We start from the raw sequence: 57,138 nt of genomic DNA on the forward strand, positions 1-57,138 counted from the left end.
TACTCCAAAAATGGACGCCATACTGCTTAACGGGATATTTAGCCGTATCATAAGGCGCATAAATTTTCTTTGAGGAAACAAGGGGGCTTGTACAAAATAGATTCCTATTTATTCCATAAAGGCTGACTAGGATCAAGACTAACGATAAAAACAAGTGCTAGGGTGCTAACACCCTTTTTTCTTGGCCCGACAAGCCAAGCACCGCCCGGACCCGCCCACATCACCAACACTTATAAGTGTGTTCAGCTACCCACACTGGGCCCGTCCGGTAACACGACAGCGCAAGGGATACGCGTAAAATCAACAAGGCTGGCCCAGGTTCACAGGCCCGCCCGATTGAAGTGATCCCCTGACAAAGCATGAACATCTGAAAATCGGAGATATTAGAAGCATGTGTGTCGAATACTCTGCCTATCACTTGGCGTGAACAGGCCACTATCCATTGCCATTATTAGTATTTCTGTACTTACTAATACCGTCTCTACACTCTGCACTGCTACATCGGGGCACACAGCCTTCTTTTCCCCGGTCTGGCCTGCTTTCATTTTGTTGACTCCATGAACGACGCCGTTTACTCCACTCGGCAGGCTGCTGATTTACTGGGCGTATCTGTACGCACCGTACAACTTTGGGTAGAAGCCGGGACACTGAAAGCCTGGAAAACCCAAGGTGGGCACCGACGCATTGACCGCGACTCCGTCCAAGCCATCTTGCAAGAGCGCCAGGGGCACGCCAGCCCCCAGGTCGCACCCGATACCCCGATCACACCCAGCCTGCCCGTTTGTAGCAGTGAACCCTGCCTGCGTGTATTGGTCGTTGAAGACGATCTGGATCTGCTGTCCATCTACCGCATGGCGATGGAGCATCTGCCCTTCCCGGTCGAATTGCGCTGCGAGCAAGATGGCCTGAAAGGTCTGATCGCCGCTGGCAATTTCTACCCCGACGTTCTGATCGTGGATCTGAACCTGCCCAAGCTGGATGGCTTTGCCATGCTCAAGGCCTTGGCCGATGCGCCCGAAACAGAACATACCTTGATCTACGTGATTTCTGCCTTGAGCGCCGCCGATATCCACGCGCGTGGCGGCCTGCCCGGCAAAGCAACCGCACTGGCCAAACCCATCCCTATTGCCCTGCTGCTGCAATTGCTCAGCGAAGCCTTTCACGCCCAGTACCTGCCCTCCTGAGCCCACCCGCTTCCCTTTATCAGCACGGATCAATTTTTTCAATTTCGATCGATTTGTGACAAATATTTTCATTTGATTATCATTTTTTTATTTTTAGACATAAAAAACGAATCAAATGATACTATTCACGAAAATTCACAACAAGAAATTGATCCGTTTATCTTGAGTCTTTTGCTGATACAAAAAAACAAAGGGAAAGGCTATGCGCAAGAACCTACCAATTACCGGCATTGAAACCGAACTGCTGGACGAGCAATATCTCATTTCCAAAACAGACTTGGCAGGCCGCATCATTTATGCGAACCCTGCATTTGTGGAGGTCAGCGGTTTTAGCCGGGAAGAGCTGATCGGCGCGCCACATAACATTGTGCGGCATCCCGATATGCCGTCCGAGGTCTTTGCCGATTTATGGCACACCCTGAAACAGGGGCGTTCATGGGTAGGGGTAGTAAAGAATCGCCGTAAAGACGGCGGTTTTTATTGGGTTCTGGCCCATGCCAGCCCGATTATTGAACAAGGTGAATTAACGGGCTTTGCGTCGGTACGGGTACGTGCCAAAGCCCAGGATATTCAAGCCGCCGAACAGTTTTATCAGGAATTGCGCGAAGGCAAAAATCGCTCACGAACCATACGGGCTGGCCAAATTACAGCCCGTAGTTGGCGACGCCCCTTTGCAGGCCTGCGCTTTTTGGCCGGTCCCAGTTTGCTGGCCGCGTTTTTACGTAAAGGCTTGTTAAATCTGGGGATTACCGGCGGGATTATCGCCATGATCCTGAATACGGAAATGCCACAGCAAAGCATGGTGATGCTGGCTAGCGCCCTGGGCGTAGGCACTCTCATGATTCTTGGCTATCAGGCTGTATTGATGCGACGCGTTTTAGGATCGTTTAAAACGGCCACGCACATCGCCCAACAAATTGCAGCGGGTAATCTGACCGTCAACACTCGGGGGCCCGAGGTCAAAAAACTGGAAACGCTGGGGCAGAACCTGGATCTGATGCGTAAAAGCCTGATGAGTATCAGCACCGACGTTGACCAGAGCTGTGGGAACAATCAAGTCGTGTCCCGCAAGCTGTCGGACAATAGCGCCTTGCTGGAAGCCCGGACGCAGGAACAAGCCGCGTCCATGCAAGAAACCACCGCCAGCATGAGCTCGTTTGGACAGGCCGTTTTGCAGACCGCCGAAAACGCCAAAGCCAGTCATGAACTGGCTAGCCGCAGTGCGGATATTGCAGGCCGTGGTAACGAAGCGGTTCAGAAGGTCAGCTCGTCCATGCAACAGATTCTGGAAAGCTCACAACATATTGGCAATATCGTGTCGATGATCAATAACATCGCCTTTCAAACCAATATCTTGTCGATTAATGCATCTATTGAATCGGCCCGCGCCGGAGAGGCAGGCAAAGGCTTTGCGGTGGTCGCCTCAGCAGTCCGTTCACTGGCTCAACAAGCCGCGCAGGCCGCCGATGAAATCAAGCAACTGGTCACCGAAACCCAAACCCTCAGTGCTGAAGGTGCAACCCATGCGGCCCACGCTGGCCAGACCATGCAGGAGATTCTGACATCCGTGTCTGAAGTCGCCGGTCTGATGGGTGAAATTTCTGCGGCCACCGGCGAACAAAGTATTGGTTTGGGCCAGCTCACCCAGGCCCTGAAACAAGTGGACCAGATCACCAGCGATAATGCCGCCCTGGTTCATGACTTGAGTGAAACGGCTCAGGAATTGAACCAGAACGGGGCCGAGTTGCAAGAGGCGATCAGTGTCCTGAATCATGGCGATCACGGCCAAGTCCACCATCAAATGCGACCTGCTGCGGCCTTGACGCTGGCCCCGGTCCTGACGATGGATGCCGCTCGTCGTCGCCCTGCCGCAACGGGCCGACTACGACAATTGGCATCCAGTACCTAGCCTCGCTAGAAGCCCAGGCTTTCTGCGCCGCCCAACAAAGCCAGCACACCCAGCACGGCAAAGATACAGGCGGCAATCCGGTGCACCAACTGAGTCGGCAAGCGGCGGGCAATACGCTCGCCAAACAGGACGGCCGGCGCATTGGCCAGCATCATGCCCAGGGTCGTACCCAGTACCACCCACCAGAACTCCTGATATTTAGCGGCTAAAGCGACCGTGGCGATTTGGGTTTTATCGCCCATCTCGGCCAGGAAGAAGGTAACCAGGGTGGTCCCGAACACACCAAATCGAGTGCGCGTAGTTTCGGCATCGTCGATCTTGTCGGGAATCAGAATCCAGATGGCCATGGCCAGAAAGGAAATACCCAGCACCCAGCGCAGCACTTCGGGGTCCAGCAATGCAGGAACCCAGGCACCAATGGCACCGGCCAGACCGTGATTAACTAAGGTTGCTATGAAAATAGCGAGAATGATGGGCCAAGGGCGCTTGTAGCGGGCTGCAAGAATAAAGGCCAACAATTGGGTTTTGTCCCCAATTTCTGCCAAGGCAACCACACCCGTGGAGATAAACAACGCTTCCATAACAACTCCTGGCCGGATAAGAGACAGATGACCACAAACCCTCCCGGCCAAACGCGAAGGTCTATGGTCAAAAGTCTTGCCAGGCTAGTTGCTACCAGCGCCATGACCCTGTGTAGGCCAAGTATGTTGACGCTGGTCTTCGGTAATCCGAAGCGGCTACTCCCTAATGACGAAGCGCATCGTAGCCCAGATTGGCGCACCTGTCCAATCGGCTCTTTTTCAACGCCCAGACGGTACACTTGCTTATTTACCTTCCCCACCGATTTGCATGAGCGCCCAACTCCCTGCCTTCACACCCCAAAAAAGCTACCAGCGCACGGTGCTGCTGTACCTGTTTCTGATGGTTGTCATGTGGACAGTCTTGATGGCAATCAGCCACAAAGCGCCGGATCTGGACGGCATGGAGGAACTGGTCTGGTCATCCAGCTTTGAACTGGGTTATTTAAAGCATCCCCCCTTCCCGTCCTGGGTCATGGCCGCACTGACCAGTGTGTTTGGTCGCCCTATCTGGCTGACGTTTGCGGCAGGGATGACGGCCTCGGTGCTGGGCTTATGGTTTATCTGGAAACTGGCCTGCGAGTTTCTGAATCCCGAGCGCGCCCTGATGGTCTTGCTGATCAGTTCGGTCAGCATTTACTTCTCTTTGCGCGGCACCATTTTTAATCACAACACGGCACAACTGTGGTCCGTCACGGCAGCCACCTGGTTTTTCTATCGTGCCAGCCGGGATCAAAAACCCGCGGACTGGTTATGGTTAGGAGCCGTCGCGGCCTTCGCTACCGTCACCAAATACAGCGCCGTGATTCTGTTCACTGCCTTCTTTTTGTACTTTCTGCGCAGCGGCATGTGGCGCCAGCGGCAAACCTGGACAGGGCTGGGTCTGGCCCTGATCGCGTATGTACTGGTCCTCTCCCCTCATCTGTACTGGCTGGCCGCGCACGACTTCGCCCCCTTCCGCTATATGGACGGCTCCCTGGAAACGCATACACGCTTGGAAGCCTATAAGGAACTGCTGGCCTTCAGCCTGGACCAGCTCGGTCGTCTCAGCCCTATGCTGGTGGCCCTGATTGCGCTAGCCGTCTGGAATCGCCGCGACTCCAAAAGACTCGCTCCGGCGGATGCTGCCTTGCAAAACAAGCAGCGCTATTCTGATGATATCTCCCGTGCCGACAAGCAATTCCTGCTCTGGGTGGGCCTGACTCCCATTATCAGCACCGTACTGATTTCGGCCATTATGGGCACGCGTTTGGTGGCATCCTGGGCCACCACCTTTTTTGTGCTGTATGGTTTTTTTGCCCTGTGGGTCATGCACGGCAAAGACAAGATCCAGCTACGCAGACTGGCAATTATCGTGATCGTGCTGCAGATTTTGCTGGCATCAGGCTATGCCTTGGCCCGAGGCCCCCTGGCCTGGCACAAAGGGCGGGACTCACGTTCGACATTTCCAGGCCCTGAAGTCTCTGCCCAGATGCAGGCCATCTGGAAAGAACACATGCCTGGCATTCCCTTGAAAGTCGTGGTCGCGGACACCTGGTTGGGTGGCAATATTGCCGTCCATGCCGGTCAGGATGTTCTGGTCTTTATTGATGCAGACCCGGCTGCTTCACCCTGGTTAACACTGCCACGCGATCTGGACTGCGGTGCCCTGATTGTCTATAGCCTGAAAACACGAGGACCCGCCCCCGCTGCCTTGCTTGAACTGTACGAACAGGCCCCGATCAAAGGTCGAGCAGAACAGCGCTGGTCCTCCGAGCGCAGCCCCATGATTGATCTGAACTGGGCCATTTTGCCCGCCCAGAGCGGCTGCGCATCTGCCGCACCTTGACCGTCTTAAACCCTGGGGTGATGCACGGGTAGTTGCTCACCCAGATAATCCAGAAAATGACGCACCGCCGGGGCCATGCCTCGGCGCGATGCAAACACGGCGTGAATAATTCCTGGCAAGGGTGCCCATTGCGGCAAAACCTGCACCAGACGCCCTGCCTGCAAGGCATCGCAACACATATAGTCGGGCAAAATACCCACGCCTATGCCTTGCTCTACCCCTTCACGCAAGGTCAGCAAATCCGAGGCCATATAACGGGGCCGATGAGTCACGGTCAGGCTGGCTCCATCAGGGCCATACAACTCCCACTCGCCTTGTCCCTGTCGGGCTGACATGGCGACGGTGGGCAGTTTGGCCAGATCAGCAGGCCCGCGCACCGGATCAAAACGAGCCAGCAATTCCGGCTGCGCAACCACAATAGCGCCGGTCTCGCCCAGGCGTTTCACGATATAGCTGGCGCTATCACTTAAGGTGCTGCGTACTCGCAAAGCCACATCAATTCCGTCGGCAACCGGGTCCACGACACGATTACTGACTTCCACCTCCAGCTCGACCTGAGGATAACGAATCAGAAACTGCGCAAATACTGTCGACAACACCGTGTGCGCCAAGGTGACCGGACAACTGATGCGGAGCAAACCACGCGGTTCTTGCTGCACTTGGGCGACAGCCGCATACGCGGCTTCGGCCTCGTCGCGCATGGCCTGGCAATGGCGTAAGAACACCTCGCCCGCAGGCGTCAGGGACAGGCTGCGGGTGGTGCGTTGCAGCAGGCGGACACCGACTTCAGCCTCAAGGCGGCTCAGGCGTCGCGACACACGCGATGGCGGCATACCCAGGTGGCGGGCGGCGGCACTAAATCCACCGCGTTGCACCACTTCGGTAAACAGCACCATGTCATTTAAGTCATACATACAGGGATGTTTTCCAGGATTACAGACAAAAGTAGAATAATCTTTCTCAGAAAAACCGGCTTATCAAAGGTATGGGCATCAAACATAATGACACCATTCCTTCATCGCTTTGGACACCAAACATCATGAAACTGCTACACGTAGACTCCAGTATCACCGGCGCCAACTCCGTTTCCCGCGAACTTTCGCAATTTGTAGTTGATCAACTGCGCCAGCAAAATGATCAGGTCCAAGTGGAGCATGTTGATCTGGCCCTGAACCCGCCACCTCACTTCTCGGCAGACTCCCTGGGCATGCGTCTGGGTCTGGATCCCGCCACCCTGAGCGAGCGTCAGCGCGCCGAAAACGCGATCACCGAACAATACCTGAGCCAGTTCCTGGCCTCGGACGTGGTCGTGATTGGTGCCCCCTTCTACAACTTCACCATTCCTAGCCAACTGAAAGCCTGGATGGACCGTCTGGCTCAAGCTGGCCGTACGTTCCGCTACACCAGCAATGGCCCAGAAGGCCTGGCTGGCGACAAAACGGTGTACCTGGTTCTGAGCCGTGGCGGCATCTACTCCGAGTCGGAGCAAGGACAGGCCATGGAACATCAGGAAAGCTACCTGCGCGTGATGTTCGGCTTCATGGGTGTGACCGACCTGCGTATTGTCTACGCTGAAGGCCTGGGCAAGACCCCTGAGCTGCGTGATCAGATTATAGAAAACGCCAAAGCCGGTGTCAGCGCCTTGCTGGAAAAGAGCGCAGCCTAAGACAGAGAGGGCCTGGTTCGACCCGGCCTTTCTTGTTTAGTTCTGCAAGGCTCAGGCATCTGTCGCTTCAACGACCAGGCCTGATCCTATAAAAATAAAGCCAGACCCGAATCCCTGTATGGATTTCCGGTCTGGCTTTATTTTTGAGCTCGGAAAGACAAAGGGCCAATTGATGGCCCTTTTTTTTGATACCGATAAAAAAGGAGCGGATGAAAAACAGAATCAAATTCTACCCGCACTCCCTTTTTTTATTCGTCTGTTTCCAGCCAATGGCCCAAACGCAAACGCTTGGTATTCAGGTAGCTCTCGTTAAAGGGATTACCTTCAATCTGGTGCGGCACACGCTCCACCACATCAATCCCGATTTCCTGCAAGGTTTTTACCTTGCGCGGATTATTGGTCATCAGGCGCAGTTTCTGAATACCGACATGATCCAGCATGTCCTTGCAGATATCGTAGCGGCGCATATCGGCAGGAAAGCCCAGCTTCTCGTTGGCTTCCACCGTATCCGCACCCTGATCCTGCAGGTTGTAGGCACGAATCTTGTTCACCAGACCAATGCCCCGCCCTTCCTGGCGCAGATACATCAAGGCACCGCGACCGGTGGTGGCAATACGCTCCAGCGCCAATTGCAACTGAGGGCCACAATCACACCGCAGGCTGAACAAGGCGTCGCCTGTCAGACACTCGGAGTGGACACGAGCCAGAACGGGTTCACCGTCGGCCACATCTCCCAAGGTCAACAAGACGTGTTCTTTTTGATTGCTGCGCTCTACAAATACATGGATCTGAAACACAGCCCAAGGCGTTGGCAAACGGCTGGAGCTGACATAGTCCAATAAAGCGCCGGGTTTAGCCTGCTGGCCAGCAAGCGTAGAGTCCGATTCTGACGCCAGTGCGGCATCCGGGATGGATTGCATAATGAGTCTCTGCTGCAACGAAGAAATGCGGCTTGGCCCCATCCGGGGCAACTCAGCAATGATAGCCTAATTCAGCCTGTTTCTTTAAGCCGGGGACAACATGCTTTTCAGGACCAAATTAGCCGGTTCCCCCATGACACATAGATGAAACATTCACCTTATGTCCCTATCCTTATAGCGAAAAATTCTGCTATCCGGTATTCTACGCAACAAGAAAATACATAAAATGTTATGAAACTTACAAATACAGATGATCTATGGCGCTTTGTGTTTTTTCACTAGCCCTGACCATCCCCAGACTTGATTGATCATGCCCGCCCCTAAGGTCTTTATTCGTTATGTTGTGATTGGGCTCTCGCTAGCCCTGCAACCGTTTGTCGCCCATAGTGCGGCAAGTCAGACCTGGCCCCAGCCTCCTTCACAGCTAAGTCTGGACAGCCCCTATGGCACCTTGCAAGTCAGCCAGAGCGATTATGTCTATGAGGCACAACTGCAACTGGATACGAAAATCATCGCGCCTGAGCTCAAAGGCCTGATCAACATCCCCTATGCCTTCAAGCAGCCCAATAATCAGACAGCCTTGATTTCGGTCGACAATGGCCTGGGTGGTTGCTCTATCAACTACCACTGGGTCACCGTGTCCTCCAAGGGCTATACCGTCTCGCCTGCCTTTGGTTCCTGCAGCGCGCAGATTCGGGTGCGCCATCATGGTCAGACTCTGATCATGGAAACACCCAGCCTGGACAATCCCACCCTGATCGACGAATACCGTTACGACGGGCGCAAAATCAGTTTGCGCAAACGACGTTACACGGTGCAATAGCGGGAACCTTGATACGGCCCCCCGGACTCAAACGGAACACTGACTATAATCAGGTGTCTACGTCTCTCCGGATTTTCCCTATGCAAGCCTCCTCGACTCGCCCTTTACTCATCTGGGATTTACCCACCCGTTTGTTCCACTGGCTGCTGGTCATCAGCATCGTAGGCTGTTTTGTGACGATCAAGGCAGGTGGTCTGTGGATGGACTGGCACGTCCGCTTTGGCCTGCTGGCTTTAGGGCTGCTGGCGTTTCGCCTGGTCTGGGGCCTGATCGGCGGCTATTACTCGCGCTTCAGCCACTTCCTGCCCAATCCGGTACGTAGCCTGCGCTACTTGCGCGACAAACCGGCGGTTTACCCCGGCCACAATCCTGTCGGTGCCTGGTCGGTCTGGATCATGTTGATTGTGTTCGGTTTTCAGGCTGTTTCCGGTCTGTTTGCCAATGACGACATCTTCACCACTGGCCCCCTGGCCTATCTCAGCAGCGACTGGTCCAAAACCCTGACCGGTCTGCACAAGGCAAACGAATGGGTGATGCTGGCCATTATCGGCTTGCATATCCTGGCTATTTTCCTGTATCGCGTGCTAGGTGGTCAGAAATTAACCAGCGTCATGGTCAAAGGCAGCATGCCTGTCCCCAGTGAACCGGCCCTGCCTGCCAGCAAAGATACCTGGAAAACCCGTTTTCTCGCTCTGATCATCGTGGCATTGATTGCCTGTGGCATCTATTGGATGACCGGTCTGGCTCCGGTTGGCGGTGGGATGGACGACTTTATGTAAGCCCGACTTATCCCCAGAAGCTGTGAATAAACCTGGGGATAATGCGGGGATTGTTTGGGCTGAGCCGCATTTTTACTGGTCGTCTTTTAAACTGGACGGAGACTAGCCGCTTGAGCACTCTCTGCACAAAACGCGAGAGCCCAAACCGGATTTCCTTAACGCCGTCGCCAAAATCCCCACAAGACCAGGACCAGACCCGCCAAAGCGGCCAACAAGCCTGCCCAGCTAAAAATGGTCAGGCCCAGCCAGGACGGGCCGCGTGTTACCAGCACCGGCCCCAAAATCAGCACAAAAGCCGCCGTCACAATCGCAATCGCTAAACGAGTGGCGGCTTTTTCCAGGGCTGTGGCCAGACGCGGCATCCCTTCTATCTGAATTCGCGCAGAAATTTTCCCCTGCCGCACCCGGTGCATCAGCAAACGCAGCAGTTGCGGTGCATCCATCGCCAATTGCCGCGACTCAAGCAGACTGCGCTGCAAATCCGCATAAACACGACGGGGGGAATACTGTTTACGCATCAAGGCCATGATCACAGGCTGCGCAACCTCGACCACATCAAACTGAGGGTCCAACCGTTTCAATACCCCATCCGCGGTGATGAAGGCTTTGAACAGCAAGGCCAAATCAGGCGGCAGAATCAAATGGTTTTCACGGGCCAAGGCCATGAAATCCAGCAAGGCGGCGGAGATGGACAAGAGCCCGCTACTTTGTCTGGCCACATAACGCTGGGCACTTTCCTCCAGACGACTCCAGTCAAAGTCCTCCGCTCCCGACCAATCCAGCAGGGTGGTGGCGACCCCATCAGCCTGACCATCCACAATGGCTCGCAATAAAACCAGCAATTGCTGACGGCGACGTTCCGTTAAATGGCCGACCAAACCGAAATCAATAAAAACGACTTTATTGCCGGGCAAGGCCATCATATTGCCAGGATGCGGATCGGCATGAAACAGCCCATCTTCCAGCACCATATGCAAAAAGGCCAAAGCACCACGACGTGCCAGCAAGGGGCGATCTGCCTCTATCGTCAGTAGCTCCTGCTCCTTGATGGGGGACACACCCGGCACAAACTCCTGCACCATGACGGTTGCACTGGTCCACTCCATATAGACACGCGGCACCACAATGTCCTTAAAGGGCTGCATATTCTCGCGCACAGCGATGGTATTCGCCGCCTCACGCGTAAAGTCCAACTCATCGGCAACCGCCTCGGCCAAGGCTCGCACGATATCGTAAGGACGATATTCAGGCAGCAAACCTTGTTGTTGAACCAGACGGGCAATTTGTTTGAGCAAGCGCAGATCTGCCTGAATCAAAGGCTCCAGACCGGGGCGCTGAACTTTCACCACCACTTCAGTGCCATCACGCAAACAGGCGCGATACACCTGGGCCATCGAAGCCGAAGCCAGGACATGGGTATCAAAGCGGGCAAAGGCTTGCTCTACCGTTTGGCCCAACGCTTGTTCCAGCTCGGGCCGGATGATGTCCCAGGGCACAGGCGCAGCCTGTCCTTGCAGTTTCTCCAGCTCCTGCGTCCATTCAAGCGGCAATAAATCATTGCGGGTCGCCAGAATCTGACCAAGCTTGATAAAGGTAGGCCCAAGCTCTTCCAAGGCACGGCGCAGCCGTTCAGGCGCAGAGCGTTCAGGCATTTCTGTTGCCACGGGAGTCTTGCTGCCAGGAAGCAGGTCCGACAAGCCCAGGCGATGCATCACATCCCCAATCCCATATCGAGCAATGACCGCTCCAATTGCTCGTACTCGTGCATGGTCGCGCAAGGCCAACAAGGTTCCTGCCAACATACTCGCTCTCCAATAGGGTACGCCCTGAGAAAAATAACATACCCCGTCTCAGCCAGCCGGGCTCACTTATCCACTTATCCACATTTTCAGTGGGCAAGCTCGGGGATAGCCGCTGGACAAGTCACATTAAGCCAAGCAATTCAATGACTTGTCATGGCAGGGTAATTTAAGCCCCCTCACTGTTGGAGGGTGACAAGAATGGAAAATGCCCCTGCTCTGGACCTGAAATCAGAGTACATTGACGTTTTCAAATTCAAGGAGAGCGTGATGCGTCTGGATAAATCTCGCTCCAGCCGTAATGTCGAGGACCGCCGTGCCAATGGGCCACGTCTGAGCGGTGGCAAGATCGGCTTGGGGACCATCGTTCTGGCACTGGTGGCCATGTACTTTGGGGTCGACCCCAGTGTGGTGCTGAATCTGGCTGAAGGCCCGACCAGCGCCCCGCAATCGCAATCTGTCCCCAGCTCCGATGCACAGGGCCAAACCATTGCCAAGATCCTGGGTGAAACCGAGGATGTCTGGCGTGATGTTTTCGCCAAGCAAACCAATGGCAGCTATCGCGATCCCGTGCTGGTCTTGTATCGCGGCTCGACGCCAACCGCCTGTGGCGCAGGCCAATCCGCGATGGGTCCGTTTTATTGCCCCGCTGATCAGAAACTCTATATAGATCTGGGCTTTTTTACAGAGATGGAACGCAAGATGGGGGTCAAAGGCAACTTCGCCCCGGCTTACGTTATTGCTCATGAAGTCGGCCACCATGTTCAGAACCAATTGGGCATGATGCGCCGCGTGGATGATGCCCGCCGTAATGGCTCGGCTTCCCAGGCCCGTCAGGCATCGGTCCGTCTTGAACTACAGGCCGACTGCTACGCCGGTATCTGGGCGAACCACGCCGATGCACAACGCCAGATTCTGGAACCCGGCGATATTCGCTCTGCTCTGGATGCCGCCCAAGCGGTGGGAGATGACACCTTGCAAAAGCAATCCCAAGGCTATGTGGTGCCCGACTCCTTTACCCATGGCAGCTCGCAACAACGCATGGCCTGGTTTATGGAAGGCTATAAAAGCGGTCAGTTGAAAATGTGCGATACCTTCGCTCGTCCGGATCCCGTTTCCCGATAAACGTAAAATTATGTAACCACTGCTTGTGCAGAATAATTTTCGCTCTATAATCTTTTTCTTCGCAGGAAACAGGGGTCGTTAGCTCAGTTGGTAGAGCACTGGACTCTTAATCCATTGGTCGACAGTTCGAGCCTGTCACGACCCACCAAATATCCTGCTGCTTACGGTACACCATGCCGTAACACCGTAAATTAGCCCGCTATTGCAGCGGGCTTTTTTGCGTCTGGAAAATGCTTAACTCTTCCAGCATGCACTGTTGAAGCCTTGCCAGGCTCCAAGCTGTCGCCAGAAATTAACCCGAATGTGCGCGCTTGCCGGGATTCTTCTTGCTGCGGGTATGCGCGCCACGCTCCTGGCTAACACGCTGGCCACGGGTTTTCGTGCTCAGGGTCACGCCCTTGGGTGGAACGGGAGGAGGAGTACGCTTACGGTCGGCTTCAGTGACAATTTTGGTGCTCATGAAAATCTCTCTAGTTTGGTTAATTAACGCTTATTTTGCGTTCATTCGGTTTAATCTTGGCAGCAGGAATCATCACGGATATGCTGCCACCTTATCTAGCATAGCAGGCATTAGTCAAACCGGCTCGAACGCCCCCTATGGGGCGATGACATACACCCAGGGCGTGACGCACTTATACCAGGCGAGCTTCTACCTCCAGCATTACCGCCTTCAGGTGTTGGCCTCTTAATCCATTGGTCGACAGTTCGAGCCAACCACGACTCACCAAATATCCTGCTGTTTACGGTACACCATGCCGTAACGCCGTAAATTAGCCCGCTATTGCAGCGGGCTTTTTTGTGTCTACACGCGGCAATCCATGACTGCGCAGCCCTGCTCTTGCACAGACCTGGCAGGCTGACGCCTCTTCATGCCACAGCGTCAGCCTACGTCACAACTACACAGAAGCTGGCCCCCCCAAAGCACTGCCCGCCTTGGCCTGAATTTGCGACAAGGTTCGGGCCGGATCGACCAGAATAAAACCCAACACCGCACCCGCCAGCAAGAGCAGCGCCGTCAAGGCAAAGCCTTGATGAAAGCCTGCAATGCCTGGCTCGGCCTGAATCAAACGCCCCATCACAATGGGTGCGACCAGACCTGCCGTTGTGGACAAGGAATTGGTAATAGCCAGAGTAGAACCGCGCTTTTCAACCGGGCAGATCTGAGCGGAAATGGCCGAGCACAATACAAAGCCCACTTGCGGGAAACTCAAGCCCAAAGCGATCAGCACAATCCCGGCTGTAGGCCCTGGATTCAGATAGGCCGCAGCCAACAGACACAGCGCTCCCGCCAACAAGAATCCGACCGTGACCTGACTGCGTGCTACTCGCGCAGAATAGCCCTGACGCAAGAAGCGATTGGACAGGTAGGAACCACCCGAGACAATCGGGATCGCCACAAAGATACACAGGGAGAACAACCAGCCCGCCGTATCAGACGAAAAGCCCAGGCCACGCTGCAAATAGGCAGGCAACCAGGTAAAGACCAGGGCAGCGCACCAGTAAGCCACCCAGTACATCAGCAGATTGCCGATAAAGCTGCGGTTCAGCAGCACATGACGGTAGGAACTACGAGAGGAACTCGTACTCTTGCCTGTATCCGCCGTAGTTGCCGCGGTGGCACTGATCGGACCATCTTTACCCAACAAAGCCCACACCACCAGCCACAACACGCCTGCTGCTGCCGTCACCCAAAACACCGAGCGCCAGCCGTGGCTGATTGCCAGGTAACCCACCAAAGGACCAGCCAGCAACATCCCCACCTGCCCGCCTTGCATGACGATGGCGGTGGGCCAGGTTCGCTCCTGATCGGGGAACCATTTATAGCAAGCATGCAATGCCAGAGGATAAGCAGGCCCCTCCCCTACACCCAGCAAAATACGGCAAGCCATCAGAGCAGCAATCGTGCTGACCCCCATGGCGATCGGCACCTGCGCGATAGACCAAACAATAACCAGCCCCACCAACAGCAGACGCGAGGACACCGTATTGGACATAAAACCCACCACAATGCCCGAGATCGCAAACAGAAAGAAAAAACTGCCTGCAATCGTGCCAAACTGCTGCGGGCTGATGGCCAACTCCTCCATCAACGGAACCGCTACCAGGCCAAAGATCGCCTTGTCCGCGAAGTTGATCACCATGAACAAAAACAATAACAACACCACGACGTACCGCTGTCCTGGGAAATATTTTTTCTGGTTTTCCATGTCTCCCCCCAACTTGTCAAAAGTGCAGCGATACGATCAATAAGGACGGTCACCCACAATGGTGGCTCGGGCCATTTGGCGGGGCAAAGGGAAGTAATCCTGAACAGCATAATGCTGAGTCGAGCGGTTATCCCAAAAGGCGATGGTATGAGGCTGCCATTTCAAGCGCACCTGATACTCGGGATGACGCGCCTGATCCACCAGGTACTGCAATAGAAAGTGGGCGCCGCTTTGCAGCTCGGGCATGCCACGGAAAAAACCGGTTTCGATGTAATTGGCCAGATGTGTGGTCCAGCTACTGACGTACAAAATTCGCTGGCCGGTTTCGGGGTGGGTGCGCACGACGGGGTGGGTCTGAGCCGGGAAACGATCCCGCAAGGCAGCCCTCTCCTCTTCAGGGATACGGTCGATAAAGCCGGGCAATAAATCATGCACCGCTTCCAGCTCGTGCAAAATATCCTTGATATGCGGTGGCAGGTTTTCGTAGGCCAGCGCCATATTGCACCAGATCGTATCGCCACCCGCAGGCGGGCATTCAATACAACGCAGGATGGAACCCATGGAAGGTTCAGCACGCCAGCTCACATCGCTGTGATAGATATTCTCCCGCCCAGGCTGTGTGTTATTGCCACCCAGCAACACCAGTTCGGGATGCTCCGGGTCATGCGGGAACACCGGGTGCAACTCCAGCTCACCAAAACATCGCGCAAACGCAACGTGCTGTGCGGCGTTCAAAGGCTGGTCGCGAAATACCAGCAATTGATGCTTCAACAATAAAGAACGCAGTTCCTGTACCTGCGTTTTCTCCAGAGGCTGAGTCAAATCGACTCCGGCTACCTCTACCCCGATAGCGGGCGACATGACCCTGGTTTCCAAGCGACTGGCTGCGATTGGGCTGTCTACGGCCTGCATCATTATCATCTCCTGAATATTGTTTCGTTTCAAACGAAACAATATTAGCGTGATAAGAATCCAGCACCACTCCGTGATTACCCTTGAGACTTCAAATATGTGCGTCGCCGCTGAAATCGCTGCCGAAACGCTGCACCATGCGGTTTTCCAGGCGCGTCATCATTTGCTTGAAAGAACGTAGCTCTTCTTCGCTCAGCGCGGCAGTCAGCTCTTGCTCCAGATCCAGAGCGATAGGCACGATGCGATCATGTACCTCTTGACCTTGTTCGGTCAGGCAGAGCAGATTGCTGCGCATATCGTTTTCATTATCGCGACGTGCAATCAGTTGGGCGGCAGTCAGGCGGGAGACAGCGCGGCTGACTTTGGCTTTATCCATGCTGGTACGCTCGGTCAGACTGCCCGAGGTCAGGGTTCCATAGCGACCCAGGGTGGCAATGATGCGCCACTCTGGTATGGACAAACCAAATTGCTGCGCATGCTGGCGCGCAAACGTCACCGCAATATGCGAGGCCAGTATCGTGACTTGATACGGGAGAAAATTCTCCAGGTCCAGGGTGGTTTTTTCCAACTCGCTTCCCAAGGCGCTAGTCCGCTGTTTTCAAGGCTTTTGATCATAGCATTGCCCGGCAAGCCCCCGCCCCGATTTTGCTAAGCAATCCGTCCGTCATAGTTGTTTACTTTGCTAGCCAGAAAAATCCGATAGGCTGAAAGATCATTCAAATCAGGAGACTGTCATGCTGATTGCTATTGATCCGACCAAAGCCCCCGACACGACACCACCGGGCAAAACACCGAATCCCGAGCCTGATCCCAAGAAGATTCCAGGCAATGAACCGCCCGGAAAACCTTAGGGCTGAAAGACGAACCTCACGCCCTCTGCACGCATGAACTACAGGCTGAGTAGCAAGGAAAGAGGGGCACGCAACCCTCCCCTGCTCCAGCCTTTCCCTCTCATTCGGTCTGCCGTTTTGCAGCAGGAAAATGTTGCAAAGTTAAGACTATTAAAAAAAAACTGCATAAAATTCGCACGTGTTGCGCTGCAGCATATATTATTTTTCCATAGTCGTTGTTCCTGCGGTGGTGAGATGAGCGGAAACAGGCGTCACAGAGCGCTGCTGTTATCTCGCTACCCACCGACTAGGCAAGACCGGGGTCACGTGCCTAGCTAGCTTACTCGCCTTGCCGGAATTGTGTTGCTCTTCAACCTACAACACAGGTCCGCTTGCCTACCACTTGCGTTCGCGCTGTCGCACACCCTGCTGACAGCCGGAGAGTCGCTCAAACCGGCGCTGCCCGGTTGCACTCAAGCCATCCACCAGGATTATCCATCCCGGTCGGCCCTCTCTCAACCGTCTCCTACCCCCCTCGGTGTTCCATTGCATCCGCAAGGCCAGCTTTGCCTGTGTTTACTTCAGGAACACCTATGAAACTGATTACCGCCATCGTCAAACCCTTCAAGGTTGACGAGATACGCGAGGCCCTTTCCGATCTGGGCATACAGGGGATGACACTCACTGAGGTCAAGGGATTTGGTCGCCAGAAAGGCCACACCGAGCTTTACCGCGGTGCGGAATATGCAGTCGACTTTCTGCCCAAGATCCGCATTGAACTGGCCATTCCCGACGAGCAATTGCAAAGCGTACTGGAAGCCATTCAAAACAGTGCCCGCACCGGTCGTATTGGTGACGGCAAGATCTTTGTCCAGCCGCTGGACCATGTCGTCCGCATTCGCACCGGCGAATGTGATGAGCAAGCCCTGTAATCGGAGAACCCATCATGAACAACGCTGATCTATCGTGGATGCTGGTCTCCACGCTTCTGGTACTGATGATGGCCGCGCCGGGCCTGGCCCTGTTTTACTCGGGGATGGTGCGTCAAAAAAATGCTTTATCCATGCTGTCCCAGACCATGCTGGTGTTTTGTCTGGGCGTCGTGCTGTGGTTCATTTACGGCTATTCGCTGGCCTTTACCGCTGGCAATCCCTTTATCGGCAGTCTGGACAAGGTGCTGTTCAATGGCATGTTCAATGCGGCGGACCAGCAATTTTCCATGTCGGGTACTTTGCCTGAGCTGCTGTTTGCGTCCTTTCAAGCTACTTTCGCTGGTCTGACTTGCGCACTGGTCGTTGGCAGTCTGGCTGAACGTGCCCGCCTGTCTGCCATCCTGGTCTTTACCGTGATCTGGTTCACCCTGGCTTATCTGCCTATTTGCCATATGGTCTGGTTTGCAGATGAACAGCACGGCGGCTTGCTCAACTCCCGTGGCGCGCTGGACTTTGCGGGTGGAACAGTCGTGCATATCAATGCCGGTATTGCAGGCCTGGTCGGTGCCTGGATGATTGGTCCACGACTCAACTACCGTCGTGAAGCCATGCCCCCTCACAACCTGCCTTTGACCTTTATTGGTGCTGCTCTGCTGTGGGTAGGCTGGTTCGGTTTCAACGCTGGCTCGGCTCTGTCTGCCAATGAAAACGCGACGCTTGCTTTCTTTAACACCATGTTGGCAGCCGCCATTGGCGTTGTGGCCTGGACCCTGGGTGAGTGGATCAGCAAAGGCCATCCTTCCTTGTTAGGTGCGTGTTCAGGTGCGATTGCAGGTTTGGTGGGCATTACCCCGGCGGCCGGTTTTGTGGCTCCTTCGGGTGCACTGGCAATTGGCCTGCTGACTTCTCTAGCTTGCTTGTGGGGCGTCAATGTCCTGAAGCGCTGGTTGCGTGCCGACGATACGCTGGATGTATTTGGCATTCATGGTTTGGGCGGGATTGTGGGCGCTTTGCTGACGGGTCTGTTCAATGCTCCCGTTTTAGGTGGCCCTGGCACAGCCGCTGGCAACAGCATCTGGATGCAGCTCTGGATTCAGACAGAAGGCGTTTTGATTACCTTGGTCTGGTCGGGTATTGCCGCCTGGATTGCCTTCAGAATTGCCAAAGCAGTCTGCGGTGGTTTACGTGTCGATGCCGACCACGAGCGCGAAGGTCTGGATATCCGTACCCACGGTGAAACGGGTTATCAACATTGAGATCCCATCATGATTCTTGCTAATCTTGCCTGCAGGCAAACTGCACCCTTTAAACACAGGCACAGGCCTAAAAGAAAAAGCCCTCTTTCGAGGGCTTTTTTTATAAGCAAACGAGCTGCTTATTTTTCTTTGCGGTAAGCGTCGTGACAAGTCTTACAGGACTTGCCCACATTACCAAATGCCACGCGGAACGCATCAAAGTCGCCGGAATCGGAAGCCACTTTCAGCTTATCGATAGCCACGGTGAAATCGTCTGTTGCTTGTTTGAAACCTTGGGCATCGCTCCAGGCTTCAGCTTTGGTCTCGCCGCCTTCAGTACCGGCACCAAAGGCGCCCCAAGGCAAAGCAGCCAAAACCGTCAACACTTCCACGTTTTTAGCGATAGCAGCCGCATCATACGGTGCTTCCTTTTTGGCGACGGGAGCCATACGGCCAAAGTGCGAACCAATCAGCGACATGCTGGCTTGACGGTAGTTCACGGCCTGTTCTGGCTTGGCAAACTGGGCGGTAGCGGGCGTAACAAACGCAGCGCACAGGGCGGCAGCGGCAGTCAGAAACGCGAATTTTTTCATGTGAACTCCTGTGTGATGAAACATAAAACACTTCATAAAGCACTGGCTCAAAAAACCCGATCCGGCTGTGCCTTATGCAAAGACACAGCCGTTTGGATTTAAATAGCCTGAGCCAACTTTACCGCCACACCCAGATAGCTGCGTGGAGTTAGCTCAAGCAAATAGCTTTTAGCGTCGGCTGGCAGTTCCAGACCACCAATAAACTCGCGCAAGGCATCCTGAGTAATACCACGGCCACGTGTCAGGGCTTTGAGTTGCTCGTAAGGCTGGGGCAAACCGTAACGACGCATGACCGTTTGAACGGGTTCAGCCAGAATTTCCCAGCAAGCATCGATGTCTGCATCGACCGCCGCCGCATTCAATTCCAGTTTGCCCAGACCGCGCAGGCAAGCATCGTAAGCCACTACGCTGTAACCCAGGGCCACGCCCAGGTTACGCAGCACGGTGGAGTCGGTCAGGTCACGCTGCCAGCGCGAAATAGGCAGCTTCTCGGACAGGTGACGCAGCATGGCGTTGGCCAGGCCCAGGTTGCCTTCCGAGTTTTCAAAGTCAATCGGGTTGACCTTGTGCGGCATGGTGGACGAACCGATCTCGCCTTCTTTCAGGCGCTGCTTGAAGTAACCCAGGGAGATGTAACCCCAGACGTCACGGTTGAAGTCCAGCAGGATGGTGTTGGCGCGAGCAATCGCATCAAACAGGGCCGCCATCCAGTCGTGGGGTTCGATCTGAATGGTGTAGACGTTTTGCGTCAGACCCAGGCCGCCCAGCACATTCTTGCTGAAGGCTGGCCAGTCAATCTCGGGGTAAGCCGAGAAATGTGCGTTGTAGTTACCCGTCGCACCGTTCAATTTAGCCAAAGGCTGAACGGCAGCAATCGCCGTAATGGCGTTTTGCAAACGAGCGGCCACGTTGGCGAACTCTTTACCCACGGTGCTGGGGCTGGCAGGCTGGCCATGGGTGCGCGAGAGCAAAGGCTGCTCGGCGTGCAAGCGGGCCTGTGCCTTGATGGCATCACACACTTCCTGCAACTGCGGCAAGATGACCTGTTCACGAGCACGTGTCAGCATCAAGGCGTGCGAGGTATTGTTGATGTCCTCGGACGTGCAGGCAAAGTGAATGAACTCCGCGGCGGCGGACAACTCGGCGTGATCAGCCACTTTTTCTTTCAACCAGTACTCCACGGCTTTGACGTCGTGGTTGGTGGTGCGTTCGATGGCTTTGATGCGGGCGGCATCGTCTTCCGAGAAGTTCTGCACCAGGCTCTTGAGCACCTCGCGGGCTTCGGCAGAGAAGGTAGGCAGTTCGGGCAGACCTGCATCGGACAGGCCGATCAGCCAGGCCACTTCGACCTCCACGCGATGCCACATAAATGCGGCTTCGGACAACAGGCCACGCAAGGGGGCGGTACGGCTGCCATAACGCCCGTCCAATGGCGACAAGGCATTCAGAGTGCTCAGGGTATCGGCTATGTGCATCGTTCTACAGAAAAGAAGAGGGGGAATAAAGTCAGCCCGCATTCTAACATTGCGTGCTGACACCCGTATGCCGCGTGTTCAGCACGGGGTCAGAATGCGACGGCTGTTCGAGGCTTTGACGAATAAACCACAGTTTTCCGACATTGTTTCCAGCGACGGGGTCAGGCCCGACCCACGGGGCGTTCGCCCATAGGTTCCTGCTATACTTTTTGAGCCTGCAACTTTTGATAGCTTTTTATGAAACTTCTAGCTTCCCTCACCAGCCCATACGCGCGCAAAGTGCGTGTTGTCATGGCGGAAAAAAAGCTCGACTACGAGCTGATTCTGGAGGATGTGTGGGCCGATGACAGCGATATTCTGAAACACAATCCACTGGGCAAAGTCCCCTGTCTGATTATGGATGATCAGGCAAACTTGTTTGACTCCCGCGTGATCGTCGAGTATCTGGATACCCTCTCGCCCGTCGGCCGCCTGATTCCCCAAGCCGGACGCGATCGCGCTGCGGTCAAATGCTGGGAAGCCATTGCCGATGGCTTGCTGGATGCCTGCGTCGCCATCGTGGTGGAAAAACGCCGCCCCGAAGAGCTCCGCCTGCCCGCCTGGATCGACCGCCAAAACAGCAAGATCACCGCTGCCCTGCAATCGATGAACAATACCCTGGGTGACCAGTCCTTTTGCATGGGCACCAGCTTTAGCCTGGCTGACATTGCTGTTGGCTGCGCACTGGGTTATCTGGACCTGCGCTTTCCTGAACTGGACTGGCGCTCGCAGTACGGCAATCTGCAACGCCTGGACGAGAAACTCCAAGCGCGCCCCTCGTTTGCAAGCACCTTACCGCCTATTCAGTAAGGGCTGCTCAAGCAAGCCAGGGCCCATTCTTTTGAATGGGTTTTTTTATGTCTGCTGACTCAGGATTCGCCCAGCAAACGGTACATCCAGAAGGCCTCATCAGTTTTCATGCGCTGGGCGAACTGGGCAGGTGAAAAGCCCGAAACACGTTTGACCTCTCTGCCGAAATGAGACTGGTCGCTATAACCCGCCTGCAGTGCCACCTCTGACCAGACCGGATTTTCCTGCTGCTGTACCAGGGCAAAGGCACGCTCTGCCCGCACATACCGTTGCAACTCACGCTGGCTTTGCCCTGCCCAACGCTTGAACTGTCTTTGCACCTGGCGCAGGCCAGTTCCCGTGCGCGTCGCGGCCATTTTCACCATCAGCCCCGTCAACCAATGATTGAGTGTCAGCGCCCCTCTGGTCGCTACGGCACCCTGGGCGCATTGATCAATGGCAGCCTCAAGCTGATCAAACAAGCCCTCCTCTCCCGGCGGTATCTGCCCCAGAATCTGGCAGGCAGACACCGGCAGTACCTGCTCCATGGGAAGGACAAGATCAATAAAATCGCTAGCCTGAAGACCAAACAAGCGCTTGAAGGCATCGGGATAGATCCCAATCGAAATCGCATGAACGGGCCCGGGTGACCAGCTCATGGAAGGCCTGCGTGAAGGCCCCGTAAACAGCATTCCGGCAAGCGCCTCGGACAGCACCGGAGTGCCACCTTCAGCAGGCATCTGAACGCTATGCAGTTGCCCATGAAAAATCCACGATAAAACGACCAGGGGCGAGGCCGGATAGACGTTCAGACGCTGCTCCGGCCGCAGGTCCAAACCACGAGTGTCGCGTTCCACGCCCAGGTGGATACCGGTCGCCGTCAGTCGGGTTGGGTGATGCAGACGAGCAGAAGGCAAAGTGGACATAGGAGGTCGTTTCCGTTCTATCCGGCCCACGCTGGGCAGGCCACACTGAAAGCCCTCTTATCCTACTTCAGCTAAACAAACTTATGCCCAAAACTGTACTTCAAGGATCCTGGTCCCATCGTTGCCGCAGTGCCCTGACACTCTGGGCCACCACCGTGGATGTATTGGCCAGACGAGCAATCGCCAGGCCGCTGGTGCCCGGCTGGTCTATCCCCTTTGAAATCGCCACGCTGTTCTATCGCAAGCAGTTCAACCACGCTTTTAGCCTGCCAAGCATGTCAGAAGGCAGAGCCTACTTTGATAGCCTCTATACCATTGCCGAGCCCAATCTGCCCGTCCAGATCCAGGCCAGTACAGCCCAGGAGCCACGCGGGCACTGGTTCATTCCCCGCAAATCCACCCGTTCCAAAACCATGCTGTACTTTCATGGCGGTGGCTATGCGTTTTACCCGACCGTCTCACGCCACTTCATTGCCCTGCTCGCTCATCACCTTCAGATTTCCATCTTCGCTCCCGACTATCGCCTGACTCCAGATCATGCGCATCCGGCTCAACAAGACGATGCACTAGAGGCCTATCGGTATCTGCTGGAGCGCGGCACCCTGCCTGAAGACATTATCCTGGCCGGTGATTCGGCGGGCGGACATCTGGTACTGATGACGCTAGTCAGCCTGCGGCAAGCCGGGCTCCCCCAACCCTCTCTGGCCCTGGCACTTAGCCCCTGGACGGACATAGGCCGACGAGGAGCCAGCCAGTTTGGATATGATCGCTACGACATGGTGCAGGGCTATCAGACACTGCAATATGGCCAATGGTTGAAAGGAAACGGAAACTGGAGTGATGCCCAGCTCTCCCCTATTGCCCAGGACCTGCGCCAACTGGCACCTCTCTATATTCAGGCCGGAGGCAAAGAAATTCTGGTCGACATGATTCGCGATTTTGCCCAAGAGGCTAAAACCCAGGGGGCCGCCGTACGCCTGGATGTGTGGCCAGACATGACGCATGAGTTTCACGCCTATGGCAGCACGCTAACTTCCAGCGAACAGGCAATCGCCGCGCTCTTGGCGGCGATTCAATGGACAGAAGGAGGAGTTTTCAACTCGCTAGAGGAAACCGAGCTGGATGGGCTGGGCTCTGTCTTTAACAAAGCCCAGCCTGAACACATCAAGCCTGAGTGATGGCCTGCGTAATCATGTAAATCGCCAGCACGGTCAGCATGCCGGCAAAGATGCGTTTGAGCGTCGCCTGGTCGATCTTGTGAGCCAGGCTCGCCCCCAAGGGAGCGGTACAAATACTGGTGGCCGACACAATCAACAAAGCAGGCCAGTAGATAAAGCCGATCATGCCCGGATGGCTGCCGAAGCTGGCCTGACCCGACCAGATATAGCCCAGACTATTAGCCAGGGCGATGAAAAACCCCAAGGCCGCGGAGGTGGCCACAGCCTGACGCACCGGTACGTTGCCGCGCAACATGAAGGGGACGGACAAGAAAGCCCCGCCCGCGCCCAGCAAACCGGAGACAAATCCAATCAAGGCGCCCATCGCGGCAATCCAGAAGGGAGCCGGTAGTGATCGGCCTTGCACAGGTGCCGACTTGCGCGCCATTTTGGAGGCCGAATACAGCACAAAAACACCGAACACAATGGCCAGCGCCGTGCTGTTGATCATGGCAAAAATGGCACCACCTGACACCAGCCCGCCCACGATCAGACCTGGCACCATGACTTTGACCACATCCCAGCGGATGGCCCCATGTTTATGGTGAGCCCGCACACTGGACAGAGAGGTGAACAAGATCGTCGCCATGGCAGTGGCAATCGAGGCATGGACGGCCAGTTCCTGCGGCACGCCAAACAAAGGCAGCAAAAAGGTCAGGAAAGGCACGAGAATCATCCCGCCACCAATCCCTAACAAACCCGCGGCCAAGCCGATGCCTGCGCCCAGCACCAACAAACTGATGACAAGAATGGGGTCCATCACCGCCTCTTATTGAATAATGCCGCCGCCCAGGCAGCGGTCACCGTCATACAGAACGACAGATTGGCCCGGTGTTACGGCCCACTGAGGCTGGTCAAAATGCACTGACAGGCTCTCGCCCTCTGCAGCCAAGATGGTGCAGGCCGCATCGGCCTGACGATACCGAGTCTTGGCATGAATGGGGCCCAATGCAGGCGGATGACCCGCTACCCAACTGGTTTGCTCCGCTTTCAGGTCAGACTGCAGCAACCAGGGGTGATCGTGCCCTTGCACCACATACAAGGTGTTCGTAGCCAGATCTTTACGGGCGGCATACCAGGCGTCAGCCGTGCCATCCTCGCGCTGCTTGCCTTTCACACCGCCAATGCCCAAGCCCTTGCGTTGACCATAGGTATGGAACGCCAGGCCTACGTGCTGACCCAGCACCTGCCCTTCCGGCGTTTTGATGGGGCCGGGTTGAGTGGGCAGGTAGCGATTCAAGAATTCGCGGAAAGGCCGCTCGCCAATAAAGCAAATGCCGGTCGAGTCTTTTTTAGCAGCATTGGGCAGCTTCAGTTCTTCGGCAATACGGCGCACTTCCTGCTTGTTGATCTCGCCCAAAGGAAACAAGGTGCGCGACAACTGCGCCTGATTCAGGCGGTGCAGAAAATAGCTTTGGTCTTTGGACGCATCCAAGCCTTTCAGCAACTGAAAGTCCGTTCCGCCACCCGCCATCGGTACGCCACGCACGCGAGCGTAATGGCCGGTCGCAATCCAGTCGGCGCCCAAGGTCATGGCGTGATCCAGAAAGGCCTTGAACTTGATTTCCGCATTGCACAGAACATCCGGATTCGGCGTACGGCCAGCCGAGTATTCCCGCAAGAACTCCGCAAACACGCGATCTTTATATTCTGCCGCGAAGTTGACTGCTTCAATCTCAACGCCTACCAGATCGGCCACACTGGCCGCATCCAGCCAATCCTGACGTGAGGAGCAGAATTCGGAATCGTCGTCGTCTTCCCAGTTCTTCATGAACAGGCCGACGACCTCATAGCCCTGCTCTTTAAGCAACCAGGCTGAAACGGAGGAGTCCACGCCGCCGGACATACCGATAACGACGCGACCTTTTTTGGTGGAAATAGTCATTGCAATGATGATGAGCGGTGCTGCTGATACCGGGCTGTATCGCCCAGCGCGCACCTGACTAACTAAAAAAGGCATTGTACGCCTGCCCTGACGCATGTACAGGCAGACACCGCCCACGGCTGGGGTTTATGGAAAACTGTGCTGCCCAGAACACACAAATAAAAAGCCCGGACACGCGGTCCGGGCTTTCAGGGCGACTCAAGAGTGACTCAGGTGATCAGTCCTGAGGACGTGGAGGCAACATTTTCCCTGGGTTCATGATGTTATGAGGATCCAGCGCCTGCTTGATGCTGCTCATCACATCCAGCGCATCCTGACCGTGCTCGGCCAGCATGAACTCCATCTTGTGCAAGCCCACACCGTGCTCGCCCGTGCAGGTGCCTTGCATGGCAATGGCACGCTCCACCAGACGATGGTTCAGACGCTCGGACTCGTCCCACTCTTCCTGGCTGTCAGCATCCAGCAGCATCAGAACGTGGAAGTTGCCATCGCCCACGTGCCCCACGATGGTGTACGGGAACGGTGCCTGGTCCATATCGGCCGCCGTTTCAGCCACACACTCCGCCAGAGCGGAGATAGGCACACACACATCGGTAGTGCTGGAGCGGCACCCAGGACGCAATTGCAGACCGGCAAAGTAGGCATTGTGTCGAGCGGTCCACAGGCGGGAACGGTCTTCGGCTTTATCAGCCCACTCAAAGTCCATGCCGCCATTGTCTCGCGTGATTTCCTGAACGACCTGAGCCTGCTCCTGCACACCGCTGGGGCTTCCGTGGAATTCAAACAGCAACAGAGGCGATTCTTTCAGGGTCAGTTTGCTGTAGGCATTGGTTGCACGCACCGCCGCCGTGTCCATGAACTCGACACGCGCAATGGGGATGCCCATCTGGATCACTTCGATCACGCTTTGCACGGCAGAGCGCAGATCGGAGAAATTACAGATTGCTGCCGAGATGGCTTCCGGTTGCGGGTACAGACGCACCGTCACTTCCGTGATGATGCCCAGTGTGCCTTCGCTACCGATGAACAAGCGAGTCAGGTCGTAACCGGCCGAGGATTTCTTGGCGCGGTTAGCCGTATTGATAACGCGGCCATCGGCGGTCACGACCGTCAAGGTCAGCACGTTTTCACGCATGGTGCCGTAACGCACGGCATTGGTGCCCGATGCACGGGTTGCCGCCATACCGCCCAGGCTGGCATCCGCACCGGGATCGATGGGGAAGAACAAGCCAGTGTCACGGATATGTTCATTCAAGGCGGTACGTGTCACGCCCGCTTGCACCGTTGCGGTGAAGTCTTCAGCATTGATCACCACGATCTCGTCCATACCGGACAGATCCAGGCTGACACCTCCTTGAATAGCCAGGAAATGCCCTTCCAGTGAGGAACCGGCCCCATAAGGAATCAAGGGCACATGATGTTCATGGCAATGACGCGCCACCCAGGCTACTTCTTCTGTGCTGCGAGCAAAAACAACCACATCGGGCAGCATGGGTGGATACGGCGATTCATCCCGTCCATGGTGTTCACGCACGGCGTGAGAAAGCGAGCAACGCTCTTGGAACTGAGCCTGCAAGGCTTCGATAAAACCTTCAGGTAAAGGGCGCCGCGCTAATTCGGCATGACCGGGTGCATTCATGAACATTCCAAAAAGGCAAAACCCTATTATGAGTGGCTAAGTGCCCCCTCTTCAAGAGCGACTCGTGTCTTGCGACGCTGACGCACGGCCTCAGCCAATTTTTCCAGCACAAGGATGGTGTCATCCCAATCGATGCAACCGTCGGTAATGCTTTGGCCGTAGGTCAAGGGCTTGCCTTCCACCACGTCCTGACGACCGCCCACCAGATGGCTTTCCACCATCACACCGCAAATGCGCATATCGCCACCCGCAATCTGGCCGGACACATCAGCCAGTACTTCGGGCTGACGACGGTAGTCTTTATTGCTGTTGGCATGGCTGGCATCGACCATCACGCGGGGAACCATACCGGCCTTGATCATGGCCTGGCTGGTGGCTTCCACGTTTTCAGCGTCGTAATTGGGCGTCTTGCCGCCACGCAGAATCACGTGACAGTCGTTATTACCCACGGTAGACACAATGGCAGAGTGACCGCCTTTGGTGACCGACAGGAAATGGTGCGGCTGGGAAGCGGCTTTGATCGCGTCCAGGGCAATACGAATATTGCCGTCTGTACCGTTCTTGAAGCCCACAGGGCAGGACAATCCTGAGGACAATTCACGGTGAACCTGACTTTCCGTCGTACGGGCACCAATCGCGCCCCAGGAAACCAGATCCGCAATGTACTGAGGCGTGATCATGTCCAGGAACTCGCAACCAGCGGGCAAATCCAGTTGGTTCACGGCCAGCAGCAATTCGCGGGCGGTGCGCAAACCCTGATTGATGTTGAAGCTGCCATCCATGAACGGATCGTTGATCAGGCCTTTCCAACCCACCGTCGTACGAGGCTTTTCGAAGTACACACGCATCACGATTTCCAGCTCGGGCGCAAAGCGCTTGCGCTCTACCGTCAGGCGGCGGGCGTAATCCAGAGCGGCTTCGGTATCGTGAATGGAACAAGGGCCCACCACGACCACCAGACGATCATCCTGTTCGTGAAGGATTTTGTGAATGCTGCGGCGTGCCTTGTGAACCGTGGTCGAGACAGCAGAAGTGCACGGGAACTCGCGCATCACGTGGGATGGGGGAGACAGCTCCTTAATTTCACGAATCCGTAAATCATCAGTATTGTGCGACACGATTGAACTCCAGTTGGTTTGCCAGGTTCGGGGGCAAACGAAAAAAAAGCCGCCCGGACGATGCTGGCGGCTTATTTCAGGATTTAGGTCTTACTTATGTTTGGTGCAACCCGTCCTTTCCTCCACCAGCGGCATTGGAAAAGCATAAAAATAAAAGTAGAAGACAGGGGTTGCGAAAGTCATGAGAAAAATCCTAACACAGTTCCTGACGCGCCGCCAACAAAACTCGCAAGATTCATCCAAAAAAACGCAGGAAGACAGAATATTTATACCAATAAGCCCTTAAAAATTACCACCAAACGAAACTATTATTTCGTTTAGCTATTTTTATTGGCCCTTTTGTTTCGTGTTATCCCGAAAAACCACGATAAATCGTTTCGATGGCTGGTTTGTCTTATTTTTACATCTACATACAAACCTGATGACAGGCTGCCCTGCTCAAACGCAAAAGGGCCAGAACACTGGGTTCTGGCCCTTAGCCGCCTAATTTAGCAGCACGCTATACGTCCTTTCCCACCATAGCGAGCTTGCTGTCGCTCACGGAAAAATTCGGCGTACTCCATCGGCTTCTGATCGGGGTGATTCACCCGCATATGCGTCAGATACGTTTCGTAGTCAGGTACGCCCACCATCAGACGCAAGGTTGTGGCCAGATAACGCCCGGTGCCCCGCCCTGCCTGGGCACTGCGCGAGATGGCGCCTGTCAATAATCCTTTCATATCAAACTCCTGCTGCTGCCTGAGCCGGTAAAGGCTCGTACGGAGTCTCGGCAGAATGCGGCACCGTGCTACGACGCGCTTTCAGCACGCAACGTATGCCAAAGAACACCATGCTCAAGACCACGAAGATGAACAAACCGCACAAGGTCGAGTTCACGTAATCGTTAAAAATAACCTGCTGCATCTGCTCCAGCGACTTGGCCGGTGCCATGACGGTTTGTTCCGCCAGCCCTTTCTGATACACCTTGGCGTGTGCCAAAAAACCAATCTTGGGGTCAGGGTGGAACATCTTCTGGAAGCCTGCAAACAGCGTGCAAATCAGCAGCCAGATAGTGGGGACCACCGTCACCCATGCGTAGCGGTCTTTCTTCATTTTGAAGAGCACCACCGTACCCAGCACCAGCGCTACCGCCGCCAGCATCTGGTTGGCAATACCAAACAAGGGCCACAAGGTATTGATGCCACCCAGCGGATCAACCACGCCCTGATACAGGAAGTAGCCCCACGCCGCCACACATAAAGAGGTAGCAATCAGGTTGGCAACCAGGGACTCCGTACGCCGCAAGCCCGGCACAAAGGTGCCCATCAAGTCTTGCAGCATGAAGCGGCCTGCACGTGTACCGGCGTCCACTGCCGTCAGAATGAACAGGGCTTCAAACAGAATGGCGAAGTGATACCAGAAGCTCATCATCGCAGGCCCGCCGATGACGTTGTGCAAGATGAACGCCATGCCCACTGCCAGGGTAGGAGCACCACCGGCACGGGAAATAATGCTGTTTTCACCTACGTCGCTGGCCATCTGGGTCAGATCCGCCGGGGTGATCAGAAAGCCCCAGCTAGAGACAACCTGAGCCGCTTGTTCCGGCGTGGTGCCAATCAGGGCCGCCGGGCTATTCATGGCGTAATAAATACCGGGCTCGATCACGCAAGCGGCGACCAAAGCCATGATGGCCACAAAGGATTCCATCAACATGCCGCCGTAGCCGATATAGCGGGCCTGGGTTTCGTTTTCGATCATCTTGGGCGTGGTGCCCGAGGAAATCAAAGCGTGAAAGCCAGACACGGCACCGCAAGCAATGGTGATGAAGAGGAAGGGGAACAGGCTACCCGACCACACTGGGCCCGTGCCATCAATGAACTTGGTGGTGGCGGGCATTTTCAGCTCCGGCGCCACAATCACAATCCCGATCGCCAGACCCACAATGGTGCCGATTTTCAGGAAGGTGGACAGGTAATCACGCGGTGCCAGCAGCAGCCACACGGGCAGCACAGCGGCAATAAAGCCGTAAATAATCAGTGCCCAGGTCAGCTCCTCGCCATCCAGCGTGAAGAAAGGCCCCCAGACGGGATGCGCAGCCACGTCCTGGCCGTACACAATGGCGGCCAGCAAAAAAACCAGGCCAATGACCGAGACCTCGCCAATGCGGCCCGGCCGCAAAAAGCGCAGATAAATCCCCATGAAAATCGCCAGCGGAATCGTGGCGGCCACCGTAAAGGTGCCCCAGGGCGAGTTGATCAGGGCTTTGACCACAATCAGCGCCAGCACGGCCAGAATAATGACCATGATCATGAAGGCACCAAACAAGGCGATCACACCGGGCACGGTGCCCAACTCAGATTTGATCAGATCCCCCAGCGAACGGCCGTCGCGGCGCATGGAGATGAACAGAACCGTAAAGTCCTGCACCGCCCCCGCAAACACCACCCCGGCCAGAATCCAGAGCATGCCGGGCAAGTAGCCCATTTGCGCAGCCAGGACTGGCCCCACCAAAGGCCCGGCCCCTGCAATCGCGGCAAAGTGGTGCCCGAAGAGCACATGCTTATTCGTAGGAACGTAATCCAGACCATCGTTATGACGCCAGGCAGGCGTCATGCGGGTCGCGTCCAGCTCAAAGACCTTACGAGCAATAAAACGGCTGTAGTACCGGTACGCAATCAGATAAACGCAGACTGCGGCAACCACGATCCACAGCGCATTGATACTCTCCCCCCTGCTCAGTGCCACCGTCCCCAGGGCAAACGCCCCCAGCACTGCAACCAACACCCAAATCAAATGCTGCTTTATAAAACCGCCCTCTTCTCTGCTCATAGAGCCTCCACGATTTTGCATTAAGTAAGCCTGTCACCAACTTTTTCTTCTGGCTGCACTTCTGATCTGAAGAAGCCGCCAACTGCCGGCACAAAGGGTCTGACACCGCGTGGGGTGGCAGTCTTTGCAGGAAAGACACAGCCTGTTGGTGCTGTGTCTTTCCCGAACCGGCAGGGGTCGAAAGCCCGCTTTCGCGTGCTTTCCAAAAGGGTGTCGGCGCACCAGAAGGCGCGCCAAACTCATTCATGAATCGATCCGGGGTAGGCATAAGCCAGGCGCTTTTTGGGGGGCAAGCGCTCTTTAATCCTTGGGAGCATAGTAAAAACGCGTACTCAGGACACCGCGCATTTTCCCTAAGACCTGCTGCTTTCCATATATAGAAAGGCTAATCAGTCCTTACGTCCGATAGTTTCTATACATTTAATTTGAGTACGAATGATTTTATACGCTATTATTTCCCTGCAAATCTTTCGTAAAACAAATCATTCATAACGAAATGGTATAGGCGAAAAAAGGACTAATGATGAAACTACAATCCAAGCCCCTCTGCGCGTTGGCCTTTGCCCTGCTGGGTACGATGGCCGCCGCATCCAGCGTACAAGCTGTCACGCTGGAGCAAGTCAAAGAGCGCGGCGTCATTCGCGTCGCCGTTGCTAATGAAATTCCGTACGGATACATGGACATGTCCGGCAAAGCCCAAGGCGCTGGCCCCGAAGTGGCCCAGGCCATCATGGAGCGTCTGGGCATCAAAGAGATCAAATGGGAAACGGCCAACTTCGGTTCGCTGATCCCCGGCCTGCAAGCCAAGCGCTTTGATATGGTGGCCGCCGAGATGGCGATCCTGCCCCAGCGCTGCAATACCGTGCTGTTCTCGGAACCGAACAGCTCTTACGGTGAAGGCCTGCTGGTCGCCAAGGGCAACCCCAAGAACATTCATTCCTATGAAGACTTCGCCAAGACCGATCACAAGATCGCCATCATGGCCGGTGCCGATCAACTGGAAATGATGCAAGCCCTGGGTGTGCCGGACAATCGCATGATCACCATCTCGAATAATGCGGATGCCATTTCCACGGTAGCCACTGGCCGGGCTGATGCCTACGCGGCCACCGGCCAAACAGCCAGCAACCTGGCCTCCAAGAGCGGTGGCAAGGTAGAACTGGCTGCCGAGTTCAAGGACCCCATCATCAACGGCCAAGCGGTCCGTAGCTGGGGCGGCTTTACCTTTGCCAAGGAATCCGAAGACCTGCGCGATGCCGTCAATAAAGAACTGGCCGAATTCAAGAAAACCGATGAGTGGAAAGCCATCCTGAACAAACACGGCTTTACCGAAGAAGACGCCACGCACTCGTTTGAGAAATCCACGGAACAGCTGTGTAAAGCCTGATCCTTCACCTGCGGGTAAGGCGGCCGCAGCGGCCTGCGCGGCCCCTGACAAGGGCCAAGCACGCAGCACCGATGTGCCCCGCCCTGCCCTTGTCTGGAACCTGATATGGATTGGTTAAGTTACAGCTCGGCCCTGATGGAAGGGGCCTGGGTCACGATACAGCTCACGTTTTACTCTACAGTCGTGGGTGCCATCGCCTCCTTTGCTCTGGGCATAGGCAGGCTGTCTCACTCTTTAGCCCTGCGTTCGCTGTCCATTACAGTCATCGAAGTTTTTCGTGGCACCTCTTTATTGGTGCAGCTCTTCTGGCTGTACTTCGCCCTGCCGATTCTGGGCGAGTCCATGGGCCTGGACTGGCGCCTGGACCCGGTCGTGGCGGGCACGCTGGCCTTGGGCCTGAATATCGGTGCCTACGGTGCCGAGGTGGTGCGCGGCGCCATTCAGGCTGTGCCGCATTCCCAACTGGAAGCCGCCAAGGCCCTGGACTTTACCGAGCGCCAAACCTTATGGCGCATCAGTCTGCCCCAGGCCATCCCGGAGATGATGCCCAGCTTCGGAAATCTGGCCGTACAGAACCTGAAAGATACGGCCCTGGTCTCTTTGATCAGCCTGGGAGATTTGAGCTTTAGAGCCGAACAAATACGCAACTTCACCCAGGACAGCACCACCATCTACACCTTGCTCTTGCTGATGTACTTTGGCATGGCACTGGTACTGACGGTCCTGATGAAATTGCTGGAACGCGCAACCGGCCGCTGGCGCGCGCAAAGGAGCTGAACATGCTGTTTGGTATTGAATGGGACACCAGCAGCAACGGAGCATTTGCGCTGTCTATCCTGCCTATTTTGCTTAAGGGTTTATGGGTCACCATCCAGGCCGCGGTGCTGGGCTTTGGTGTTGCTGCCGTTTTAGGGCTGATTCTGGCAGGCCTGAAAAGCGTGCGTCTGCGCCTGATTTCCTGGCCCGCCTATGTGCTGACCGAATTCCTGCGCGACACGCCCTTACTGGTGCAATTGTTTTTCCTGTACTACGTGCTGCCGGACTACGGCATTGTGCTGCCCGCCTTCCTGACCGGCGCACTGGCGCTGGGTGTGCAGTACAGCGCCTATCTGTCCGAGGTCTATCGGGCCGGTCTGGAATCGGTCACCCACGGCCAGACGGAAGCGGCCCGCGCACTGGATATTTCCCCGCTGCGCACCTTTATGGTCATCACCCTGCCCCAGGCTATCCCGCGCATCATTCCCGCGATGGGCAATTACCTGGTCTCCATCATGAAAGACGTGCCCGTGCTCTCTGTGGTGTCGGTGCTGGAAGTCCTGAACGTGGCCAAGATTATTGGTGACCGTACTTTTAACTACATCATTCCCCTGTCCATGGTGGGCGGCCTGTATCTGCTGCTGACCCTCCTGGCTTCGGCTGGGGTACGAACGCTGGACCGGCGTTTGCCCAAGCAAGGAATCCCCCTGCGATGACTGACACAACAAGCCCCATCATTCAATTTGACAATGTCACCAAGAAGTTTGGTGATGTCACCGTCCTGGACGCCTTGAACTTTCAGGTGGAACCGGGTGAGAAAGTCACCATCATCGGCCCTTCCGGTTCTGGTAAATCCACCGTGCTACGTATTTTGATGACGCTGGAGACAATCGACGAAGGCCTCATCACGGTAGCTGGCAAGCCTTTATGGCACGAACGGGTCGACGACAAACTGGTGCCCGCCAGTCAGAACCATTTGCGCGAAATGCGCAAAGAAATGGGTATGGTGTTCCAGCAGTTCAATCTGTTCCCGCACATGACGGTGATGCGTAACGTGACGGAAGCGCCGACCCATGTGCTGGGTCTGTCCAAAGAGCAGGCACGCGAGCGGGCCACAAAATATCTGGATCTGGTGGGCCTGATCGACCATGCGGACAAATTCCCCAGCCAGCTCTCCGGCGGACAACAACAGCGTGTAGGTATTGCACGGGCCCTGGCCATGGAACCGAACATTCTGCTATTTGACGAGCCCACCTCGGCACTGGACCCGGAACTGGTCGGCGAAGTACTGGGCGTGATTCAGAAGCTCAGCCAGGAGCAAGATCTGACGATTCTGCTGGTGACCCACGAAATGCAGTTTGCCAAGGAAGTGTCAGATCGCGTCTGCTTCTTTGATAAAGGCGTGATCGTGGAATCCGGCCCACCAGAACAAGTGTTCTGCAATCCACAGGAAGCACGGACACAGGCGTTTTTAAGCAACTTCATTCAGGCGGCCTAGTCATTCACCATGCCTCTTGGTTGAAGACTATTTCAACACCTCATTCCGGCGATAAAAAACGGGCTATTAATAGCCCGTTTTTTTATCGCCTGTCCCTTGGAAGCTCAGCCCTTCCACGCCCTCAAAACTTACTCGGCCAAAGAAAATACAGGGGATTGCGCCAGCTTGATCGCATGCTCCCGCACATCCTCCGGCCAGGCAGCCAGCAGGGCGTTGAAACGCTCAAGCTCATCAGCAAACAAGGCCCGCATGGCTTCTTCAAAACCGGGCAAATCACCACCAATTGCGGTCATGAAGTTATAGGCCCGCTCCTGCGCCTGACGGCGCTGATCTTTAGCCGCGCTGGCACGGCGCGCTTCTTCAACCAGTTTGCGTAGCGCAACCGAAGCACCTCCGGCTTGAGTCGCCAGCCAATCCCAATGGCGTGGCAACAAGGTCACTTCACGGGGAACCACGCCCAGCTTGGGTCGACCACGGCCTCGTGGGGCCTCCTCCTCGGTCTGCTCGACCTCAGCTTCAGACACATCCACTGCCGCATAGCGTTGCGCCAGCTCCTCGTCCGTCCCTTGGGTATTCACATCCACAAAGTGGCCCGTCACATCGTCAAAGATCAACACGGGATCGTTAACCCGGCTCTCCAGAATTTTTTTCACGGCCAGCACATTGGCCAGCATGGGGCCGGACGCGATACGGCGGTGACCCATAAAGCTGGTGTAGGTATTGGGGTAAGTCGTTTTCATAGCAAAACCAATGCTTCGATTAAGAAGTCTCTATTTTTACCCGGACGATATTAATCAGTCAATATTATCCGGGTATAAATAAATAGGTGTTGCTAATTGAGCGCATTAAGACCGGCAGATCCAGGCCAACCGCCACCACACAGGCTCCAGCACAAGCCAAGTCATAGCTACTGAGTATCTCCGCTAACGGCTTTCTGAACCCAGGCCAGTCAATATGGGGCAGACCTAGTCATCTGCCCAAGGCACGGCCCATAAGCTTGCCTCCCTTGTTCACGATCTTGAGCCCACAAAAAACGCCCCCTGGAAATAAATCCAGGGAGCGTCTTATCCGGCCAAGTCTGCACCCAAGGCACAGACCTTCTTGCTTAGGACTCCAGCAGCGGTCCATTCAAGGGCGTCAAGGCAGAGAACTGCCCCCGAGTGGCCACATGCGCAGGACGTGGCGTCAGTCCCTGTTTGGGATCACCCACACTGTTTTCCACGCTGTTATAGACCGTGAACACATTGGCTCGTGGCCAAGGCGAGATATTGCTGGCCGAGCCGTGCAAGGTATTGCAGTCAAAAAAGATCACCGAACCGGCCTTGGCGGTAATGGCTTCTATACCGCCCTGATCCACCAGCAAACGCAGGCTGATCGGATCGGGCACGCCATACTCCTGCTTGCGCAAGGATTCCTTGTAATGATCGTCCGGTGTTTGACCTGTGCACGAGATGAACTGACGGTGCGAGCCCGGCACCAGCATCAAGGGGCCGTTGCACACATTATTGTCAGTCAGCAGCACTGAGCAGCTTAACGCCCGCATCTGCGGCATGCCGTCTTCGATATGCCAGGTCTCAAAGTCCGAGTGCCAGTAGAACTCCTTGCCGGTAAAGCCCGGTTTCAGGTTGGCACGAGACTGGTGCACATAGACATCCGAGCCCAGAATCTGACGGGCCACATCCAGCACACGCGGATCGCGTACCAGGCGGGCAATCAGCTCGCTTAGCTCATGCACTCGAAAGATAGAGCGCACAGCCTGGCTACCCTTTTCCACCACGGCTTCTTCCCGCGACAAAATGCCGGGGTCGGCACTCATGGCTTCCACATTGCCCAACAAAGCCTGTACTTCCTGCGCATTGAACAAGTCAGGCAGCAACAAAAAACCATTGCTCTCGTATTCACGCAACTGGGCCTTGTTCAGAGGCTGGCTACCTACCGGGTCCGGGTACACCACCGGCTCCTGGCGGCTGACGATGGCCGCCGTTCGTTCTGTACGGGATGTGTACAGATCGCTCATGGTCACTGTCATGATGCTCTCCTTCCTTAGTCTTCCACGATGGCTGGGTAAACCCCTTTCTCATCGTGAACTTCCTGGCCGGTCAGGGGCGGATTGAACACGCAGATCACCCGCAGCGGCTCTTTGCCACCGCGCAGATAGTGTTCATCGTGCTGATCCAGCGCGTAAACCACGCCTGGACCCAAATCGTATTTCTTGCCGTCGGCAACGGTTTCGATTTCGCCATCACCCTCGATGCACCACACCGCTTCCAGGTGATTCTGGTAGTGGATATGCGTCTCGGTGCCAGGAAAAATAACGGTTTCGTGAAAGGAAAAACCCATGCCGTCTTTCTTGAGCAAAACACGGCGGCTGACCCAGGTGTCTGTACGCACCTCGTCGCGGGTTCCAATCACATCTTGTACGTTTTTCACCAACATTAGCGTGCTCCTCCAATCTTCAGAATCTTGGCCTGACTACCGCGTTTGGACAGGCACTGGGCCACGCTGCGTTCAATAATGTCCAGGCCTTGAGTCAGCTCTTCATTGCTGATCGTCAGGGCAGGCAACAACTTCAGAACTTCATCGTGGGCGCCCGAGGTTTCAATCACCAGACCTTGCTTGAAGGACTGAGCGGCAATTTCATTGGCCAGACCGGCTCCGGGTGGCGTCACCAAGCCTTGAATCAGGCCGCGACCACGCACGCTCAAACCACGGTCGGGGTAGCTGTGCACCAGGTTTTCCAGCCAGTCACGCACTTGGCGCTCTTTAGCCAGAATTTCATTTTCAAATTGCTCGTCCGCCCAGTAACTTTCCAGCGCTTGAGCCGCCGTCACAAAGGCCAGGTTGTTGCCACGGAAGGTGCCGTTATGGGCGCTGGGCTTCCACACATCCAGTTCAGGACGCAGCAAGACCAAAGACATGGGCAAACCAAAGCCGGACAGGGATTTGGACAGAGTGATGATGTCGGGGCTGATACCCGCTTGTTCAAAGCTGAAGAAGCGGCCAGTACGTCCGCAACCCACCTGAATGTCATCGATGATCAGCAGCATGTCGTGCTCGCGGCACAGCCGTTGCAGTTCACGCAGCCAGCGCTGTGTAGCGACGTTCACGCCCCCTTCACCCTGCACAGTTTCCACGATGACCGCGGCAGGATGGTCCAGGCCACTGCTGGGATCTTCCAGCAAACGCTCCAGATAAGCCATCGTGTTGACGTCCGGTCCCAAGTAGCCGTCATAAGGCATGAACGAGGTATTACCCAGGGCCACACCCGCTGCACTACGAAACTTGGAGTTCGCCGTCACTGCCAGGGAACCCGTGCTGACGCCGTGGAAACCATGCGTAAAGGAAATCACATTCTGGCGGCCCTTGACCTGGCGTGCCAATTTCAACGCCGCTTCCACGGCATTGGTGCCCGTAGGCCCCGTAAACTGCAGGCGGTAGTCCCACCCGCGCGGTTTGAGCAGAACTTTGTCCACCGTTTCAAGAAAGTATTTCTTGGCACTGGTGGCCATGTCCAAACCGTGTACCAAGCCGTCGGTGTTCAGGTAGTCAATCAGCTTTTCTTTCAGATGGGGGTTGTTATGCCCGTAGTTGAGCGTACCGGCCCCACTGAAAAAATCGATGTATTGCCTGCCTGACTCGTCCTCCAAGACCGAGCCTCGGGCTTTGTTGAAAATGACCGGGAAGGACCGGACGTAGCCCCTTACTTCAGACTCCATCCGGTCGAATATTTTTAAATCAGTCATATTTCCTCTCCTGGTTATAGAACGGCGTGTCTTGAGCCGACAAACTACAATCAGCGAACCAGACCGGCTCTACCGTTCTTTTGCGTAAAGTCCCCTTATCCAGAGTCCAAGGGGCCGATTCGTAATAGAGGTTCTGCCTCGTGCGCCTGATCGGCGAACAAGGCGATATCGAAAAATTCCTGTTCCTGCATGGGCGCAGCCCAATGCCGGGCCATGGCCGCAAACAGGCCTCGCGAGGCCCGATTGCCGGGGCTGACCGTTGTTTCCAGATAGCGTAAGGAACGACCACGCAAGCGTTGCTTCAAATGCTCCAGCATGGCCTGCCCCAGACGCCGCCCACGGGCGCGCTCATGCACGGCGACTTGCCATACAAAGAGCACATCAGGACGGTCGGGGAGAAAGTAGGCAGAGATGAAACCGTCTATTTGTTCCCCGTTCTGCGCCACGACGCAGGTTTGGGCGAAGTGCTCGCTGAGCAGCAAATAGAGATATTCAGAATTCAGATCCAGCGGCGGGCAATCGGCAATCAACTGATGGATGGCCGCTGCATCGCGCAACAAGGGCGCACGCAGTACCAGCGCCGGTTTACTGGGGGCAGACTGGGCAGTCGTCACATTGACTGCCAAGCTGCCCGGACTAGGTCGATCCGTCAAACCACCAACCCGGATTCGGGGGGTACATCCCCTTCCGGGACCTCAAGAATAGGCGAGGCCGTATCGTCGGCCTCCAGCACAACATCCGGGTCAGCATCAAGCAGACGAACAATGCGCTCCAGGGACAAGGTCATGGTGGCCTGTTCCAACTCGGGCAGTTCTTTCAAAGCGTCCGACAGCTTCTTTTGCAAAGGGGACGGGGTATCGCGTGCCAGCGTCACCCCTTCAGGGGTCGCGCTGACAAATACAATGCGCCGGTCTTCACGGCCACGCTCACGCAGCACCAGTTTTTTATCTTCCAGGCGATCCAGAATACCGACGACGGTGCTGGGGCTGACATGCATCTCGCGGCTGATGGCCGTGGCCGTCAGCGGGCCTTTTTCGATAATGGTGCGCAGGCAGATCAACTGGGGCGCGGTGATATTGCTGTACGCCGACAACTGCCTGGAATGCAGGGCAATCGAGCGCGTGATCTGGCGCAAAGCCCGCAAAATTCGTAAATCGTAGTGTTGATCTGTGGTCATTTAATTAGCCAAACAAAATAATTCAGCACGATTAATTCGTGTTGAAATGATATGCCTAGAAAAGATTCAAGTCAAACCGATTTACACTCAAAATCATAGCGAACGTAAACGCAGGGATCTGACTCAAAATCCAAAAAAATGTAAGTACCAGCTCCTTCCGGGATCGGGCTAGCAAGGCGCAGAACGATGCCCTGCTCTATCCTTTTTCACCAAGAGCGGTTCAGGACGACACGCAGCTTACAGTAAACTGCCACGAGTCCTGCTTGCGAACCACCCAAGCCTGAATCCAACCCGGCCCATTAACCCATAAGTCTCTTGGCCAAGTAAAGCCGCTGCCCGTTCACGGCGCACCTTGCAGACATTGAAACCAGCATGAAGCAATCTGATAAGGCAACCCTGATTGGTCTGATCGCCATTGTTCTTTGGAGCACGATTGTCGGCCTGATCCGCAGCGTCAGCGACTATCTGGGTGCCACCGGCGGCGCTGCCCTGATCTACACCCTGGCCTCGGTCTTTCTTCTTTTATCTGTGGGTTGGGTGCGCCTGCGTGAGTTCCCGCGCCGCTACCTGATTTGGGGCAGCATCCTGTTTGTCTGTTATGAGCTGTGCCTGGCCCTGTCTATTGGCTATGCCCATAACAGCCAGCAGGCGATTGAAGTGGGCATGGTCAATTACCTATGGCCTACCTTCACCATCGTGGCGGCTATTTTGTTCAATGGGCAAAAGGCCAACTGGCTGATCGCACCGGGCCTGCTGCTCTCCATGATGGGTATTAGCTGGATTTTGGGGGGTGAGCAAGGCTTGAGTCTGCACAGCATCTGGCTCAATGTGCAGGACAACCCGCTCAGCTATGGCCTGGCGTTTACGGGAGCCCTGATCTGGGCGGGCTATAGCACCATGACTGCCCGTATCGCTCAGGGCAAAAACGGCATCACCTTATTTTTTATGCTGACAGCGGGCGTGCTGTGGATCAAATACTTGGGCCAAGGAGCCGCCGAGATGGTGTTCACGGTTCCTGCACTGGTTTATTTGCTGCTGGCAGCGATTGCCATGGGGTTTGGCTACGCCGCCTGGAACGTGGGCATTTTGCATGGCAATGTCACGATACTGGCGGGTGCCTCTTACTTTATCCCGGTGTTCTCGGCTGCCCTGTCCACCTTTTTGCTACAAGCACCCTTAACCCTGACCTTCTGGCAAGGCTCTGCCATGGTGTGTTTGGGTGCCTTGCTGTGTTGGCTGGCCACACGCACTCGCAGACTCAAAGTAGCGAAAAATACGCAGGCCTCGTAAGACAAGAATGAATGTCTCGGCGAACTCAGTACCCCGAACCGAACAAAAGACAAAAACTTTTTGCTGCGCTGCAATAAAAGCAGCATAAAAAAAGACCGCCCAAATGAATATCATCTTGGGCGGTCTTTTTATCGGTTTTATTAGGCACCAAATTAAATCAGGCCGTACCACCGACAGTCAGGTTTTCCATCCGCACGGTAGGAATCCCCACCCCGACTGGAACACTTTGTCCTTCTTTGCCACACGTACCCACACCCGAATCCAACTGCATGTCATTACCAATCATGCTGATCTGATTCATGGCATCTGGACCGCTGCCAATCAAGGTGGCCCCTTTGACGGGGTACATCAGTTTGCCATTTTCAATAACCCAGGCTTCCGAAGTCGAGAAAACAAACTTACCGCTCGTAATATCAACCTGACCGCCACCGAAGTCTACGGCATATAAACCTTTCTTCACCGAGGCAATAATTTCCTGCGGATCTTTATCGCCACCCAACATGAAGGTATTGGTCATGCGTGGCAAAGGCAGGCTGGCGTAGGATTCGCGACGGCCATTTCCCGTGACAGCCGCACCCATCAGGCGAGCATTATGGGTGTCTTGCAAATAGCCTTTCAAAATACCGTCTTCAATCAGGACGGTACGTTGTGTGGCATTGCCTTCGTCATCCATATTCAGGGAACCACGGCGGTTTTCCAGCGTACCGTCATCAATAACGGTTACGCCTTTAGAAGCCACCCGCTGCCCAATACGACCTGCAAACAAGCTGCTGCCACGACGGTTGAAGTCGCCTTCCAGACCATGCCCCACCGCTTCGTGCAGCATGATGCCGGGCCAGCCTGGGCCCAGAACTACCGTCATCTGCCCTGCAGGTGCAGGCTTGGCTTCCAGATTGGTCATGGCCGAACGCACGGCCTTGTCCACATAGCTGCGCAGCATGTCGTCGGAGAAATAAGACAGGTCTACCCGTCCGCCACCGGCTGCCGAGCCGCGTTCACGGCGGCCTTTATGTTCCACAATGACCGACAGGGACAAATGCACCAGAGGGCGTACATCCGCTGCCAGACGGCCATCACTACCGGCAACCAGCACGACATCGTATTCTGCACCCAGGCTGGCCATGACCTGCACCACGCGCGAATCCGCGGCACGGGCCAACGCATCCAGCCGTCCCAGCAAAGCGACTTTGTCAGGAGCAGGCAAGCTGGCGATAGGATCTGTACCGGTATACAAGGTAGGTCGCTGCGAATCACTGGGCACCAGGATGCCGCTTTTACCCGAACCGCCCTGACGCGCAATCGAGCGCACCACACGCGCCGAGGACAGCAAGGCTTCCGGGCTCAAGGAATCCGAATAGGCAAAAGCGGTTTTTTCACCACTTAATGCGCGTACCCCCACACCCTGCTCGATTGAAAAGCTACCGCTTTTGACAATCCCTTCATCCAGCGCCCAGCCTTCGCTGCGGGTGTACTGAAAATATAAATCGGCATAGTCAGCCTGATGGGTGAAGATCTCACCGAGCGCGCCGGACAAGTGGCTTTCATTCAAGCCCCAAGGGTCAAGCAACAGTCCACGGGCGCATTCCAGGGCATTGATAGCCGGATCAACTAGCTTCATCGTTTATTCCTACTGACAGATCCCCCGCAAACCCAGGGCTGCAAGGGACGAAAATGGGTACCAAGAGACGTGCTGACAGCCACTTGGCTTTCCGTCTATCTGAGCATTAAAACAGAATGTGCCACCGTATGCGATGCCGACGTACTGATCAGGCCCCTTCCGGGCATTCTGAAGCAAAAATCAGCCTATTGAACTAATCAGTTTGAAAATTCCAATTACGACATTTTCTGATACGGAATTAAAACTATTTTAAAATTTACCTAATTAGAAACGCACCTATATGGTTTTGATATAAACCCATTCAAATTCATGATAACCCATGATTAGATTAAATAATCAAGAGCCATAGAATTGTCTAATGAGCTTAAATAATTACAAAAACCAAACACCTTTTTGATTAAGCGTTTATTTTTTATCCAAACTACTTATCTTTTCAAGAAAATCAAAGTACACTGTTTTCGCATGATAAACATGAGCTTGTGCAGGCAGGGTTTATCAGATAACTACAAACATGAAACAGGAATCCTATATGTCAGTCGAAACTTACAGCTCCGCAAAGCAGAAGATAGAAAAAGAGATTCTGCGTCTGCAAAAACAGATGAAATCTCTTCGTGTCAAACAGCGTCGTCCTGTCATCGCGTCTATCGTCAAGTCCATGCAAGACAACGAGATCACGATTGATGAAGTCGCTGAAGCTCTGGACAACTCCGCCCGCCGCGGAGCTGGTGCTGGTTCCGACGGCCCCAAGACCAGCCTGCCTCCCAAATACCGCCACCCCGGCACCCAGGACACCTGGACAGGCCGTGGCCGTCCACCACGGTGGATCATTGATGCTGAAGCCAATGGCCGCAGCCGTGAAGAGTTCCTGATCAAATAAGTGTCGGAACCAAACAAAAGAAAGGGACCGCTTGAAAAAGCGGTCCCTTTCTTGTTTTTATAAATCCCCTACATAAAGCCGGGTTTCTTCCTGCTCAATCCCGTGGTAAAGGATATCGGATATCAATCACCTGTCCATTATTTCCGGGGAAACCATCAAATATGGCCTGGGACAAAAATGGCATCTGCTGGTCCAGGTTGTCAGAATGGCTATAAGAGACGGCTGTAGCACGATACACTTCTGCGCCCGAGTTTTGATTATCTGTAATGATTACATTTAGATAATTTTTATACACAGTGACAGGAACATTCACTACATTCGGAGAATAAAAGAAACCGCCGCCCCAACCATCATTTGGCGCATAATAGCCGCGACCGATTCCCCAAGCCGATGGACCATAAAAACTATCTGAAAATTGAGGCACCCAGCTTTGTTCCTGCGGATTGCCATAATCCATTTGCACCACAAAACGCGCAGACTTCAGATCCGCCGCTTGCACGAGTCCGGTAACGCCAATGGAAGCCCGCACAGAATCTGCAAAAGACTGATATTGCAGATTGCTGCTTTTATCAGCTGCAGACTTGATGTAATACGTATCGCCACTGGTAGCCGTGGGCCACTGCTGATAACGCGTCAATTTGGCAGACCAGCTAGGCGCAGCGCAAGCCGTGGTCAATACCGCCAATGCCAGGCTCATCAGGCGTAGGGCGCGCCAGGAAAACCCTTCAGAAAATAACGTCATAGTTTCACCCTTGCTTGTTTTTCGCTTGCACGTTCAAGCCCGTTTAATGACAGCACCGTAGCGCCGACGAACAATTAGTTTACTGCCTGTTTCTGGCGTCCAGTGTGGGCGTTCAAACAACATTACAATAGACCATCTTTTTTCGATTGTCGGACCAGGATCACATGCGCACAGACACCTTACCTACGATCTCCCGCCACGATTACCAGCCCTACCCCTATCAAATAGAGAAGGTACGACTGGAATTTGATTTGGCGGCCGAGCAAACCTTGGTTCGTCTGGCTTTTCGAGCCAGCAGCCAGGACGGCCAGATCCGCCCCCTGGTACTGGATGGCGAAGACATTGAACTGCTTGAAGTCAGTATCAACGGCGTCACCCTGACTGCCCAGGATTACCAGCTTGATGAACAGGGCCTGACGCTCTCGCCCCAGACCGCAGAATTTGATCTGGCGCTGGTGAGCCGCTGCCGCCCACAAGACAACACCATGTTGATGGGCCTGTATGTATCAGGCCAGAATCTGTTTACCCAATGTGAAGCCCAGGGCTTTCGTCGTATTACCTTCTTCCCGGACCGTCCTGATGTGATGTCCCGTTATGAAGTGGTGCTGCGCGGCGATGCCAAGCTCTATCCCTATTTGCTCTCCAACGGCAATTTGCTGGAAAGCACCACGCTGGACGATGGCCGTACTCAGGCCATCTGGGAAGATCCTTTTCCAAAACCTTCTTATTTATTTGCACTGGTTGCTGGCGATTTTGATGTGCGCGAACGCGAAATCAAAAAGGCCAATGGCCAGCCTGCCCTATTGCAGGTTTATTGCGATCGTGGTGATGGCGATAAAACAGAATGGGCCATGGAATGCCTGGAACATTCCGTACGTTGGGATGAACAGCGCTTTGGTCTGGAACTGGATCTGGACCGCTTCATGATTGTGGCCGCTCGCGACTTCAATATGGGCGCGATGGAAAACAAAGGCCTGAACATCTTTAACGCCGCCTACGTGCTGGCTGATGCACAAAGCACCACCGATGCGTCCTTCCATGCCGTGGAAGCTGTCATTGGTCACGAATACTTCCATAACTGGACCGGCAACCGCGTCACCTGCCGCGACTGGTTCCAGTTATCCCTGAAGGAAGGCCTGACGGTTTTCCGCGATCAGGAGTTTTCCGCTGACATGCTGGCCCAAGGACTGGATGGCGCTCAAGCCGCCAGTGCCCGTGCCGTCAAACGCATTGATGATGTCAGCGTGCTGCGCGCCGCTCAATTCCCGGAAGACGCTGGCCCGATGGCTCACCCTATTCGGCCAGAAAGCTATCAGGAAATCAGCAACTTCTATACCGCCACCATTTACGAAAAAGGCGCAGAAGTCATTCGCATGCAGCACACCCTGCTGGGCGAAGAAAACTTCCAGGCCGGTATCCGCGAATACTTCAAGCGCCATGACGGCCAGGCTGTCACCTGCGATGATTTCGTGGACAGCATGGACAGCGTGTATCGCCAGGTCAAACCCGGCCAGAGCTTGGAGCAATTCCGTCGCTGGTATCAGCAAGCTGGCACGCCGCGCGTCAAGGTCAGCCTGACACATGATCCTGCTACCCAGACCGCTACCCTGACCTTGCGCCAAAGTAATGCGCCCGCAGGGATCGAGAATAAATCCACACCCAAGCCGCCTTTGCATATCCCCTTTGCACTGGGCATGCTGGATCAGCAAGGCACACCGCTGACCCTTCATCTGGACGAGCAGCAAGGCGATACCCTGGTGCTGGATTTCACCGAAGCCGAACAAAGCTGGACCTTCACGCAGATTCCTGAGGCGCCAGTTCTGTCCTTGTTGCGCAATTTCTCCGCTCCCGTACGAGTGGACTACTACCGTCCGGATTCCGAACTGGCGCTGCTGGCCCGTCACGACACTGATCCGTTTGCACGTTGGGAAGCCGCTCAGTTGCTGGCTACCCGTCTGATCTTGTCCTCTGCATCGGGACGCACACCTTCGGCCTCACAATTGGCGACCGTCGTGCAGACCTGGCACGCCCTGGTACAAGATCCTGTCCTGAGCCCAGCGTATAAAGCCCGCATCCTGTCTCTGCCCAGCGAGCGCGAATTGCTGGAGCAAACCCAGCCCATGACCCCGCGCGCCATTGTGCAGGCACGCCGTCAGCTACAACGCGAACTGGGCTTGGCACTGACCCCTTACTGGCAAGAGCTCTACCAATACCTGAGCCTGGAACAGGCTCCATACAGCCCGGATGCCCTGCAGGCGGGTCAACGCTCCTTGCGCAACCTGGCCCTGAACTACCTGCTGGTCGCTGGTGTGAATACCGGCCCGCAACTGGCACGTAACCAATACGATCAGGCCAGCAACATGACTGATCGCATGGGTGCTCTTAGTGCGCTGGTGAACTACGGTGATGCCGAAGACCGTCAGGACGGACTGGATGACTTTTTCCAGCGTTGGCAGGACAATCCCCTGGTGCTGGATCGCTGGTTCAGCTTGCAAGCCACCGCCCCCAGCACGCAAGTCGCTCAGGTACGCGCCCTGATGCTGCATCCGGCCTTTTCGATGCGCAATCCCAACCGCGCCCGTTCTCTGATTTTCCAGTTCTGCATCAACAATATGCAGGCTATACACACGCCGGAAGGCTATGATTTCTGGGCCGAGCAAGTCATTGCCCTGGACAAGCTCAACCCGGAAATATCGGCCCGTCTGGCCCGTGTGTTTGATAATTGGGCCCGCTTTGAACCCGAAGCCCGCGACCCGCTTAAAGCGGCGCTGGAGCGCATTCAGGCCGAACCCGGCCTGTCGGGCAATGTGGCCGAAATCGTACATAAAGCATTAACTCTTTGACCTCGGAGTCTGTCTTGAAGAAAAACCTTACTCAGTATCTGGTGGAGCAACAGCGCCAGAAGAAAACGGTCACCGCCGACGTACGCTTGCTGCTGGAAACCGTAGCACGCGCATGCAAGGCCATTGGCCATGCCGTCAGCAAAGGAGCGCTGGGCGGCGTTCTGGGTTCCCTGGACTCCGAGAACGTACAGGGCGAAGTTCAGAAAAAGCTGGACGTGCTGTCCAACGAGATCCTGCTGGAAGCCAATGAATGGGGCGGCAACCTGGCCGCCATGGCTTCCGAGGAAATGGACACCCTGCACCGCATCCCGGACTACTACCCCAAAGGCGAAAACCTGCTCTTGTTTGATCCGCTGGATGGTTCGTCCAACATTGACGTGAACGTATCCATTGGCACGATCTTCTCGGTACTGAGCGTGCCGCCGGAAGCTCGCGACCGTATCATTGAAGAGCAGGACTTTCTGCAACCCGGCGTGCGTCAGGTTGCGGCCGGTTATGCCATTTATGGCCCGCAAACCATGCTGGTGCTGACCGTGGGTGACGGCGTGGCCGCCTTCACGCTGGACAAGGAAATGGGCTCCTGGGTACTGACCACCGAGCGCATCACCATTCCTGAGGACACCGCAGAATTCGCCATCAATATGTCCAATATGCGTCACTGGGAAGCCCCGGTAAAACGCTATATCGACGATTGCCTGGCTGGCCCTGAAGGCCCCTTGGGCAAAAACTACAATATGCGCTGGATTGCCTCCATGGTGGCCGATGTACACCGCATCCTGACACGTGGTGGCCTGTTCATGTACCCCCGCGACTCCCGTGCTTCTGGCCGTAAAGGCAAGCTGCGTTTGATGTACGAAGCCAATCCCATGAGCTTCCTGGTCGAACAAGCCGGTGGCATGTCGATTGACGGCACGCAGCGCATTCTGGACGTACAACCGACTGAGCTGCACCAGCGCATTGGTGTGATTCTGGGTTCGCGCAATGAAGTCGAGCGCGTGCGTCAGTACCACGAGCAAGGCTGATTGCTGCCTGCCCAGTTCGGGTAGATAAAGCACTGCGAAATAAAAATGGCCTCCTTGTCGGAGGCCATTTTTATAAGACAAACTATTCGGGCTTAGTGCTGAACAAAGGCTATCTGCCCATCACGCGTCACCGCCCGACAATCCGTATTAATCCAGCGTCAAAACCGTAGAACCTGTCGTGCGACGACCGGCCAGATCTTCATGCGCCTTGGCAACCTGATCCAGCGGGAAGCGCTGACCAATCAAAGGCTTGATCTTGCCTTGCAGCACCAGATCAAACATCTCGTCCGCCGCTTCCTGCATGGTTTCCTGCGTAGGCACATACGCACCCAGCACAGGGCGTGTCACATACAAAGAACCTTTAGATGCCAGGGTCGCCAAATTCACACCCGTTACCGGGCCGGAAGCATTCCCGAAGCTGACCATCAAACCACGCGGCTGCAAGCAATCCAGCGAGCGCTCCCAGGTATCCTTACCCACGCCGTCATATACAACGGGCACTTTCTGGCCATTGGTCAATTCCAGCACGCGCTTCACCACATCTTCGTGGGAGTAATCAATCACTTCCCAGGCGCCATTCTGTTTTGCCAGCGCCGCTTTTTCAGGGCTGGAAACCGTACCGATCAATTTCACGCCCAAGGCACGCGCCCATTGGCAAGCGTACAGGCCCACACCACCGGCGGCTGCATGGAACAAAATCGTCTGGCCTTCATGCACGCGATAAGTCTGGCGCAACAAGTACCAGCAGGTCAGACCCTTGAGCATCATGGCCGCGGCCTGCTCAAACGAGATGCCATCAGGAATACGCACCACACGATCCGCAGGCACGTTACGCGCCTCAGCATACGCCCCCAAAGGGCTTTGGCCGTAAGCGACCCGGTCGCCCACTTTCAGATGCGTAACGCCCGAACCCACCGCTTCCACAATGCCAGACGCTTCAAACCCCAAGCCGTGCGGCAAAGGATTGCTGTAGAGGCCATTACGGAAATAGATGTCGATAAAGTTCAAGCCCACCGCTTTTTGGCGTATGGTGACTTCCTTCTCCTGAGGAGCAGGCAACTCTACCGAAGCCCACTGCAATACCTCGGGGCCACCATTACGTTCAATCCGTATCGCCTTAACCGTCTGCGTCATTGTTTTACTCCTTTGATGAGGGGCCCGTAGCAATGTCTTAGAATGATGCCTTACGCGTATTGCCTGCCCGACCCCGCTGCCCTATCGCTGGCTGATATAAAGCACCAGAATAGCCTAAATTTGACTCTTTTTTCTCGGATCGCTTTCCATGACGCATGGACGTGCTCTGGCTGCCATTCATGTGGCCGCTGTTCTGTTCGGACTGACCGGTATTTTTGGTGAATTGATCCAGGTCGGCGCCATGCTGATCACGGCTGGCCGGGCCAGCTTTGCAGTCCTGGCCTTGTTCATCAGCATTCGCTCTCAAGGACGCAGCTTGCGCCAGGGAATGAAGGCAGCGGACTTTCGCACCCTGCTTCTGGCCTCCATCATGCTGGCCATTCACTGGGCCACATTCTTTGTGGCCGTCAAAGTGGGCGGTGTGACCATTGCCACCTTGGGTTTTGCCAGCTTCCCGGCCTTCATTACCTTGTGCGAATGGGCCGTGCTGCGCGAGCGCGTCACCGTCTCTGAATGGATCATTCTGGCACTGGTGACTTTTGGCTTGCTGCTGGTTACCCCTTCCTTCGACTTTCAGGATCAGTCCACCATTGGCCTGGCCTGGGCGATTGCCTCGGGCTTTACCTTTGCCATGTTCACATTGATCAATCGACGTGCAGCCAAGCACCTGTCGGCGCAGCAAGTTGCCTGGTGGGAAAACCTGTTTGTGGCCCTGATGTGCTGGCCTTTTGCCCTGCCGCTGCTGGGCGATAGCACACTGGTGGACTGGGTCTGGATTGCCCTGCTGGGGGTGTTTTGTACCGCCTTGTCGCACTACCTGCTGGTCTCTGCACTCAGCGTTCTGAATGCGCGCAGTGCCGGAATTGTGATCGCGCTTGAACCTGTCTATGCCATTGCCTTTGCGGCCCTGCTCTTTGCCCAATACCCCAGCAGCCGAGCGCTGCTGGGAGGGGCCATCATGATCGGCGCCATCACATGGGCGGGCCTGCGCCCACCCAAATCAAGCTAAGCGCTTAGGCCATCGCTTCCAGCACTTGGGCGATGACTGCACCCACTTCTGTTGTGCTGGCCTGGCCGCCCAGGTCTGGTGTGCGTGGGCCATTGGCCAGAACCTGCTCAATGGCTTGCACCACTTCTGCGGCGGCTTGCGGGTAGCCCAGGAAATCCAGCATCAAAGCACCACTCCAGATCTGACCGACGGGGTTGGCAATGCCTTTGCCGTAGATATCCGGTGCCGAGCCGTGCACAGGCTCAAACAGGGATGGGAAGACTCGTTCCGGGTTCAGGTTGGCCGACGGTGCAATACCGATGGTGCCGGTGCAGGCCGGGCCCAGGTCAGACAGAATATCTCCGAACAAGTTGGAAGCCACCACCACATCGAACCAGTCCGGGTGCTGCACAAAGTGCGCGCACAGAATGTCGATGTGATATTTGTCCCACTTCACATCAGGATATTGCTCGCCCATTGCGGCCACGCGGGAATCCCACCAGGGCATGGAGATGGAAATGCCATTGGATTTGGTCGCAGCAGTAACGTGCTTGCCACGCTTTTTAGCCAGCTCAAACGCAAACTTCAAGACACGATCAGTACCGGTACGGGTGAAGACGCTTTCCTGAATGACCACTTCGCGCTGCGTGCCTTCAAACATGATGCCGCCGCTATTGGAGTACTCACCTTCGGTGTTCTCGCGCACGATGAAGAAATCAATATCACCTGGCTCACGACCTGCCAATGGCGAGCGCACGCCGGGCATCAAACGCACAGGGCGCAAGTTGATGTACTGATCGAATTCACGACGGAATTTGAACAGGGACTCCCACAGCGATACATGATCAGGCACCAGATCAGGCCAGCCCATCGCACCGAAGAAAATGGCCTCAGTATCCATCAATTGGGCTTTCCAGTCCGAGGGCATCATGGTGCCGTTTTTCTGGTAGTAATCCGAGCTCCAGTCCAGCACTTTCCAATCAAAATTGATGGCGTGACGACGAGCGGCCACTTCCAGAATACGCAGCCCCTCGGGCATGACTTCCTTGCCAATCCCGTCTCCCGCGATCACGGCAATACGATGCACTTTACTCATTCCTCTTTCCTTGTGGTTTTACATGGCCGCAACGGCCTTATTCTGACAAGACGCTGTTCCGCTCTCGAAACAGCAATTAGCCTGCCAGCTCCCCTCGGTGCTGGCAGGCAGGTTCAAACTTGAAAACGATTAATAACCCTGGCTGTGATTGACCCGTCCGGTCGCCGGTTTGCCTTCTTGCAAAAGCTCGATACGCGAACCAATTTGCTCCAGCGCCAGTTCACGCACGGTAATACCCGAGATATGAGGCGTAATCATCACTGAAGGGATACCCCAATAGGGGTGATCTGCTGGTAGCGGCTCTTGCGTAAAGGCATCCAGTAAAGCGCCTGACAGGTGGCCGCTCTTGAGGGCGTCCAGCACATCCGCATCGACCAGGTGACCACCACGAGCCACGTTGATCAAATAGCCACCAGGCTGCAAATTCGCAAGCACATCACGGTTGATCAAGCCTTCAGTCTGTGGTGTCAGCGGCAAGGCGTTGACCAGGATACGGCTGGCAGAGACGCACTCTTTCAAGCCCTCTTCACCGGCATAGCACGGGAAATCGGCTTCATGCAGACGACGCGACCAGCCGTGTACGGGATAGCCCAGACTGGCGATGACATTGGCAATCTTGCTACCAATCGCCCCCAGACCCAACACGGCAACCGGCCACTGACGGCGATCAATCGGGCGATAGGCTTTCCACTTGCCTTCGCGCGACTGCTCTTCATATGGCTGAAAACGGCCCACGGCACGCAGCACACCATACAAGGCATATTCGGCCATTTGCTCGGCCATGCCCGCGTCTTCCAGACGGTACAAAGGCATCTCGGCCGGGATGGTGCCCGCTACCGCGTCCACGCCTGCCCCTAGATTGAAGGTAGCGCGCAGCTTGGGTTCCTGCTTGAACAAGACCGTATCCGGCTGCCATACCACGGCGTAGGTCGCCCCTGTGCTGGGCTGACCCGGTACAAATTCGTCAACTGTCCAATCGGGATAGGCTTTGCGGAATTCGTCCGCCCAACGTGTCGTTTCTGATGGTCGTGCTGTGGCAACAATCAAATGAGGCAGTTGCGTGGGCATTAACGTTTTCCTCCAAATAAAGAACCCAATACCCCACGCAGCACTTTGGTGGCCGCCCGTTTGGTCTCGGTTTTAATCATGCTTTGCACCAGGCCATCTTTCTTGCCACCCCGCGGTCCTGTTGATCCAAAAAGAAAATCATTCACCACTCCCATCAGACCGTCATCTTTGCCAGCAGCAGCCGCTCCGGGCTGGGTAGCCCCTGCCGCACCGTTGGCAGCCGCATCTGTGGCTTTTTTAGCCAGCACCTCGTAGGCCGATTCGCGGTCAATGGACTGGTCGTACTTCAAGCCAAACAAGGAGGCTTGTCGCACCGCCTGTCGCTCCGCATCCGTCGCAGGGCCGATCCGGCTACCGGGAGCGACCAGCCAGGCACGTTCGGTAGGCGTCGGAATCCCTTTGGCATCCAGCATGGATACCAGGGCCTCGCCCACGCCCAGCTCGGTAATGGCGGCTTCAATATCCAGGCCCGGATTAGGGCGCATGGTTTGCGCGGCTGTCTTGACCGCTTTCTGATCGCGCGGTGTAAAGGCACGCAAGGCATGCTGCACACGGTTACCCAATTGACCCAGAACAGTGTCAGGAATATCCAGCGGGTTCTGCGTCACAAAGTAAATACCCACGCCTTTGGAGCGGATCAGGCGAACGACCTGCTCAACTTTCTCCAGCAAGGCTTTTGGTGCACCCGTAAACAATAAGTGGGCTTCATCAAAGAAGAAGACCAGACGGGGTTTATCCAGATCCCCCACCTCCGGCAGGCGTTCGTACAGATCAGCCAGCATCCACAACAAGAACACCGCATACAAACGGGGCGATTGCATCAGCTTGTCCGCGGCCAGCACGTTAATCGAGCCACGACCAGAAGCATCAGTGCGAATCCAGTCCATCACATCCAGAGCCGGTTCACCAAAAAAACGGTCCGCCCCCTGGGTTTCCAGACGTAGCAAGGCGCGTTGGATGGCCCCCACACTGGCTGCCGCGATATTGCCGTACTGATTCCGCAACTCGGCGGCACGGTCCGATACGTCTTGCAGCACGGCGCGCAAATCTTTCAGGTCCAGAATCAGTTGGCCTTCATCGTCCGCCAGGCGAAAGACAATATTCAGAATCCCTTCCTGCGTGTCGTTCAATTCCAGAATCTGGGACAGCAGCAAAGGCCCCATATCGGAGATAGTGGCGCGGACAGGATGGCCTTGTTCACCAAAAACGTCCCAGAAAGTAACTGGGTTCGCACCCCAGACCGGCTCGGGCAGGCCCAGTTTTTGCAGACGTTCCTGCAATTTGGGATTGGGCTCTGCTGCCTGGGAAATCCCGCTCAGATCCCCTTTGGCATCGGCCAGGAACACGGGCGTGCCCTGACGAGAGAAGGCTTCGGCCAGCACCTGTAAAGTGACGGTTTTACCCGTTCCTGTGGCACCCGTAATACACCCATGCCGGTTGGCCAGAGCAGGCAACAGGTAAATGGGAGTATTGCTGTTCTGAGCAAGCAAAATTGGATCGGCCATGATTGTTTGTTCTCTTCCAGATAGAATGCCAAGTGCCTAGATTCTAGCGACTTTCGCCCAAGCTCGGGCCTTGTCGTCCAGACAGGTTAAAATAGATCTGTTTTTCTTTGAACGTAGTCTACTGAATTGGTAATACTTTATGGCCGGACATAGTAAATGGGCGAATATTCAGCACCGTAAAGGTCGTCAAGACGCAAAACGGGGCAAACTTTGGACCAAGATCATTCGTGAGGTCACCGTGGCCGCACGTGCCGGAGGCCCTGACCCCGAGTCCAACCCACGTTTGCGCATGGCCTGGGACAAGGCAACCGCTGCCAATATGCCCAAAGACAACATTACCCGTGCCATCCAGCGCGGTGCAGGCGGTACCGACGATGCCAACTACGAAGAGATTCGCTATGAAGGCTATGGCGTGAACGGAGCAGCCGTGATCGTGGACTGCATGACTGATAACCGTCAGCGCACAGTCTCGGATGTACGACATGCCTTTACAAAAAATGGCGGCAATCTGGGTCTGGACGGCTCGGTGGTGTTTCAATTCCGCCACTGTGGGCAGTTCCTGTTCGCTCCGGGCACCTCGGAAGACACGATTATGGAAGTGGGCCTGGAAGCCGGTGCTGACGATATCGTCACCGATGAAGAAGGCCTGATCGAAGTCTTGTGCACACCCAGCGATTACCCCGCTGTACAAGCGGCGTTCCAGGCGGCCGGATTGACCCCTGAAGTGGAAGGCGTGGTCATGAAAGCCCTGAACGAGACCGAATTGAGCGGCGACGATGCCGTCAAAATGCAAAAACTTCTGGACGCACTGGAAGGCCTGGACGATGTCCAAGAGGTCTACACCACCGCCGTCATGGACGAAGCCGAATAACCTGTTTCTGAAAACTCCTCTTTGCGGGCCCTGCCCGACTCATCACTATGAAGCTACTTGTTGTCGGCAGCGGCGGCCGTGAACACGCCTTGGCATGGCGCCTGGCCCAATCTGCACGGGTGCAAACTGTTTATGTTGCCCCTGGCAATGGCGGTACAGCCCGTGCTGAACGCATTGAAAACCTGGCTATCACCGATATCCAGGAACTGATTGCCTTTGTGAAGCAAGAAAAAATTGCCTTCACCATTGTGGGCCCCGAAGCCCCTCTGGCCGCAGGCATTGTGGACGCCTTCCGTGCGGCCGGTCTGAAAATCTTTGGCCCTACCCAGGCAGCAGCACAACTGGAAAGCTCCAAAGACTACGCCAAAGCCTTTATGGTGCGTCACAACATCCCAACGGCGGCCTACGCCACCTTTACCGATCCGGACGCTGCCAAGGATTACATCCGTCAGCAAGGCGCGCCGATTGTGGTCAAGGCCGACGGTCTGGCAGCAGGCAAGGGCGTAATTGTGGCTACCACGCTGGAAGAAGCGCTGGGCGCCATTGACGACATTCTGGGTGATGGCCGCTTTGGTGCTGCCGGTGCCCGCGTGGTCGTGGAAGAATGCCTGACCGGCGAAGAAGCCAGCTTCATCGTCATGTGTGATGGCAAGAATGTTCTGCCCATGGCAACCAGCCAGGATCACAAACGCCTGAAAGACGGCGACCAGGGCCCGAACACAGGTGGCATGGGTGCCTACTCCCCCGCCCCTATCGTCAGCCCCACGCTGCACAACCGCATCATGCGCGAAGTCATTCACCCCACCATGCAAGGCATGGCCAAAGAAGGCTTGCCTTACTCGGGCTTTCTGTACGCGGGCGTGATGATTGACGACGGCCCGGACGCCACGCGCCCCATCAAGGTGCTGGAATTCAATTGCCGTATGGGCGACCCTGAAACCCAGCCCATCATGATGCGCATCAAAAGCGATCTGACCGAGACTTTCGAGCTGGCACTGGCTGGCAAGCTGGACGAGGCCACCATCGAATGGGATCGTCGCACCGCGATTGGCGTGGTACTGGCCGCAGCCAACTACCCCGAAGAACCTCGTACCGGTGATGCCATCACGCAGTTTGCGAAAGACACCGACGAATGCATCACCTTCCATGCAGGCACTCAGATGAAAGAGGGCACCGTGGTAACCACAGGGGGTCGTGTACTGTGTGTCACCGCCATGGCCGACTCCATCCGTCGCGCTCAGGAAGCCGCTTACGAGGCCATTTCCCAAACGCACTTCGACGGCAAGCAGTTCCGCACCGATATTGGCTGGCGCGCTCTGCCCAGCAGTGAATCCTGATTGTCGCAGCAAGGTCTTTTCATGTCTTTACCCATTGATACCGTCCAGGCTTATTTCCGTCAGTTGCAAAGCCACATCGTGGACACACTTGAGCAACTGGATGGCACGCCTTTCGAGTCGGACCAGTGGGATCGTCCAGAAGGCGGTGGCGGTCTGTCCCGCCTGCTGGAGAACGGCCCCGTGTTCGAGCGGGCTGCCGTCCTGTTCAGCCATGTCAAAGGCAACACCCTGCCTCCTTCGGCCAGCGCTCACCGTCCTGAACTGGCCGGTCGCCCCTGGGAGGCCATGGGTGTTTCGCTGGTGATTCATCCGCGCAATCCCTTTGTACCCACCACGCACATGAACGTGCGCATGTTTGTGGCTCAAGCCCAGCAAGCCGACCAGGAAGATGTGTTCTGGTTTGGTGGCGGTCTGGACTTGACCCCTTACTACCTGGACGAAGACGATGCCCGCCATTTCCACCAGGTTTGCCACGATGCTTTGGCGCCACACGGCGCAGATTACTACCCGCGCTACAAGCGCTGGTGCGACGAGTACTTCTACCTGAAGCATCGCAATGAAACCCGTGGCATTGGCGGTATTTTCTACGACGACTTGAACGAACCCGGTTTCGACGCCAGCTTTGCCCTGACCCGTTCGGTAGGCAACTCCTTTACCGATGCGTACGCACCGATTGTGCGCGCCCACATGGACCAGGAGTACACCCAGGCGCATCGGGACTTCCAGGCTATTCGCCGTGGCCGCTATGTCGAGTTCAATCTGGTCTTTGATCGCGGCACCCTGTTTGGCCTGCAGTCGGGTGGGCGGACTGAATCCATTCTGTTGTCCATGCCCCCTCAGGCCAACTGGCGTTATAACTGGTCGCCCGAAACAGGCACACCAGAAGCCGCCTTGGCGCAATACCTGGTACCACGCGAATGGATTTAAAGCGTGTGGGGCTACTGGGTGGCAGTTTCGACCCTATCCACAA

53 protein-coding genes, 1 tRNA gene and 1 riboswitch (1 of these 55 cut by a window edge) are annotated in these 57,138 nt (G+C 55.5%); of the genes, 25 read left to right on the forward strand and 29 right to left on the reverse strand.

Features of this window, described 5'->3' with window-relative positions; genetic code table 11:
- Positions 1–557: 557 nt before the first annotated feature.
- On the forward strand, positions 558–1,184 hold the full coding sequence (locus JYG33_RS06925) for a helix-turn-helix domain-containing protein (protein ID WP_207875258.1): 627 nt from the start codon (positions 558–560) through the stop codon (positions 1,182–1,184).
- Between the two features lie 202 nt (positions 1,185–1,386).
- Positions 1,387–3,093 (forward strand): methyl-accepting chemotaxis protein, encoded by a 1,707-nt coding sequence (locus tag JYG33_RS06930; RefSeq protein WP_207875259.1) that lies wholly within the window; start codon positions 1,387–1,389, stop codon positions 3,091–3,093.
- Positions 3,094–3,098: 5 nt separating this feature from the next.
- Here the strand turns inward: JYG33_RS06930 and JYG33_RS06935 are convergent, their stop codons facing one another.
- Complete coding sequence (locus tag JYG33_RS06935; protein ID WP_207875260.1) at positions 3,099–3,674, reverse strand: TMEM165/GDT1 family protein; 576 nt, start codon at positions 3,672–3,674, stop codon at positions 3,099–3,101.
- A gap of 1 nt (position 3,675) precedes the next feature.
- Positions 3,676–3,851, reverse strand: a riboswitch (yybP-ykoY riboswitch).
- 91 nt (positions 3,852–3,942) lie between these two features.
- On the opposite strand from JYG33_RS06935, the gene JYG33_RS06940 reads away from it, so the two are divergent.
- Positions 3,943–5,499, forward strand: coding sequence for a glycosyltransferase family 39 protein (locus JYG33_RS06940; protein ID WP_207875261.1), 1,557 nt, complete (start codon positions 3,943–3,945; stop codon positions 5,497–5,499).
- Between the two features lie 5 nt (positions 5,500–5,504).
- On the opposite strand, the gene JYG33_RS06945 is transcribed toward JYG33_RS06940, so the two are convergent.
- Complete coding sequence (locus JYG33_RS06945) at positions 5,505–6,413, reverse strand: LysR family transcriptional regulator (RefSeq protein WP_207875262.1); 909 nt, start codon at positions 6,411–6,413, stop codon at positions 5,505–5,507.
- Positions 6,414–6,538: 125 nt separating this feature from the next.
- Here JYG33_RS06945 and JYG33_RS06950 point away from each other — a divergent pair, with 125 nt between their 5' ends.
- Positions 6,539–7,165 (forward strand): NAD(P)H-dependent oxidoreductase, encoded by a 627-nt coding sequence (locus JYG33_RS06950; RefSeq protein WP_207875263.1) that lies wholly within the window; start codon positions 6,539–6,541, stop codon positions 7,163–7,165.
- A gap of 248 nt (positions 7,166–7,413) precedes the next feature.
- On the opposite strand, the gene ribA is transcribed toward JYG33_RS06950, so the two are convergent.
- On the reverse strand, positions 7,414–8,085 hold the full coding sequence (gene ribA, locus JYG33_RS06955) for a GTP cyclohydrolase II (protein WP_207875264.1): 672 nt from the start codon (positions 8,083–8,085) through the stop codon (positions 7,414–7,416).
- A 310-nt stretch (positions 8,086–8,395) separates the two neighbouring features.
- On the opposite strand from ribA, the gene JYG33_RS06960 reads away from it, so the two are divergent.
- Together JYG33_RS06960 and JYG33_RS06965 are read left to right on the forward strand one after the other, a co-directional pair.
- Positions 8,396–8,908 (forward strand): hypothetical protein, encoded by a 513-nt coding sequence (locus JYG33_RS06960; protein WP_207875265.1) that lies wholly within the window; start codon positions 8,396–8,398, stop codon positions 8,906–8,908.
- A gap of 80 nt (positions 8,909–8,988) precedes the next feature.
- Entirely contained in the window at positions 8,989–9,687 is a 699-nt protein-coding gene (locus JYG33_RS06965; RefSeq protein ID WP_207875266.1) for a cytochrome b/b6 domain-containing protein, read from the forward strand.
- A 155-nt stretch (positions 9,688–9,842) separates the two neighbouring features.
- Here the strand turns inward: JYG33_RS06965 and JYG33_RS06970 are convergent, their stop codons facing one another.
- Entirely contained in the window at positions 9,843–11,489 is a 1,647-nt protein-coding gene (locus tag JYG33_RS06970) for an AarF/UbiB family protein (RefSeq protein WP_207875267.1), read from the reverse strand.
- 267 nt (positions 11,490–11,756) lie between these two features.
- On the opposite strand from JYG33_RS06970, the gene JYG33_RS06975 reads away from it, so the two are divergent.
- Together JYG33_RS06975 and JYG33_RS06980 are read left to right on the forward strand one after the other, a co-directional pair.
- On the forward strand, positions 11,757–12,611 hold the full coding sequence (locus JYG33_RS06975; RefSeq protein ID WP_207875767.1) for a neutral zinc metallopeptidase: 855 nt from the start codon (positions 11,757–11,759) through the stop codon (positions 12,609–12,611).
- 72 nt (positions 12,612–12,683) lie between these two features.
- Positions 12,684–12,759: transfer RNA gene (locus JYG33_RS06980), tRNA-Lys, on the forward strand.
- A 144-nt stretch (positions 12,760–12,903) separates the two neighbouring features.
- Here the strand turns inward: JYG33_RS06980 and JYG33_RS06985 are convergent.
- From JYG33_RS06985 to JYG33_RS07000, 4 genes are all read right to left on the reverse strand, one after another.
- Entirely contained in the window at positions 12,904–13,071 is a 168-nt protein-coding gene (locus JYG33_RS06985) for a hypothetical protein (protein ID WP_207875268.1), read from the reverse strand.
- Positions 13,072–13,507: 436 nt separating this feature from the next.
- Positions 13,508–14,818 (reverse strand): MFS transporter, encoded by a 1,311-nt coding sequence (locus JYG33_RS06990; protein ID WP_207875269.1) that lies wholly within the window; start codon positions 14,816–14,818, stop codon positions 13,508–13,510.
- A gap of 36 nt (positions 14,819–14,854) precedes the next feature.
- A complete protein-coding gene (locus JYG33_RS06995) occupies positions 14,855–15,679 on the reverse strand; it encodes a TauD/TfdA family dioxygenase (protein ID WP_243430292.1) in 825 nt (274 codons plus the stop codon).
- Between the two features lie 142 nt (positions 15,680–15,821).
- Positions 15,822–16,298 (reverse strand): MarR family transcriptional regulator, encoded by a 477-nt coding sequence (locus JYG33_RS07000; protein ID WP_207875271.1) that lies wholly within the window; start codon positions 16,296–16,298, stop codon positions 15,822–15,824.
- A gap of 855 nt (positions 16,299–17,153) precedes the next feature.
- Between JYG33_RS07000 and glnK the strand changes: the two genes are divergently transcribed.
- Positions 17,154–17,492, forward strand: a complete 339-nt coding sequence (glnK, locus tag JYG33_RS07005; RefSeq protein WP_207875272.1) for a P-II family nitrogen regulator — start codon at positions 17,154–17,156, stop codon at positions 17,490–17,492.
- Positions 17,493–17,506: 14 nt separating this feature from the next.
- A complete protein-coding gene (gene amt, locus JYG33_RS07010; protein WP_207875273.1) occupies positions 17,507–18,748 on the forward strand; it encodes an ammonium transporter in 1,242 nt (413 codons plus the stop codon).
- Positions 18,749–18,867: 119 nt separating this feature from the next.
- On the opposite strand, the gene JYG33_RS07015 is transcribed toward amt, so the two are convergent.
- Both JYG33_RS07015 and purB read right to left on the reverse strand, forming a co-directional pair.
- The gene (locus tag JYG33_RS07015) at positions 18,868–19,320 is read right to left on the reverse strand and encodes a cytochrome c (RefSeq protein WP_207875274.1); all 453 of its coding nucleotides are present in this window, start codon (positions 19,318–19,320) and stop codon (positions 18,868–18,870) included.
- 98 nt (positions 19,321–19,418) lie between these two features.
- The gene (gene purB, locus JYG33_RS07020; RefSeq protein WP_207875275.1) at positions 19,419–20,795 is read right to left on the reverse strand and encodes an adenylosuccinate lyase; all 1,377 of its coding nucleotides are present in this window, start codon (positions 20,793–20,795) and stop codon (positions 19,419–19,421) included.
- A gap of 237 nt (positions 20,796–21,032) precedes the next feature.
- Here purB and JYG33_RS07025 point away from each other — a divergent pair, with 237 nt between their 5' ends.
- On the forward strand, positions 21,033–21,644 hold the full coding sequence (locus JYG33_RS07025; RefSeq protein ID WP_207875276.1) for a glutathione S-transferase N-terminal domain-containing protein: 612 nt from the start codon (positions 21,033–21,035) through the stop codon (positions 21,642–21,644).
- Positions 21,645–21,703: 59 nt separating this feature from the next.
- Here JYG33_RS07025 and JYG33_RS07030 read toward each other — a convergent pair whose 3' ends face one another.
- The gene (locus tag JYG33_RS07030; protein WP_207875277.1) at positions 21,704–22,549 is read right to left on the reverse strand and encodes a helix-turn-helix transcriptional regulator; all 846 of its coding nucleotides are present in this window, start codon (positions 22,547–22,549) and stop codon (positions 21,704–21,706) included.
- Between the two features lie 83 nt (positions 22,550–22,632).
- Between JYG33_RS07030 and JYG33_RS07035 the strand changes: the two genes are divergently transcribed.
- Positions 22,633–23,727: an alpha/beta hydrolase gene (locus JYG33_RS07035; RefSeq protein ID WP_207875278.1), complete on the forward strand. Its 1,095-nt coding sequence runs from the start codon at positions 22,633–22,635 to the stop codon at positions 23,725–23,727.
- Here JYG33_RS07035 and JYG33_RS07040 read toward each other — a convergent pair.
- The 6 genes from JYG33_RS07040 to JYG33_RS07065 all read right to left on the reverse strand — a co-directional run bounded on the left by JYG33_RS07040 (position 23,714) and on the right by JYG33_RS07065 (position 31,216).
- Positions 23,714–24,526: a sulfite exporter TauE/SafE family protein gene (locus JYG33_RS07040; RefSeq protein ID WP_207875279.1), complete on the reverse strand. Its 813-nt coding sequence runs from the start codon at positions 24,524–24,526 to the stop codon at positions 23,714–23,716. The genes JYG33_RS07035 and JYG33_RS07040 overlap by 14 nt on opposite strands.
- Before the next feature lie 9 nt (positions 24,527–24,535).
- Positions 24,536–25,651: a tRNA 2-thiouridine(34) synthase MnmA gene (gene mnmA, locus JYG33_RS07045; protein WP_207875280.1), complete on the reverse strand. Its 1,116-nt coding sequence runs from the start codon at positions 25,649–25,651 to the stop codon at positions 24,536–24,538.
- Between the two features lie 217 nt (positions 25,652–25,868).
- Complete coding sequence (locus JYG33_RS07050) at positions 25,869–27,290, reverse strand: FAD-linked oxidase C-terminal domain-containing protein (protein ID WP_207875281.1); 1,422 nt, start codon at positions 27,288–27,290, stop codon at positions 25,869–25,871.
- A gap of 26 nt (positions 27,291–27,316) precedes the next feature.
- On the reverse strand, positions 27,317–28,411 hold the full coding sequence (gene aroG, locus JYG33_RS07055) for a 3-deoxy-7-phosphoheptulonate synthase AroG (RefSeq protein WP_279382253.1): 1,095 nt from the start codon (positions 28,409–28,411) through the stop codon (positions 27,317–27,319).
- Between the two features lie 485 nt (positions 28,412–28,896).
- The gene (locus tag JYG33_RS07060; protein ID WP_153230571.1) at positions 28,897–29,127 is read right to left on the reverse strand and encodes a CstA-like transporter-associated (seleno)protein; all 231 of its coding nucleotides are present in this window, start codon (positions 29,125–29,127) and stop codon (positions 28,897–28,899) included.
- 1 nt (position 29,128) lies between these two features.
- Positions 29,129–31,216, reverse strand: a complete 2,088-nt coding sequence (locus JYG33_RS07065; RefSeq protein ID WP_207875283.1) for a carbon starvation CstA family protein — start codon at positions 31,214–31,216, stop codon at positions 29,129–29,131.
- Positions 31,217–31,736: 520 nt separating this feature from the next.
- Between JYG33_RS07065 and ehuB the strand changes: the two genes are divergently transcribed.
- The 4 genes from ehuB (at position 31,737) to ehuA (ending at position 34,857) form a co-directional block, all read left to right on the forward strand.
- Complete coding sequence (gene ehuB, locus JYG33_RS07070; protein ID WP_207875284.1) at positions 31,737–32,603, forward strand: ectoine/hydroxyectoine ABC transporter substrate-binding protein EhuB; 867 nt, start codon at positions 31,737–31,739, stop codon at positions 32,601–32,603.
- 105 nt (positions 32,604–32,708) lie between these two features.
- Positions 32,709–33,380, forward strand: a complete 672-nt coding sequence (ehuC, locus tag JYG33_RS07075) for an ectoine/hydroxyectoine ABC transporter permease subunit EhuC (RefSeq protein WP_207875285.1) — start codon at positions 32,709–32,711, stop codon at positions 33,378–33,380.
- 2 nt (positions 33,381–33,382) lie between these two features.
- Positions 33,383–34,075, forward strand: a complete 693-nt coding sequence (gene ehuD / locus JYG33_RS07080; protein ID WP_207875286.1) for an ectoine/hydroxyectoine ABC transporter permease subunit EhuD — start codon at positions 33,383–33,385, stop codon at positions 34,073–34,075.
- Complete coding sequence (gene ehuA / locus JYG33_RS07085; RefSeq protein ID WP_243430293.1) at positions 34,072–34,857, forward strand: ectoine/hydroxyectoine ABC transporter ATP-binding protein EhuA; 786 nt, start codon at positions 34,072–34,074, stop codon at positions 34,855–34,857. The genes ehuD and ehuA overlap by 4 nt, the downstream gene beginning before the upstream one ends.
- Positions 34,858–34,985: 128 nt before the next feature.
- On the opposite strand, the gene JYG33_RS07090 is transcribed toward ehuA, so the two are convergent.
- From JYG33_RS07090 to JYG33_RS07115, 6 genes are all read right to left on the reverse strand, one after another.
- Entirely contained in the window at positions 34,986–35,597 is a 612-nt protein-coding gene (locus tag JYG33_RS07090) for a DUF2239 family protein (RefSeq protein WP_207875287.1), read from the reverse strand.
- 365 nt (positions 35,598–35,962) lie between these two features.
- The gene (gene thpD, locus JYG33_RS07095) at positions 35,963–36,886 is read right to left on the reverse strand and encodes an ectoine hydroxylase (RefSeq protein ID WP_207875288.1); all 924 of its coding nucleotides are present in this window, start codon (positions 36,884–36,886) and stop codon (positions 35,963–35,965) included.
- A 14-nt stretch (positions 36,887–36,900) separates the two neighbouring features.
- Complete coding sequence (locus JYG33_RS07100; RefSeq protein ID WP_009456191.1) at positions 36,901–37,293, reverse strand: ectoine synthase; 393 nt, start codon at positions 37,291–37,293, stop codon at positions 36,901–36,903.
- Positions 37,293–38,600: a diaminobutyrate--2-oxoglutarate transaminase gene (gene ectB, locus JYG33_RS07105; RefSeq protein WP_207875289.1), complete on the reverse strand. Its 1,308-nt coding sequence runs from the start codon at positions 38,598–38,600 to the stop codon at positions 37,293–37,295. Before ectB ends, JYG33_RS07100 begins: the two co-directional genes overlap by 1 nt.
- A 95-nt stretch (positions 38,601–38,695) precedes the next feature.
- The gene (gene ectA / locus JYG33_RS07110; protein WP_243430340.1) at positions 38,696–39,172 is read right to left on the reverse strand and encodes a diaminobutyrate acetyltransferase; all 477 of its coding nucleotides are present in this window, start codon (positions 39,170–39,172) and stop codon (positions 38,696–38,698) included.
- A gap of 77 nt (positions 39,173–39,249) precedes the next feature.
- Positions 39,250–39,777, reverse strand: coding sequence for a MarR family transcriptional regulator (locus tag JYG33_RS07115; protein ID WP_153230579.1), 528 nt, complete (start codon positions 39,775–39,777; stop codon positions 39,250–39,252).
- A 372-nt stretch (positions 39,778–40,149) separates the two neighbouring features.
- On the opposite strand from JYG33_RS07115, the gene yddG reads away from it, so the two are divergent.
- A complete protein-coding gene (gene yddG, locus JYG33_RS07120) occupies positions 40,150–41,067 on the forward strand; it encodes an aromatic amino acid DMT transporter YddG (RefSeq protein ID WP_207875291.1) in 918 nt (305 codons plus the stop codon).
- Positions 41,068–41,224: 157 nt separating this feature from the next.
- Here yddG and tldD read toward each other — a convergent pair whose 3' ends face one another.
- Positions 41,225–42,685 carry a metalloprotease TldD gene (tldD, locus tag JYG33_RS07125; RefSeq protein WP_207875292.1) on the reverse strand — a complete coding sequence of 487 codons (1,461 nt, stop codon included), beginning with the start codon at positions 42,683–42,685 and terminating at the stop codon, positions 41,225–41,227.
- A 529-nt stretch (positions 42,686–43,214) separates the two neighbouring features.
- Here tldD and JYG33_RS07130 point away from each other — a divergent pair.
- Complete coding sequence (locus JYG33_RS07130; protein WP_207875293.1) at positions 43,215–43,562, forward strand: H-NS histone family protein; 348 nt, start codon at positions 43,215–43,217, stop codon at positions 43,560–43,562.
- Between the two features lie 94 nt (positions 43,563–43,656).
- Here JYG33_RS07130 and JYG33_RS07135 read toward each other — a convergent pair whose 3' ends face one another.
- Positions 43,657–44,304 (reverse strand): DUF4136 domain-containing protein, encoded by a 648-nt coding sequence (locus JYG33_RS07135; RefSeq protein ID WP_207875294.1) that lies wholly within the window; start codon positions 44,302–44,304, stop codon positions 43,657–43,659.
- 164 nt (positions 44,305–44,468) lie between these two features.
- Here JYG33_RS07135 and pepN point away from each other — a divergent pair, with 164 nt between their 5' ends.
- Both pepN and JYG33_RS07145 read left to right on the forward strand, forming a co-directional pair.
- Entirely contained in the window at positions 44,469–47,147 is a 2,679-nt protein-coding gene (gene pepN / locus JYG33_RS07140; protein ID WP_207875295.1) for an aminopeptidase N, read from the forward strand.
- Positions 47,144–48,169, forward strand: coding sequence for a class 1 fructose-bisphosphatase (locus JYG33_RS07145; protein WP_207875296.1), 1,026 nt, complete (start codon positions 47,144–47,146; stop codon positions 48,167–48,169). The genes pepN and JYG33_RS07145 overlap by 4 nt, the downstream gene beginning before the upstream one ends.
- A gap of 147 nt (positions 48,170–48,316) precedes the next feature.
- Here the strand turns inward: JYG33_RS07145 and JYG33_RS07150 are convergent, their stop codons facing one another.
- Positions 48,317–49,303, reverse strand: a complete 987-nt coding sequence (locus JYG33_RS07150; RefSeq protein ID WP_207875297.1) for a quinone oxidoreductase — start codon at positions 49,301–49,303, stop codon at positions 48,317–48,319.
- A gap of 148 nt (positions 49,304–49,451) precedes the next feature.
- On the opposite strand from JYG33_RS07150, the gene JYG33_RS07155 reads away from it, so the two are divergent.
- Positions 49,452–50,312, forward strand: a complete 861-nt coding sequence (locus JYG33_RS07155) for a DMT family transporter (protein ID WP_207875298.1) — start codon at positions 49,452–49,454, stop codon at positions 50,310–50,312.
- Positions 50,313–50,316: 4 nt separating this feature from the next.
- On the opposite strand, the gene JYG33_RS07160 is transcribed toward JYG33_RS07155, so the two are convergent.
- From JYG33_RS07160 to JYG33_RS07170, 3 genes are all read right to left on the reverse strand, one after another.
- Positions 50,317–51,387 carry a tartrate dehydrogenase gene (locus JYG33_RS07160; protein ID WP_207875299.1) on the reverse strand — a complete coding sequence of 357 codons (1,071 nt, stop codon included), beginning with the start codon at positions 51,385–51,387 and terminating at the stop codon, positions 50,317–50,319.
- 129 nt (positions 51,388–51,516) lie between these two features.
- Positions 51,517–52,455 (reverse strand): glyoxylate/hydroxypyruvate reductase A, encoded by a 939-nt coding sequence (locus JYG33_RS07165; protein ID WP_207875300.1) that lies wholly within the window; start codon positions 52,453–52,455, stop codon positions 51,517–51,519.
- Positions 52,455–53,960, reverse strand: a complete 1,506-nt coding sequence (locus tag JYG33_RS07170; protein WP_207875301.1) for a helicase HerA-like C-terminal domain-containing protein — start codon at positions 53,958–53,960, stop codon at positions 52,455–52,457. Before JYG33_RS07170 ends, JYG33_RS07165 begins: the two co-directional genes overlap by 1 nt.
- 139 nt (positions 53,961–54,099) lie before the next feature.
- On the opposite strand from JYG33_RS07170, the gene JYG33_RS07175 reads away from it, so the two are divergent.
- The 4 genes in view from JYG33_RS07175 to nadD are tightly spaced (at most 47 nt apart) and all read left to right on the forward strand, a layout consistent with a single transcriptional unit that may run on beyond the window.
- Positions 54,100–54,831 carry a YebC/PmpR family DNA-binding transcriptional regulator gene (locus JYG33_RS07175; RefSeq protein ID WP_207875302.1) on the forward strand — a complete coding sequence of 244 codons (732 nt, stop codon included), beginning with the start codon at positions 54,100–54,102 and terminating at the stop codon, positions 54,829–54,831.
- A 47-nt stretch (positions 54,832–54,878) separates the two neighbouring features.
- Positions 54,879–56,168, forward strand: a complete 1,290-nt coding sequence (gene purD, locus JYG33_RS07180; protein ID WP_207875303.1) for a phosphoribosylamine--glycine ligase — start codon at positions 54,879–54,881, stop codon at positions 56,166–56,168.
- A gap of 21 nt (positions 56,169–56,189) precedes the next feature.
- On the forward strand, positions 56,190–57,095 hold the full coding sequence (hemF, locus tag JYG33_RS07185; RefSeq protein ID WP_207875304.1) for an oxygen-dependent coproporphyrinogen oxidase: 906 nt from the start codon (positions 56,190–56,192) through the stop codon (positions 57,093–57,095).
- A protein-coding gene (gene nadD, locus JYG33_RS07190) for a nicotinate (nicotinamide) nucleotide adenylyltransferase (protein ID WP_207875305.1) crosses the window boundary here: on the forward strand, positions 57,086–57,138 show its start. The gene runs 565 nt beyond the window's last position; the window shows 53 of its 618 coding nt (coding positions 1–53); its start codon is at positions 57,086–57,088; its stop codon lies beyond the right edge, outside the window. The genes hemF and nadD overlap by 10 nt, the downstream gene beginning before the upstream one ends.

Origin of the sequence: Alcaligenes sp. SORT26 (genome assembly GCF_017377875.1) — a bacterium.
In the GTDB taxonomy this organism is placed as follows: domain Bacteria; phylum Pseudomonadota; class Gammaproteobacteria; order Burkholderiales; family Burkholderiaceae_B; genus Alcaligenes; species Alcaligenes parafaecalis.

Coding starts and splice junctions, on each gene's coding strand:
- JYG33_RS06925 (WP_207875258.1), top strand. CDS start 558: ATGAACGACGCCGTTTACTCCACTCGGCAGGCTGCTGATTTACTGGGC.
- JYG33_RS06930 (WP_207875259.1), top strand. CDS start 1,387: ATGCGCAAGAACCTACCAATTACCGGCATTGAAACCGAACTGCTGGAC.
- JYG33_RS06935 (WP_207875260.1), bottom strand. CDS start 3,674: ATGGAAGCGTTGTTTATCTCCACGGGTGTGGTTGCCTTGGCAGAAATT.
- JYG33_RS06940 (WP_207875261.1), top strand. CDS start 3,943: ATGAGCGCCCAACTCCCTGCCTTCACACCCCAAAAAAGCTACCAGCGC.
- JYG33_RS06945 (WP_207875262.1), bottom strand. CDS start 6,413: ATGTATGACTTAAATGACATGGTGCTGTTTACCGAAGTGGTGCAACGC.
- JYG33_RS06950 (WP_207875263.1), top strand. CDS start 6,539: ATGAAACTGCTACACGTAGACTCCAGTATCACCGGCGCCAACTCCGTT.
- ribA (WP_207875264.1), bottom strand. CDS start 8,085: ATGCAATCCATCCCGGATGCCGCACTGGCGTCAGAATCGGACTCTACG.
- JYG33_RS06960 (WP_207875265.1), top strand. CDS start 8,396: ATGCCCGCCCCTAAGGTCTTTATTCGTTATGTTGTGATTGGGCTCTCG.
- JYG33_RS06965 (WP_207875266.1), top strand. CDS start 8,989: ATGCAAGCCTCCTCGACTCGCCCTTTACTCATCTGGGATTTACCCACC.
- JYG33_RS06970 (WP_207875267.1), bottom strand. CDS start 11,489: ATGTTGGCAGGAACCTTGTTGGCCTTGCGCGACCATGCACGAGTACGA.
- JYG33_RS06975 (WP_207875767.1), top strand. CDS start 11,757: ATGCGTCTGGATAAATCTCGCTCCAGCCGTAATGTCGAGGACCGCCGT.
- JYG33_RS06985 (WP_207875268.1), bottom strand. CDS start 13,071: ATGAGCACCAAAATTGTCACTGAAGCCGACCGTAAGCGTACTCCTCCT.
- JYG33_RS06990 (WP_207875269.1), bottom strand. CDS start 14,818: ATGGAAAACCAGAAAAAATATTTCCCAGGACAGCGGTACGTCGTGGTG.
- JYG33_RS06995 (WP_243430292.1), bottom strand. CDS start 15,679: ATGTCGCCCGCTATCGGGGTAGAGGTAGCCGGAGTCGATTTGACTCAG.
- glnK (WP_207875272.1), top strand. CDS start 17,154: ATGAAACTGATTACCGCCATCGTCAAACCCTTCAAGGTTGACGAGATA.
- amt (WP_207875273.1), top strand. CDS start 17,507: ATGAACAACGCTGATCTATCGTGGATGCTGGTCTCCACGCTTCTGGTA.
- JYG33_RS07015 (WP_207875274.1), bottom strand. CDS start 19,320: ATGAAAAAATTCGCGTTTCTGACTGCCGCTGCCGCCCTGTGCGCTGCG.
- purB (WP_207875275.1), bottom strand. CDS start 20,795: ATGCACATAGCCGATACCCTGAGCACTCTGAATGCCTTGTCGCCATTG.
- JYG33_RS07025 (WP_207875276.1), top strand. CDS start 21,033: ATGAAACTTCTAGCTTCCCTCACCAGCCCATACGCGCGCAAAGTGCGT.
- JYG33_RS07030 (WP_207875277.1), bottom strand. CDS start 22,549: ATGTCCACTTTGCCTTCTGCTCGTCTGCATCACCCAACCCGACTGACG.
- JYG33_RS07035 (WP_207875278.1), top strand. CDS start 22,633: ATGCCCAAAACTGTACTTCAAGGATCCTGGTCCCATCGTTGCCGCAGT.
- JYG33_RS07040 (WP_207875279.1), bottom strand. CDS start 24,526: ATGGACCCCATTCTTGTCATCAGTTTGTTGGTGCTGGGCGCAGGCATC.
- mnmA (WP_207875280.1), bottom strand. CDS start 25,651: ATGACTATTTCCACCAAAAAAGGTCGCGTCGTTATCGGTATGTCCGGC.
- JYG33_RS07050 (WP_207875281.1), bottom strand. CDS start 27,290: ATGAATGCACCCGGTCATGCCGAATTAGCGCGGCGCCCTTTACCTGAA.
- JYG33_RS07060 (WP_153230571.1), bottom strand. CDS start 29,127: ATGAAAGGATTATTGACAGGCGCCATCTCGCGCAGTGCCCAGGCAGGG.
- JYG33_RS07065 (WP_207875283.1), bottom strand. CDS start 31,216: ATGAGCAGAGAAGAGGGCGGTTTTATAAAGCAGCATTTGATTTGGGTG.
- ehuB (WP_207875284.1), top strand. CDS start 31,737: ATGATGAAACTACAATCCAAGCCCCTCTGCGCGTTGGCCTTTGCCCTG.
- ehuC (WP_207875285.1), top strand. CDS start 32,709: ATGGATTGGTTAAGTTACAGCTCGGCCCTGATGGAAGGGGCCTGGGTC.
- ehuD (WP_207875286.1), top strand. CDS start 33,383: ATGCTGTTTGGTATTGAATGGGACACCAGCAGCAACGGAGCATTTGCG.
- ehuA (WP_243430293.1), top strand. CDS start 34,072: ATGACTGACACAACAAGCCCCATCATTCAATTTGACAATGTCACCAAG.
- JYG33_RS07090 (WP_207875287.1), bottom strand. CDS start 35,597: ATGAAAACGACTTACCCCAATACCTACACCAGCTTTATGGGTCACCGC.
- thpD (WP_207875288.1), bottom strand. CDS start 36,886: ATGACAGTGACCATGAGCGATCTGTACACATCCCGTACAGAACGAACG.
- JYG33_RS07100 (WP_009456191.1), bottom strand. CDS start 37,293: ATGTTGGTGAAAAACGTACAAGATGTGATTGGAACCCGCGACGAGGTG.
- ectB (WP_207875289.1), bottom strand. CDS start 38,600: ATGACTGATTTAAAAATATTCGACCGGATGGAGTCTGAAGTAAGGGGC.
- JYG33_RS07115 (WP_153230579.1), bottom strand. CDS start 39,777: ATGACCACAGATCAACACTACGATTTACGAATTTTGCGGGCTTTGCGC.
- yddG (WP_207875291.1), top strand. CDS start 40,150: ATGAAGCAATCTGATAAGGCAACCCTGATTGGTCTGATCGCCATTGTT.
- tldD (WP_207875292.1), bottom strand. CDS start 42,685: ATGAAGCTAGTTGATCCGGCTATCAATGCCCTGGAATGCGCCCGTGGA.
- JYG33_RS07130 (WP_207875293.1), top strand. CDS start 43,215: ATGTCAGTCGAAACTTACAGCTCCGCAAAGCAGAAGATAGAAAAAGAG.
- JYG33_RS07135 (WP_207875294.1), bottom strand. CDS start 44,304: ATGACGTTATTTTCTGAAGGGTTTTCCTGGCGCGCCCTACGCCTGATG.
- pepN (WP_207875295.1), top strand. CDS start 44,469: ATGCGCACAGACACCTTACCTACGATCTCCCGCCACGATTACCAGCCC.
- JYG33_RS07150 (WP_207875297.1), bottom strand. CDS start 49,303: ATGACGCAGACGGTTAAGGCGATACGGATTGAACGTAATGGTGGCCCC.
- JYG33_RS07155 (WP_207875298.1), top strand. CDS start 49,452: ATGACGCATGGACGTGCTCTGGCTGCCATTCATGTGGCCGCTGTTCTG.
- JYG33_RS07160 (WP_207875299.1), bottom strand. CDS start 51,387: ATGAGTAAAGTGCATCGTATTGCCGTGATCGCGGGAGACGGGATTGGC.
- JYG33_RS07165 (WP_207875300.1), bottom strand. CDS start 52,455: ATGCCCACGCAACTGCCTCATTTGATTGTTGCCACAGCACGACCATCA.
- JYG33_RS07170 (WP_207875301.1), bottom strand. CDS start 53,960: ATGGCCGATCCAATTTTGCTTGCTCAGAACAGCAATACTCCCATTTAC.
- JYG33_RS07175 (WP_207875302.1), top strand. CDS start 54,100: ATGGCCGGACATAGTAAATGGGCGAATATTCAGCACCGTAAAGGTCGT.
- purD (WP_207875303.1), top strand. CDS start 54,879: ATGAAGCTACTTGTTGTCGGCAGCGGCGGCCGTGAACACGCCTTGGCA.
- hemF (WP_207875304.1), top strand. CDS start 56,190: ATGTCTTTACCCATTGATACCGTCCAGGCTTATTTCCGTCAGTTGCAA.